General features: G+C 45.4%; 48 protein-coding genes. 34 read left to right on the top strand and 14 right to left on the bottom strand.

What is annotated here, in order from left to right:
- Positions 1-225: 225 nt before the first annotated feature.
- The 6 genes from IE165_RS07110 to IE165_RS07135 form a co-directional block, all read right to left on the bottom strand.
- On the bottom strand, positions 226-1,884 hold the full coding sequence (locus IE165_RS07110) for a PNGase F N-terminal domain-containing protein (protein ID WP_189625906.1): 1,659 nt from the start codon (positions 1,882-1,884) through the stop codon (positions 226-228).
- 104 nt (positions 1,885-1,988) lie between these two features.
- Complete coding sequence (gene fabV, locus IE165_RS07115; RefSeq protein ID WP_189625907.1) at positions 1,989-3,188, bottom strand: enoyl-ACP reductase FabV; 1,200 nt, start codon at positions 3,186-3,188, stop codon at positions 1,989-1,991.
- 72 nt (positions 3,189-3,260) lie between these two features.
- On the bottom strand, positions 3,261-3,689 hold the full coding sequence (locus tag IE165_RS07120) for a hypothetical protein (protein ID WP_189625908.1): 429 nt from the start codon (positions 3,687-3,689) through the stop codon (positions 3,261-3,263).
- A gap of 58 nt (positions 3,690-3,747) precedes the next feature.
- Entirely contained in the window at positions 3,748-4,752 is a 1,005-nt protein-coding gene (asnA, locus tag IE165_RS07125) for an aspartate--ammonia ligase (protein ID WP_189625909.1), read from the bottom strand.
- Positions 4,753-4,928: 176 nt separating this feature from the next.
- Positions 4,929-5,255, bottom strand: a complete 327-nt coding sequence (locus tag IE165_RS07130) for a HesB/IscA family protein (protein WP_189625910.1) — start codon at positions 5,253-5,255, stop codon at positions 4,929-4,931.
- A gap of 93 nt (positions 5,256-5,348) precedes the next feature.
- Positions 5,349-6,521 (bottom strand): cysteine desulfurase family protein, encoded by a 1,173-nt coding sequence (locus IE165_RS07135; RefSeq protein ID WP_189625911.1) that lies wholly within the window; start codon positions 6,519-6,521, stop codon positions 5,349-5,351.
- Between the two features lie 66 nt (positions 6,522-6,587).
- On the opposite strand from IE165_RS07135, the gene IE165_RS07140 reads away from it, so the two are divergent.
- Positions 6,588-7,451 (top strand): mechanosensitive ion channel family protein, encoded by an 864-nt coding sequence (locus tag IE165_RS07140; protein ID WP_189625912.1) that lies wholly within the window; start codon positions 6,588-6,590, stop codon positions 7,449-7,451.
- On the opposite strand, the gene IE165_RS07145 is transcribed toward IE165_RS07140, so the two are convergent.
- Positions 7,436-7,582: a hypothetical protein gene (locus IE165_RS07145; protein ID WP_189625913.1), complete on the bottom strand. Its 147-nt coding sequence runs from the start codon at positions 7,580-7,582 to the stop codon at positions 7,436-7,438. The two genes, IE165_RS07140 and IE165_RS07145, sit on opposite strands and share 16 nt — an antisense overlap.
- 510 nt (positions 7,583-8,092) lie before the next feature.
- Between IE165_RS07145 and IE165_RS07150 the strand changes: the two genes are divergently transcribed.
- Entirely contained in the window at positions 8,093-8,536 is a 444-nt protein-coding gene (locus IE165_RS07150; protein ID WP_189625914.1) for a hypothetical protein, read from the top strand.
- A 271-nt stretch (positions 8,537-8,807) separates the two neighbouring features.
- Positions 8,808-9,680, top strand: coding sequence for a helix-turn-helix domain-containing protein (locus IE165_RS07155; RefSeq protein WP_189625915.1), 873 nt, complete (start codon positions 8,808-8,810; stop codon positions 9,678-9,680).
- 70 nt (positions 9,681-9,750) lie between these two features.
- Here IE165_RS07155 and IE165_RS07160 read toward each other — a convergent pair whose 3' ends face one another.
- A complete protein-coding gene (locus tag IE165_RS07160) occupies positions 9,751-11,196 on the bottom strand; it encodes an alanine/glycine:cation symporter family protein (protein ID WP_189625916.1) in 1,446 nt (481 codons plus the stop codon).
- A gap of 364 nt (positions 11,197-11,560) precedes the next feature.
- On the opposite strand from IE165_RS07160, the gene IE165_RS07165 reads away from it, so the two are divergent.
- The 7 genes from IE165_RS07165 to IE165_RS07195 all read left to right on the top strand — a co-directional run bounded on the left by IE165_RS07165 (position 11,561) and on the right by IE165_RS07195 (position 19,292).
- Positions 11,561-12,424 (top strand): mechanosensitive ion channel family protein, encoded by an 864-nt coding sequence (locus tag IE165_RS07165; protein WP_189625917.1) that lies wholly within the window; start codon positions 11,561-11,563, stop codon positions 12,422-12,424.
- 21 nt (positions 12,425-12,445) lie between these two features.
- Complete coding sequence (locus IE165_RS07170) at positions 12,446-14,461, top strand: BCCT family transporter (RefSeq protein WP_189625918.1); 2,016 nt, start codon at positions 12,446-12,448, stop codon at positions 14,459-14,461.
- A 143-nt stretch (positions 14,462-14,604) separates the two neighbouring features.
- Positions 14,605-15,228: a Crp/Fnr family transcriptional regulator gene (locus IE165_RS07175; protein ID WP_189625919.1), complete on the top strand. Its 624-nt coding sequence runs from the start codon at positions 14,605-14,607 to the stop codon at positions 15,226-15,228.
- A gap of 60 nt (positions 15,229-15,288) precedes the next feature.
- Positions 15,289-16,086: a sulfite exporter TauE/SafE family protein gene (locus IE165_RS07180; protein ID WP_189625920.1), complete on the top strand. Its 798-nt coding sequence runs from the start codon at positions 15,289-15,291 to the stop codon at positions 16,084-16,086.
- 284 nt (positions 16,087-16,370) lie between these two features.
- Positions 16,371-16,769, top strand: a complete 399-nt coding sequence (locus IE165_RS07185; RefSeq protein WP_189625921.1) for an NUDIX hydrolase — start codon at positions 16,371-16,373, stop codon at positions 16,767-16,769.
- A 66-nt stretch (positions 16,770-16,835) separates the two neighbouring features.
- On the top strand, positions 16,836-17,429 hold the full coding sequence (locus IE165_RS07190) for an NAD(P)H-dependent oxidoreductase (RefSeq protein WP_189625922.1): 594 nt from the start codon (positions 16,836-16,838) through the stop codon (positions 17,427-17,429).
- 6 nt (positions 17,430-17,435) lie between these two features.
- Complete coding sequence (locus IE165_RS07195) at positions 17,436-19,292, top strand: monovalent cation:proton antiporter-2 (CPA2) family protein (protein ID WP_189625923.1); 1,857 nt, start codon at positions 17,436-17,438, stop codon at positions 19,290-19,292.
- Between the two features lie 72 nt (positions 19,293-19,364).
- Here the strand turns inward: IE165_RS07195 and IE165_RS07200 are convergent, their stop codons facing one another.
- Entirely contained in the window at positions 19,365-20,894 is a 1,530-nt protein-coding gene (locus IE165_RS07200) for a SulP family inorganic anion transporter (protein WP_189625924.1), read from the bottom strand.
- Positions 20,895-21,361: 467 nt separating this feature from the next.
- On the opposite strand from IE165_RS07200, the gene IE165_RS07205 reads away from it, so the two are divergent.
- The 3 genes from IE165_RS07205 (at position 21,362) to IE165_RS07215 (ending at position 22,899) form a co-directional block, all read left to right on the top strand.
- Entirely contained in the window at positions 21,362-21,757 is a 396-nt protein-coding gene (locus IE165_RS07205; protein ID WP_189625925.1) for a YidH family protein, read from the top strand.
- A gap of 144 nt (positions 21,758-21,901) precedes the next feature.
- Positions 21,902-22,384 (top strand): hypothetical protein, encoded by a 483-nt coding sequence (locus IE165_RS07210; RefSeq protein ID WP_189625926.1) that lies wholly within the window; start codon positions 21,902-21,904, stop codon positions 22,382-22,384.
- Positions 22,385-22,557: 173 nt separating this feature from the next.
- Positions 22,558-22,899 carry a hypothetical protein gene (locus tag IE165_RS07215; protein ID WP_189625927.1) on the top strand — a complete coding sequence of 114 codons (342 nt, stop codon included), beginning with the start codon at positions 22,558-22,560 and terminating at the stop codon, positions 22,897-22,899.
- A gap of 97 nt (positions 22,900-22,996) precedes the next feature.
- On the opposite strand, the gene IE165_RS07220 is transcribed toward IE165_RS07215, so the two are convergent.
- Positions 22,997-23,773 carry a CPBP family glutamic-type intramembrane protease gene (locus IE165_RS07220; RefSeq protein ID WP_189625928.1) on the bottom strand — a complete coding sequence of 259 codons (777 nt, stop codon included), beginning with the start codon at positions 23,771-23,773 and terminating at the stop codon, positions 22,997-22,999.
- Between the two features lie 256 nt (positions 23,774-24,029).
- Between IE165_RS07220 and IE165_RS07225 the strand changes: the two genes are divergently transcribed.
- The 6 genes from IE165_RS07225 (at position 24,030) to IE165_RS07250 (ending at position 31,184) form a co-directional block, all read left to right on the top strand.
- Positions 24,030-24,209, top strand: coding sequence for a hypothetical protein (locus tag IE165_RS07225; protein ID WP_189625929.1), 180 nt, complete (start codon positions 24,030-24,032; stop codon positions 24,207-24,209).
- A 300-nt stretch (positions 24,210-24,509) separates the two neighbouring features.
- A complete protein-coding gene (locus tag IE165_RS07230) occupies positions 24,510-24,695 on the top strand; it encodes a hypothetical protein (protein WP_189625930.1) in 186 nt (61 codons plus the stop codon).
- Positions 24,696-24,918: 223 nt separating this feature from the next.
- The gene (locus IE165_RS07235; protein ID WP_189625931.1) at positions 24,919-25,140 is read left to right on the top strand and encodes a hypothetical protein; all 222 of its coding nucleotides are present in this window, start codon (positions 24,919-24,921) and stop codon (positions 25,138-25,140) included.
- 93 nt (positions 25,141-25,233) lie between these two features.
- Positions 25,234-25,776, top strand: coding sequence for an AAA family ATPase (locus IE165_RS07240; RefSeq protein ID WP_189625932.1), 543 nt, complete (start codon positions 25,234-25,236; stop codon positions 25,774-25,776).
- A 611-nt stretch (positions 25,777-26,387) separates the two neighbouring features.
- Complete coding sequence (locus IE165_RS07245) at positions 26,388-29,579, top strand: SusC/RagA family TonB-linked outer membrane protein (RefSeq protein WP_189625933.1); 3,192 nt, start codon at positions 26,388-26,390, stop codon at positions 29,577-29,579.
- 18 nt (positions 29,580-29,597) lie between these two features.
- On the top strand, positions 29,598-31,184 hold the full coding sequence (locus tag IE165_RS07250; protein ID WP_189625934.1) for a SusD/RagB family nutrient-binding outer membrane lipoprotein: 1,587 nt from the start codon (positions 29,598-29,600) through the stop codon (positions 31,182-31,184).
- A gap of 314 nt (positions 31,185-31,498) precedes the next feature.
- Here the strand turns inward: IE165_RS07250 and IE165_RS07255 are convergent, their stop codons facing one another.
- Together IE165_RS07255 and IE165_RS07260 are read right to left on the bottom strand one after the other, a co-directional pair.
- A complete protein-coding gene (locus IE165_RS07255; protein ID WP_189625935.1) occupies positions 31,499-32,230 on the bottom strand; it encodes a hypothetical protein in 732 nt (243 codons plus the stop codon).
- 116 nt (positions 32,231-32,346) lie between these two features.
- Positions 32,347-33,303 carry a TolB family protein gene (locus IE165_RS07260; RefSeq protein ID WP_189625936.1) on the bottom strand — a complete coding sequence of 319 codons (957 nt, stop codon included), beginning with the start codon at positions 33,301-33,303 and terminating at the stop codon, positions 32,347-32,349.
- 296 nt (positions 33,304-33,599) lie between these two features.
- On the opposite strand from IE165_RS07260, the gene IE165_RS07265 reads away from it, so the two are divergent.
- The 4 genes from IE165_RS07265 (at position 33,600) to IE165_RS07280 (ending at position 40,150) form a co-directional block, all read left to right on the top strand.
- A complete protein-coding gene (locus IE165_RS07265) occupies positions 33,600-34,052 on the top strand; it encodes a carboxymuconolactone decarboxylase family protein (protein ID WP_189625937.1) in 453 nt (150 codons plus the stop codon).
- 144 nt (positions 34,053-34,196) lie between these two features.
- Positions 34,197-35,108 (top strand): oxidoreductase, encoded by a 912-nt coding sequence (locus IE165_RS07270; RefSeq protein ID WP_189625938.1) that lies wholly within the window; start codon positions 34,197-34,199, stop codon positions 35,106-35,108.
- 566 nt (positions 35,109-35,674) lie between these two features.
- Positions 35,675-37,363, top strand: coding sequence for a DUF3863 domain-containing protein (locus IE165_RS07275; protein ID WP_229826424.1), 1,689 nt, complete (start codon positions 35,675-35,677; stop codon positions 37,361-37,363).
- 123 nt (positions 37,364-37,486) lie between these two features.
- A complete protein-coding gene (locus IE165_RS07280) occupies positions 37,487-40,150 on the top strand; it encodes an alpha-L-rhamnosidase (protein WP_189625939.1) in 2,664 nt (887 codons plus the stop codon).
- 295 nt (positions 40,151-40,445) lie between these two features.
- Here IE165_RS07280 and IE165_RS07285 read toward each other — a convergent pair whose 3' ends face one another.
- Positions 40,446-41,351 carry a helix-turn-helix domain-containing protein gene (locus IE165_RS07285; protein ID WP_189625940.1) on the bottom strand — a complete coding sequence of 302 codons (906 nt, stop codon included), beginning with the start codon at positions 41,349-41,351 and terminating at the stop codon, positions 40,446-40,448.
- A gap of 272 nt (positions 41,352-41,623) precedes the next feature.
- Between IE165_RS07285 and IE165_RS07290 the strand changes: the two genes are divergently transcribed.
- The 7 genes from IE165_RS07290 (at position 41,624) to IE165_RS07320 (ending at position 52,455) form a co-directional block, all read left to right on the top strand.
- Positions 41,624-43,078 (top strand): BNR-4 repeat-containing protein, encoded by a 1,455-nt coding sequence (locus IE165_RS07290; protein WP_189625941.1) that lies wholly within the window; start codon positions 41,624-41,626, stop codon positions 43,076-43,078.
- Between the two features lie 39 nt (positions 43,079-43,117).
- Positions 43,118-44,332: a YyaL domain-containing protein gene (locus IE165_RS07295; RefSeq protein WP_189625942.1), complete on the top strand. Its 1,215-nt coding sequence runs from the start codon at positions 43,118-43,120 to the stop codon at positions 44,330-44,332.
- A gap of 187 nt (positions 44,333-44,519) precedes the next feature.
- Entirely contained in the window at positions 44,520-45,878 is a 1,359-nt protein-coding gene (locus IE165_RS07300; RefSeq protein WP_189625943.1) for an alpha-L-fucosidase, read from the top strand.
- A gap of 53 nt (positions 45,879-45,931) precedes the next feature.
- Entirely contained in the window at positions 45,932-49,126 is a 3,195-nt protein-coding gene (locus tag IE165_RS07305; protein WP_189625944.1) for a SusC/RagA family TonB-linked outer membrane protein, read from the top strand.
- A gap of 11 nt (positions 49,127-49,137) precedes the next feature.
- Entirely contained in the window at positions 49,138-50,991 is a 1,854-nt protein-coding gene (locus tag IE165_RS07310) for a RagB/SusD family nutrient uptake outer membrane protein (protein WP_189625945.1), read from the top strand.
- Positions 50,992-51,021: 30 nt separating this feature from the next.
- Positions 51,022-51,432 (top strand): SGBP N-terminal domain-containing protein, encoded by a 411-nt coding sequence (locus IE165_RS07315; RefSeq protein WP_189625946.1) that lies wholly within the window; start codon positions 51,022-51,024, stop codon positions 51,430-51,432.
- A gap of 24 nt (positions 51,433-51,456) precedes the next feature.
- On the top strand, positions 51,457-52,455 hold the full coding sequence (locus IE165_RS07320) for a DUF4466 family protein (protein WP_189625947.1): 999 nt from the start codon (positions 51,457-51,459) through the stop codon (positions 52,453-52,455).
- A 165-nt stretch (positions 52,456-52,620) separates the two neighbouring features.
- Here IE165_RS07320 and IE165_RS07325 read toward each other — a convergent pair whose 3' ends face one another.
- Entirely contained in the window at positions 52,621-53,631 is a 1,011-nt protein-coding gene (locus IE165_RS07325; protein WP_189625948.1) for an erythromycin esterase family protein, read from the bottom strand.
- 178 nt (positions 53,632-53,809) lie between these two features.
- Here IE165_RS07325 and IE165_RS07330 point away from each other — a divergent pair, with 178 nt between their 5' ends.
- The 4 genes from IE165_RS07330 (at position 53,810) to IE165_RS07345 (ending at position 56,655) form a co-directional block, all read left to right on the top strand.
- Positions 53,810-54,097 carry an antibiotic biosynthesis monooxygenase family protein gene (locus IE165_RS07330; RefSeq protein WP_189625949.1) on the top strand — a complete coding sequence of 96 codons (288 nt, stop codon included), beginning with the start codon at positions 53,810-53,812 and terminating at the stop codon, positions 54,095-54,097.
- 232 nt (positions 54,098-54,329) lie between these two features.
- Positions 54,330-54,656, top strand: a complete 327-nt coding sequence (locus tag IE165_RS07335; protein WP_189625950.1) for a DUF6249 domain-containing protein — start codon at positions 54,330-54,332, stop codon at positions 54,654-54,656.
- Positions 54,657-54,667: 11 nt separating this feature from the next.
- On the top strand, positions 54,668-55,210 hold the full coding sequence (locus tag IE165_RS07340; RefSeq protein ID WP_189625951.1) for an RNA polymerase sigma factor: 543 nt from the start codon (positions 54,668-54,670) through the stop codon (positions 55,208-55,210).
- 347 nt (positions 55,211-55,557) lie between these two features.
- The gene (locus tag IE165_RS07345) at positions 55,558-56,655 is read left to right on the top strand and encodes a TlpA disulfide reductase family protein (RefSeq protein WP_189625952.1); all 1,098 of its coding nucleotides are present in this window, start codon (positions 55,558-55,560) and stop codon (positions 56,653-56,655) included.
- The last annotated feature ends 339 nt before the right edge of the window (positions 56,656-56,994 follow it).

The following is a 56,994-nucleotide window of genomic DNA, read 5'->3' on the forward strand; positions in this document are numbered from 1 at the left end:
GCGGGGCCGCCCTGTGCGACAAAGCACCTAAAAGGAGACGAAGGGTTTTGAGCACTTTTGGCCTTCAAAAGTGCTGCCCTGCCGTGGCGAACGGCGGAAATGGGTGGAGGGAAGGATAGTGAAATTAGTGATAAGGTGATATAGTGACGAAGTGACGCTTGGTAGCGGTAATCTTAAGATTTACCGCTACCCTTATCGCACTACGCACTACCCATTACGTAATACCTAATACATCAACGCCCCAGAAACATTCCAAAAACTGAAACTGCTCCCTTCTGGTTCGCCTTGCGGAATTTGCACCCGGATGGTATGCTTACCGGATTTCAAATCTCCTAAATTAATGTAAGTAGGTGTGGTGATGGTCCCGGGGCACCAGTTTGACCGACTGAGATCGGAAGAGGAAAGACCGTTTTGGAAGTTTCCGGACACGGGATTGTAGAGCCTGTAAGATCCGCAGTCAGTACGCCAAGGTGTAAAGCGAAAGGCTAGCGTCCCATCGAGGTAGATGCTATTTTCCTTGGGCACAAACTCATCCCCATTTCCCCAGCCGCCATGTCCCGTGGTGATATAGCGTAGCTGTACATTCTCGGCATCATTGGGTAGCACAAACGATACTTCTAATCCTTTTTCCTCACGGAAGAAACGCGCGTAAGGCTGTCCGCCCATTTCCATGACGTTGGTCGTATTGAAAACAGACATCACGTTCGGGTAATCGGTTTTCGAATTGCCGGGGTGTATGGTCAATTCCACGCTCACGTGGTGACCACCTTTGTCGTAGTTGCCGATATAGGTGCCAATATATACCTCTTTGCCGTCCATCACGCGCAAAAAGTCAGATATATCCTGTCGATAGATAACCGAGTCTTGCCAGGTTTTGCCCTTCAGCGTCAAGCGATCGTTGAAGTGTGAAACACCAAAGGGCGTAAAAAAACGCATCAGTTCATAAATGGGCGAGAAACCTTCGGTGCGCGCCATGCCGGGATAGTTTTCGCCATCACCGTTGCTGTACAGCGGAAGCGTTTGCATACCTTTTTGCATGCCATCCAAAAAGCTTTGCGCTTGATCTTCCGCAATCAGGAATACCGAGCCTGTCCGGTCGTAAGCATCCCCGTTGGATTTTTCGATCAGCTGTACAAAAGCCTGGCTACCTTTGTCGAGCTTGGGGATTTTAACTTTCTTGAGAATGACCGTCCCGCTGGCGAAGCGCAAAATGCTATCTGATTTTGCTTGATCGGAGAAGTTGATCTGCTCGTTTTGAAACACGGGGATCCGTATGAACCTACTTTTCCATACTTCGTCTTGATAGGTGAGGGCATCCACCGTTTTTCCAAATTGGCGGAATGCGACATTGCTGGGGATATGTGGTATTTTTTCCAGCTTGGTCGCGGTAATTTTTGAATTGCCATTGCGCACATATTCCAGCACCAGTCCCAAATTTTGTCCCAGTTCGTTCGGTGCACCCTTCACCTTCAGGTCGTTGGTATACCAAATCTCGATGCTGTTGGAGTTAACGGATGTGGTTGCTTTCTTACAGGTGTAGCCCAAGATCTTCTTGGTCTCGTCGGTCAGGGCCAAGGTATTGCGGTTTAATATGGCGCTGTCTAATGTCGCAAGCTCGTTGTCCGCGGAGAAATTTGTGAGGCGGTAGTAGGCTGAAGGCTGCTTGCGGTCTACAAAGAACGTTTCATAAGGATAGCGCGCGCTGGACTGCGTGGCTTTCTCGGAGGTGATCACCGTTTGCTCGGCATTGGTAAATACCAAGAGCGGATCTTCGTTCGGGGTAACCTTATCGTTATAGCTGCGTTGGTAGGTAATTTTGTAGGCTTGTGCAAAGAGTCCCATTGTTGTCAATAAAAGGGAAAGCGAAAGGAGGAATTTTCTCATACTGATTGTCTGTTATTAACGCTGTAAATACGCTTCTTCCCGCCAAAAATAAAAAAAAGGCAGTAGAAATTTCTACTGCCTCGTCGCTTTATATAAAAAATAAATTATTCGGTTATACTCGGTACGCGCACAACTTCATTCGTTTCAGCCTCGTAATCGACTTCATCCAAATTAAAGCCAAATAGGTTGAAGAAGTCGTTGCGGTATCCGGCAATGTCGGAGATTTCTTCCAAGTTTTCCGTTGTCGCCTGTTCCCACAATGCGGCTACTTCAGCTTGTACATCTTCACGCATTTCCAAATCGTCAACGCGAATTCTGCCTTTTTCGTCCAGTGCAGGGGCTGATCCGCTGTATAGACGTTCTGCGAAAAGACGTTGCATCTGCTCTATCGTTCCTTCATGTATGCCTTTTTCTTTCATTACTTTGTAGAGCAAGGAGATATAAAGGGGAACAACTGGTATAGCCGAACTGGATTGGGTAACCAAAGCCTTGTTCACCGAAACATAACTGATACCGTGTAAGTCTTTCAAGAGCTCATTCAGGAATGGCACAGTACCTTCTAAGTCATCTTTCGCTTTTCCAATGGTTCCGTTGCGGTAGATCGGGTACGTAAGCTCAGGGCCTATGTACGAATAGGCGACCGTTTTTACACCTTCGGCCAGCACATTGGCAGCCTTTAGTTCTTCGATCCAAAATTTCCAATCTTCGCCACCCATGACGGCAACGGTATTATTGATATCGTCTTCGCTTTCTACGGGCTGGATGGAGATATCGGATATGACACCCGAATGAAAATCTACGGTTTTATTGGTGAACGGCTGTCCGATCGGCTTTAACACCGAAGCATGGGCCACACCTGTTTTGGGGTGTGTACGGCGTGGAGAGGCTAGAGAATAGACCACGAGGTCTACCTGTCCGAGGTCTTTCTTGATCAACTCAATGGCCTGTTTCTTCACCTCATCGGAGAATGCGTCGCCATTGATGCTTTTTGCGTACAAGCCCGCTTCCGTAGCTTGCTGTTCAAAAGCGGCGCTGTTGTACCAACCTGCTGTTCCGGGTTTGCCTGGCGCCGCAGGCTTTTCAAAGAACACCCCGATAGTCGCTGCCTGGGAACCGAAGGCAGCTGTAATGCGTGAAGCTAGACCGAAACCCGTCGACGCACCAATTACCAAAACTTTTTTGGGACCATCTTTGATCTCGCCTTTTGACTTTACGTAGTCTATCTGTTGTTTAACATGTTCTGCCGTACCTTCAGGGTGTGACGTCAAGCAGATAAAACCTCTTACACGTGGTTGTATGATCATATTATTTTTCTATCTATTCCAATTGAAGACGCAAATTAACTAAATTTAATAGAATAATCAGAACATCTCCGGTTATTTCAGTTCGATCGTTACGGTGTAGTCGCCGGTATATGGATTTTCCTGCATCAGGCTTTCGCTGATAACCAAGCGGTAGTTGCCGGTCTGCGCCAAGCTATCGTCAAACGTTTTCCCGAAGGGGCCATCCGCTTTGCCATCCGGCATAAAGAGCTGGTTGATCCGTATATTACCTGTACCTTCAACCGTCTGCAGACGGATATGTACCCGGGCAGGATGATCCAAAGCAAATGTCAACGTATCCTTTTGCTGAGCGATTTTGCGGCGCTCAAAAATAATCGGACTGCTATTTTTAACCGCTTCATCCAGGCGTTCCAAGGATGTGCTGTCTTGTTTTGTCGTGATGGTCGTTGCAGACTCGGGATTGTGGCAGGCCCCCGCGAGCAGAAGCATGGCTGCCGAGAGATATAGCGTTATCTGTTTCATAAAAAAACCTTTCGTTGTATAAACGAAAGGCTACCTGTTTTGTTTGCACGAAATAGTTTTAGAGCAGATGAACGGCCTGTGTGGCCAAGAGGCGTCTTTGCTCTTCGTTCCAGATGCTTACCTGTACCTCGCCTATATGAGCTTTCTTTAGCATGAACATGCACACGCGCGACTGCCCAATGCCTCCGCCAATGGATTCCGGCAGCTTGTCGTCCAACAGCATCCGATGGAAGGAGAGCGCCGCGCGGTCGCTGCTATTACGCACCTGCAGCTGGTGCAACAGGGCAGCTTTGTTGACACGGATACCCATCGACGACAACTCAAAAGCTGCGTGCAGGATCGGATTCCATACCACAATATCGCCGTTAAGGCCTTTATAACCGGTCTCGTTATCCGTACTCCAATCGTCGTAATCAGCTGCTCGGCCGTCGTGTGGAAAACCGTTGCTCAGCACGCCCCCGATGCCGTGGATAAACACGGCGCCATAAGCTTTGGCAATGGCATGTTCACGCTCCTTGGGTGTTAAATCGGGGTAGGTAAGAAGCAGTTCTTCCGCAGAAACAAAATGGATTTCCGGCGGTAATACGGCCGCTATTTCGGGGTATTTTTGCGCAACTTCTTGTTCTGTGGCATATAGCGCTTGATAAATCTGTAGCACCGTTTCCTTCAGGTAGGCCAACGTACGGTCAGCGGCATCAATATGCTTTTCCCAATCCCATTGATCGACGTAAATGGAGTGTATAGGCGTGTAATCCTCGTCGGGTCGTAATGCCCGCATATCGGTCAAAATGCCTTCTCCTTTTTCGATTTCCAATTCCTGCAGACGAACGCGTTTCCACTTGGCGAGCGAGTGCACCACCACGGCGCGTTGCTCGTTCAACGATTTAATCGGAAATGCAACAGGCCGCTCAATGCCATTGAGGTCGTCGTTGATACCCGTGCCGTCCAACACCACCAACGGCGATGATACCGGTATTAGGTTTAATGTTTCTTTTAGTTTATGCGAAAAGGTTTCCTTGACAAACGTGATCGCTTGCTCCGTTTTCAATAAATTACGTCCCATAGTGTTATCCTCAACATAAGACAATCAGTTGGTTCGTCTGATTGTTATTTTTGTAAAATTAAGACGTAAATGTAATGAAATTATTAAGTTTATTGGGATTATTGTTGGCTATTTATAGAAAAAGGCCCTGTCTTTTCGAGAGGACCTTTCTTGCGTAAATGTTTTTGGCGTTAACCTTATACCGAAAAACTTTCGCCACAGGCACAAGTACGGCTCGCGTTCGGATTGTGAAATTCAAACCCCTTTCCGCCCAGGCCATCGGAATAATCGAGCTCTGTGCCGGCAAGGTACAAATAGGACTTAATGTCCAAGCATATTTTTACGCCCTTATCTTCGCAAAATTGATCGCCCTTTTTTTCTTCGTTATCGAAATTCAGTTTGTACGAAAGACCCGAACATCCGCCGCTCTCAACGGCCACACGTACGAAGTAATTGCTATCGTATTGCTCGTCCTGCATAATTTGCGCTATGCGTTGCTTTGCCTTATCTGTGATCGTTACCATATCTTCAATTTGTTAAGTTGTATTGCCACCATACAAAATACGTTAATATCAGCTGTAGTTGCAAGCCTATTGGGTTATCCTAGTGTAAAAAAACTAATCGATCAGCCCATCTTTAAATAGTTTCCATACCGGGGATAACGTGCGTATCTGTTCGACGGTGTGCACCAATTCATCGATGGCGCTGCTGATTTCGCTCTGTTCGGTAAACTTGCTCAGGCTAAAGCGCACGCTGCTAAAGGCATCCTCGTCAGACACCTGCATGGCTTTCAGCACGTGCGACGGATCCAAGAGCCCGGAAGCGCAAGCCGAACCGGTGGATAGCGCCACATCGGGTAGGCTTGTCATCAGTTCGGCAGATTTAATATGTCGGAAAGCGATAAAGCTGGTGTTGTCTAGACGCTTGGCTTTCGAGCCGTGCACAAAGGTCTGCGGTATGCGCGCTAAAACTTCCCGTTCCAGCAAGTCGCGGTAGTTTCGGATGTGGGGCTGTTGTTTCGCGATGTCCAATGCTTTACCGCAGCCTACGATATTTGCTACTTGGAGTGTGCCGCCCCGCAGTCCCTGTTCCTGTTTGCCTCCGCTGATCAAGGCTGGAATCTGTATGGGTTTACTCTTCCGGCGAATATACAATATGCCCACACCCTTTGGTCCGTGAAACTTGTGTGCGCTAAATGTCAGGATATCGATGGGCGTCGTTTCCAGGTTGAGGTCTTGCTTGCCCACATATTGGGTGGCGTCGCAGAAATAAAGCACGTCTTTACGTCGGCACAGTGCGGCAATCTCGTCGACGGGATGGATAACGCCCGACTCGTTGTTGGCCGCCATAATCGATACTAGGATGGTGTCGGCTCGTATGCTGTCTTCCAGCAACTGCAAGTCTATCTGCCCGTGCTCATCCACCGGTAGGTAGGTAATCTCTACGCCGCGCTTTTCCAAAATGGCGCAGGTACTCAGCACGGCTTTGTGTTCGGTGCGGCAGGTAATGATATGCTGGCCTTTTCTCCGGTAGGCTTCCGCCACACCCCGCAGCACCATGTTGATGCCTTCTGTGGCGCCGGAGACGAAAAATATTTCGTTTGTTCTGCAGGATAATTTGTTTGCTACCTGTTGGCGCGCAACTTCGATTGCTTGGTTTGCTTCACGCCCCATCCGATGTTGTACACTCGACGCATTGCCGTAAGATTCTTGTAAGTAAGGGAGCATGCTCTCCAGTACCGCTGGATCGATTTTACTGGTGGCGTTGTTATCCAAATATATCCAAGACATACTTTAAAGATAGGCTAAAATTGCTAAAAACTGCCTAGATCTGCCAGATTATTTTATTTTTGTTTTATGGAAAAATTTGAAAGTAGTATCGAGAAATTGGTGGATATGGTCATCCTAAAACTTCCTGCAATTGCCATGGCACTGGTCATCTTGGTGGTTGGTCGGTATTTGATCGGGTTGACACTGCGGCTTATCGAACGTCGTTTTGAAAGGCGCGATGTCGATCGTTCCATCCGAAGTTTCTTGAGCAGTTTGATCAAGTTCTCGTTATACTGCTTACTTTTTCTAACGGTTGCCAACACGATGGGGATACAGACCACCTCTTTCATTGCTGCACTTTCGGCCTTCGGCCTAGCGGTGGGCTTAGCCTTACAGGGAAGTCTATCGAACTTCGCCGGCGGCGTGCTGATCTTGATGTTTCGCCCTTTCGAAGTGGGCGATTATATTTCCAGCAACAACGGATCAGAAGGGACGGTGGATCGTATCGATATCCTGTATACCACCCTTGTCAGTGGCGACGGCATTAAAGTATTCAGTCCGAATGGCACCTTGGCCAACTCGGTGATCAAGAACTTCACGAAGATTGTTTCCAGACGTTTTCAGTTTATCATCGGTATTTCCTACGATGATCATATCAAGGACGCGAAAGATACGATAATGGGAATAATCGAATCGGATTCCCGCATCCTGATCAACCCGAAACCGGAGATTTTTGTCAGCGAACTGGCGGATAGCTCGGTAAACCTGACTATCCGGGGATGGGTAAACAAAGAGCAGTTTTGGGCAACTCATAACGAGTTGCAAGAACGCATCAAACTGGCCTTGGACGAAAGGGGGATTTCCATTCCTTATCCGCAAACGGAAATGCATATCAAATCGGATGGCACGATCCTCACGAGCTTGCCGAAGAAAGATCAATCTAGCGATTGAGTGAGTACATAGTAGCGGTAGGCCAGTATACCCTGTTGCCATTTGCTGAGCGTCGCCGGATCTTTGTCCGAAAGTTTTGGCAATGCGGCTTTGTTGATCTTGTTTAACAATTTAAAAAATGCTTTTTTCATATGCTTCGTGCTTGGGTTCCTAAAAGGATAACAATTGGTAGCGAAGAAGGTTTTTTATCGGGATAGACAAGGTATGGGTATACATGTTAGTGATTTAATTCTGTATGCTGTTAGGCATAGGCATAAAAAACTGACGGGGACCCGATCGCCAATGGTGTTATGCTAATGTGATAATTTTCGATATGTTGCGTTTGTGTTTTTTCTTTGTTTGAATTTTAGTATAAGGTGCTTCAATAAGTTGTATAAATATTTTCCGCCATTGGTTCTTGTATGATCATTTGGTCGACTAATCGATATATTTTTACAAGAACTAATTTCTAGGTGTTACCGCTATTTGCGGTTCTTTTTGGGTAGCAACTTTTGTTGGTAAGAGCGCAAAAGAGCCCCCTGCTTGCGGAGGAATCCTTACCTGCTCTTAACAACAGGTCAGTTTTGTCATATGAAGTTGCTAAGTATTCACATGAAGATGTGAAACATTCATATGAAAATGTAGACCAATCACATGAAGATGTGAACCAATCAAATGAAGATGATAACGAATCACATGAAGATGCAGACCAATCACGTGAAGATGCTGACCAATCACGTGAAGATGTGGACCAATCACATGAAGATGTGAACCAATCACATGAAGATGTGAACCAATCAGGTGGAGATGTGAACCAATCACATGAAGCTATGGACCAATCAAATGAAGATGTTAACGAATCAGGTGGAGATGTGAACCAATCACATGAAGCTATGGACCAATCAAATGAAGATGTTAACGAATCACGTGTGTATGGGGCGCTTTCATTTGCCGAAATATCGTGTTTGGCGGCAATGGGCGAAGCCCAGACTTTCAGCTCCCATCATTACCGGAAATTGAACAGTTTATTCATACAAACGGCCACTTGCCCGAAATGCCAAAGGCTGCAGATGTGGAAGAAAATGGCCTTTCGTTGGGTGAAATGAATAAAATACTGGTACGGAAAATGGAAGAGATGACCTTGTACATGATCCAGCTGAACAAAGACAACGAAGCTATGAAAAAAGAGATCAAGATGCTGAAAGCTAAGCTTTAAAAATAGGAAGGTCAAGCAGGCTTGCCGCGACAACGAGCAGCTGCTGACGGAAGGGATAGGCTAGGTAGCAAAGAAATCTACCTAACAGCAGCCCATAAAATATCCGAATTGTAAAAACGATACGCACGTCAGGTCGTTTTATTGTATAGAGACAAAAGTTTATGAACGGCACGAGCGAACAAAATATGCAGCAGGATAACGGTACGGTTAAGCAGGAGAGTAAAACAAGCACAGTGGCCTGCCGAACAGGTGAGTTTACAGATGTAAATCATTTTATCGCGCAGGCGGCCGAGCTTCTTGGCGATGGACATTATATGCTGCTTTTTGGTAAGCGGAAAGATGTGGATGGTGACAGCCTGTTTTTCCTGAAAAAGAACGATGATCGATTCGAGGAGATTCGACAGCGCGTATCAACGGGCGTCTATTTGATGGTGGATCTTAAGTATTTTAGTGGTTTCAACCTGCGGGCAAAGTTTAAGGATTTAGGATTTATACATTACGCGGTGGCCGAAAGCATGGTATATGGAAAAGAAGACGCAGCTAGCATCGGTACCATTTTCACGCTTATCTCGAACGAGTGTGTACGAGCGGCATCGGACGAAAGCTATCACATTCTCTACACGTATGTCGATCTGCTTCTTTCCCTGACGGGGCGGGCCTATCGCACATTTTTCAACGGTCGGAATACGGCGATCAGCGATATCGATAGGCGATTTACAACGTTATCGAAGCAGTCATTGGAAGACAGGCGCGATCCCGGTTCGGAACTTCCTTCCGTCGATAAGTTTGCGCGTTCGCTGGGTGTCACGAAATATTACCTAAGCGATATATCCAAAGCACTGCACGGGCGTACAGCGCAAGACCGCGTGGAAGAGGAGATCGTCTACCAAGCTAAAAAGATGCTGGGTAACACCGAACTGTCGGTGGCCGAGATTGCGCAGGCCATTGGATTTTCTGAACCGCAAATGCTGAACAGGCTCTTCAAAAAAAGAACCAAGGAAACACCGTTGGAGTACCGTATTTCCCTGATCTAAACGGCAGAAAGACTATTGGCGGAAGCCACGATCTGCTGCAGTTTTTTGCCGTGACTGCGACCAAGCTTCCTTAGGATAGCTCGTTGGGCTTTGCCGAGTTCCACTCTTCCATACCAAAAGAATCCACATCTGAATTAACAAATACAGGGTCGATGGCCTGTTTTCGTTGTTCGTTGTAGTGGCGATATAATCGCAGTACCCGTTGGTGCAGCAGGATGATGGCGACCATATTCAGCCAGGCCATGATGCCCACACCGATGTCACCCAGCTTCCAGGCGAGTTCTGCGGTCGTTACGGAACCGATATATACCGACACGAGTATAGCCAGCCGAAGTATCCAAAGAAAAATCTTGCCCTTCCCATTACGCATCAGGTAGCTGACGTTGGTCTCGGCGATGTAATAGTAGGCCATGATGGTGGTAAACGCAAAGAAAAATAATGCTACCGCTACAAAGATCCCACCTAGATAGGGGAAATGGTGCGACACTGCCAGCTGCGTATACTGCGGGCCGATTTCCACCCCTTTTAAATTTTCAACAAGGTAGCCCCCATCAGCATCCATCACATTGTACTGACCGGTAAATAAGATCATAAAGGCGGTGGCGGTGCAGACAAACAACGTGTCGACGTACACCGAGAAACCCTGTACAAGTCCCTGTTTTATGGGGTGCGACACCTCGGCGGCGGCGGCGGCGTGCGGCGCCGTTCCCTGCCCGGCTTCATTGCTGTAGATGCCCCTTTTTACCCCCCAGGAGATGGCCATGCCGACTATTCCGCCAAAAGCGGCATCGAGGCTCAACCCACTTCGAACGATCAATGATACCACATCGGGTATTGCCCGGTAGTTGATGGCGATGATGACCACCGACATCAGGATATATGCCCCTGCCATAAAAGGAACCACCAGCTCGGCTACTCTGCTGATCCGTTTCACGCCACCAAAAACAATAACGGCCAACAGAACGGCGAGAAAAACACCCACTGCCGGTGCGGGCAGATTAAACGATGCGCTCGCCGCGGTACTGATACTGTTACTTTGCACACCGGGCAGCAAAAAGCCGGTGCTGACAACCGTTACGATAGCAAAAAGCCAAGCAAAAGCTTTCGATCGCAATCCCTTCTCAATGTAGAATGCCGGTCCGCCACGATATTGGCCATCACGAACCTCCTTGTACATTTGGCCGAGTGTGGCTTCTACAATAGCAGAGGAGCTGCCGAGAAAGGCAATGATCCACATCCAAAAGACCGCTCCGGGGCCGCCCATGGCGATCGCCGTGGCGACCCCGGCGATATTGCCTGTCCCAACCCTTCCGGAGATGGCTAGCGCAAAGGCCTGGAAAGATGAAATTCCCTTGTCAGAACTTCCTCCATTAAATAAAAGCCTGCACATTTCCTTTAGCTGCGTAATTTGAGGTAATTTGAAGCGGATAGTAAAGTATATTCCCGTTAAAAGACATAGATAAACCAGTGCGTCACTCCAAATGATATTATAAACGTAATCGATTAGATCAATCATATTCTAGTTTTTAGTTTAAGTGCCGCTAAAATAGGGAAATATATCTTTCATCCCATAAGACCCGCTAAAAACACATGCATTCTTTTTGAAATCAAGTCTTTCTTGTCCTGGGAGCAGATTTTGACCTTGCGAATAGCATTTCGCGGGGTACATTTTGATTACTTCGCCGTGTTTCATAAGTTTGCAGCATAAACTAGGCGCGGGGGTTGGCGGAGTGATGCCGGCAACTTTCCGATCATACCGTTAGCAGCAGCGTGGGAAGGGCTGCGGTCTGCATTTCTTCGTGCTAACTTTAAACAATATTCGTTAAAGTTTGTTGCTTCTTAAAGTGCCGTACATACATTCATCTCTAATTATATTGCGCATGAACGATCTCAATTTACAACATGTTGAAGACCATTGGAACAATTTTATTACAGCGGCCATTGCTTGGGCGCCGCGTGCCATAACGGCGGTCGTATCTGCCATACTGATCTATTTGGTTGGCGCATGGCTGATCCGTGTGGCCAAGCGGATTGTGGATAAGGCCTTTACCCGCCGGCAGATGGAGCCTTCCTTGCATCGCTTTCTGCTGAACTTGGTTTCCTGGGCATTGAATATCTTGCTGTTTATTGTTGTGGTCACCCAACTTGGCGTGCAGACGTCGGCTTTTGTGGCGATGATCGGTGCCGCCGGCCTTGCCATTGGTTTGGCGCTGCAAGGCTCGCTTGCCAATTTTGCAGGAGGTATCCTGATTTTGTTGCTTAAGCCTTTTCGCGTTGGCGACTACATTGCAGCGAGTTCCGGCGTGTCGGGTACGGTGCGGGAGATTGATATATTCAATACCAAGCTTACCACACCGCAAAACCAGCTTGTCGTCGTGCCCAATGGACAGCTTTCCAATTCCAGCATCACCAACTATACCCAGATGGGAACCCGCAGAACATGGTTTGATATCGGTGTTTCCTATTCGGCAGACCTCAAGCAAGCTAAAGAAATCCTTTATGGTGTTATTGCACAAAACCAGTTTGCATTCATCGAGCCCGCTCCGCAGGTGGCCGTGACCGAATTAGGGGATAGTGCAATCAATCTTTCGGTGCGGGTGACGACCTCTAACGACAACTTTTGGACCATGCAGGAAGAGCTGATCATCGAGTGTAAGCTGGCACTGGAGCAGGCCGGTATCGAGATTCCTTTTCCGCAGCGCGATGTCCATATCAAATCGGATGGACAAGCGACATCTATCTAGCCTGTCCCATAAAGTTAAAACATGCTAAAACACCTAAACTTCCAGACCTCATATAAAAAAGGGATCATCATCCCAAGTCTGATTTTTATTCTGACGGTATGCCTCATATCTGCGGCATTTCCGGATCTATCCGGTTTGATCCTCGATCGGGTCAAGCAGTTTATCTTTGTCAACCTCAATTGGGTTTATATATGGACGGTGACGCTCTTTGTGTTCTTTCTGATATACCTGATGTTTGGGAGTTTCGGCAAGATCAAACTGGGGGCCAATGACAGTAAGCCCGAATATTCGTTCTTTTCTTGGATATCGATGTTGTTTGCAGCGGGTATGGGAATAGGACTGATGTATTTTAGTGTGGCAGAGCCGATGCAGCATTATACAACCGATGTGTTTGATGCCGATCACTACGTGAATAGGGCCAAGAATGCGCAGCTGTATACGTTCTTCCATTGGGGAATCCATGCGTGGGCCATATATGGTATGGTGGGCTTGGCACTTTCTTACTTCGCATACCGCTACCGGCTGCCGCTTTCGCTCAGAAGCTGCTTTTATCCGCTATTGAAAAATAAGATCAATGGTCCGCTGGGCAATGCGGTCGATGTATTTGCCCTATGCAGTACGTTTTTCGGCATCACGACCACCTTGGGGTTTGGGGTCGTGCAGATCAATTCTGGACTAAAGTTGTTGGGGATCGTACCGGATACCCATATTGGCTATCAGATCTTGATCGTGGGGCTGTTGGTATCGCTTTCGGTCATATCGGCTATGACGGGGGTGGATAAAGGGGTGAAACTGCTCAGCAATATCAACATCGTAGCCGTACTTGTATTGCTGCTGTTCGTGCTTTTTCTTGGGCCGACGGTTTACCTGATCGGTAGTTTCACCGAAGGGATAGGGAATTACATCAGCAGTTTTTTTAACCTGACTTTTGGCACGCACGTCTATGAGGAGCAAACCCTACCTTGGTTTTACAGTTGGACGATATTGTATTGGGCTTGGTGGATTTCTTGGTCGCCTTATGTGGGTTTGTTTATTGCAAAGATCTCAAAAGGTCGTACCATACGTGAATTTGTCGCGGCGGTACTGATCATACCGACGATTTTCAATTTTATCTGGATGTCGGTTTTTGGTAATAGCGCAATATGGCTGGACTTTACGGTGGCAAAAGGCGCCTTGGGTGCGTTGGTTGGCGATCCGGACGCGCTGATGTTCCGGTTTTTGGAGTACCTCCCTTTATCTACGGTTTCCAGCTATATGGTGATCGCCATCATCATCATCTTTTTTGTAACTTCTGCCGACTCCGGGATATTGGTTATGAACAGCATCGCTAGCCGAAATGCAGCATCCAATCCGAAATGGCAAATGGTTTTTTGGGGAGCACTATTGGCCTCCTTGGCACTTATTCTACTGAACGCCGGCGGACTGCAAGCTTTGCAAACCATGACCTTGATAACGGCTTTGCCGTTTTCGATATTGATGGTACTATTCGGGATCAGCTTGTTAAAGGCGCTTACCATAGACCGGAACTATTACGCGACGGATTTCTCCGTAACGACCGTCCCATGGTCGGGCGACAACTGGCAAAACAGACTGCAGCAAATTGTGTCCTTCAAAAAACGCTCCTCGGTGGAAGAGTTTATCCAGACAACCGTGAAGGACGCATTCTTGGACCTGCAGCGTGAATTTGCGAAAAATGATATTACCGCTTTTATCAATGATTTCGGTGGCCATTCCAAGATGGAAATAGAAATCAAACACGATGTGCTGAACAACTTTAAATATGGGGTCAAATGCCAATTGAAGCTAATTTCGGAATATGTGCTAGAGGAAGAAAATCTTCCGGATGTGGAAGATAAGAAAACGTATTTTCCAAAGTCATATTTTGGTGATTCCCGAAGTGGTTACGATGTACAGTATTTTACCCAAAAAGAGTTGATTAGCGACGTGCTGAAGCATTACGAGCGTTTTTTAGAGATCATTACGGAAGAGAAAAACGAAATGTTTGTGAGCAGCAACCGAAATGACACGCTCGCATAGCCTATGATAGTGGATGGCTGCGACGTGCTTAGGTCGACCCATGCATTTCATCTTCTTCTGGGGCGAGTTGGTGGGTGCAAGTTTTATCTTCCGGGAGGATTGCTGTACCTTTGTTTCGTCTAAAAAACGCAAGCTATTTGCCCATGGAACAATCAGAAGAGCTAAAAGAATTACAGTCGTCTCCGGAGTTGCTACGTAAACTGTATGCACATAGCCTACGGAAGAAATATGAAGCGGGCGACATTATTCTGCATGAAAATGCATCTATCCGGTCCATTCCCATCGTGACGAAGGGAGCGCTAAAAGTTATCCGGTCGGAAGAAGACGGTCGGGAACTTTTGCTGTATTATATCCAGGCGGGGGAGAGCTGCATTATGTCATTTTTGGGCGGTATGCACAACGAGACAAGCAAAGTGAAAGCGGAGGTGGAGGAGGACGCCGAAATCCTTTTCCTTCCAATGGACAAGGTGACGCTATTCATCCGGGAACACCCGCAATGGTTGGACTATATTTTTCGTTTATACCACAAACGTTTTGAAGAGCTCCTAGAGATCATCCATGCTGTTACCTTCCGAAAGGTAGATGAACGGATGTTGACGTTGCTGCACAAAAAGCAGGCATTGACCGGTAGTAATATCTTGCACATGACACACGAGCAGTTGGCAAACGAACTCGGAACGGCGCGCGTCGTGGTATCCCGACTGCTCAAGCAGTTGGAAGAAATGGGTAAGGTAAAACTAGGACGAAATAAAATCACCCTTATGTAACCAATGTAACTGTATAAGTCTGGGGATTGATGCAGATTTGTTGTATTAACGCAGATATGTATGGTTACAGCAGCTTATGTAGCGTCTATTTTGATTGGCGTATCGCTCGGACTTATTGGTGGTGGCGGCAGTATGCTCACCGTGCCGGTGCTTGTCTATTTATTTGGTCTGGATGCCGTATCCGCCACGGCCTATTCGCTCTTTATCGTCGGCACCACCAGCGCCGTAGGTTCAGTTTCTTATTTTAGAAGAAAACTGGTCGATATGAAAACAGCCATGCTGTTTGGTATGCCCGCCGTTGCGGCTGTTTTTCTGACTAGAACATACATTTTGCCTGGTATTCCCCAAGAAATATTTCGCTATCGTAGCTATTTCCTGACCAAGGACACGCTGTTGCTGCTCCTCTTTGCTTTCCTCTTGATCGCGGCGGCGTACAGCATGCTGAAGAAAGAGGCACGGCCGAGTGAAATCACCGTGGCGAGGTCGCATGTCGGTTGGTATCGCCTCCTTCTGCAGGGATTTCTCATCGGCACCATAACCGGTTTGATCGGTGCGGGAGGCGGTTTTCTTCTCATTCCGGCGTTAGTAAGACTTGTTAAATTGCCTATCAAGGTTGCGGTGGGCAGCTCGCTGGTTGTTATTGCTACCAATTCGCTGCTAGGGTTTTTATTTTCTGTACCTCATCTGTTGGTGGACTGGCCCTTTCTGCTGAAAGTTGCTGCGGCCGCTATGGTCGGGATTCCGATCGGAACTTATCTTTCTACACGCTTAAAATCGGATCGGCTGAAGCCGGCTTTCGGATGGATGGTGCTGCTCGTGGGCGTTTATATACTTATCCATGAAATAGTGTGCCACTAGAAAGAAAAGAAAGCAAGAATGTAGTTGTCACGCAGTTGAAGTTTTGCTTTCTTTTCGTATTTTTTCGTTTTATATGTCAAGTAAAATTAACTAAATTTACAGCAGGTTAAGGTTATTAAGAAGCGTCTGTGCGATGTTTACCTCGATATGGGTTGACAGCGGAATTTGGCCACGATGTTCACCTCACCTAAAGTTTTGGTTATGCACTACATGGATCCGCGGATTGTCGAAATAGGTGACATCCAACGAGAAAGAGCGTATCCACTGGATTTGTTTAGTAAAACATGAAAATCATAGATAAACTCGCTTGGATAGAAATAAAGGATAAATCCATTTTGTCTACCAAGAGTTACGGGAAGGATACCTATTATATTCCTGGCGGAAAGCGAGAGGAGGGAGAGACAGATGAAGATGCGCTTATCCGCGAGGTTTACGAAGAGTTGAGTGTCGTGATCGATGCGGCGACCATCCGTTATATCGGTACCTTCGAGGCGCAGGCACACGGTCATGCTGAAGGAGTTTTAGTCAAGATGATCTGCTATGCTGCAGCATACAGCGGCACGCTTCAGGAGGCCGCTGAAATAGCGGAAATGCGTTGGCTTACATACGCCGATCGAGCAACGGTATCGGCAGTGGATCAATTAATTTTTGACCATTTAAAGCAGCAAGGATTGCTGGGTTAAGCTTAAGGGCAATGAAGCTATCGATTCACCCAGCAATGTTCGAATGTCGAGGCAAAAAGATAACAAATGGAAAAAATAACGCGCGTACTGCTGTTGGCCTTTCATCCGAGGCTAGAGGCTAGCCATGTGAACAGGTTCTTGTTAAACACGTTAAGGGAACATCCGCACATCGAGGTCAAGGATATGTATGAACTGTACCCGGATTTCAATATCGATGTCAATAAAGAACAACAAGATTTGCTGCAGGCCGATTTGGTGATCGTGCAACATCCTTTTTTCTGGTATGCCGCGCCGCCTTTGATAAAACAGTGGATCGATCTGGTATTGGAGCATGGTTGGGCTTATGGTACAAACGGTGACAAGTTAAAAGGGAAGCAGATTATGCACCTGGTCAGTAGCGGAGGTGGTTTTGAAGACTACTGCCAGCAAGGCAAGAACCTGTATACCTATACGGAGCTTTTGCGACCGTTTGAGTTGACCTATAAGTTTTGTCAGATGCAGCAATTACCCACCTATGTCGTTCCGCTCGCCAACAAGATTGCACAAATAGATTTGGAACAGCATGCCCAGCAAGTCAAACGTATTCTAGAGCAATGGATTGCTGGCGAGGTGGATGCTAAGCTTCCGGCAGGTGTGACCTATTTAAACGAACTTAACTAACACAGCATGGCTTCAGGACTATTTCAGCACGCGCTTATCTATTTGGGGACAGCGATCGTTTTTGTTCCGATATCGAAAAAACTTGGTATAGGAAGCGTACTCGGTTATCTCATTGGCGGTATTTTGGTTGGTCCATTTGCGCTCGGATTGATCGGCACCGAAGGGCACGATGTGATGCACACCGCAGAATTTGGAGTCGTGATGATGCTTTTTATCATCGGACTGGAATTGAATCCCGCCCAATTTTGGAAAATGCGTGCTAAGATCGTGGGGCTGGGCGGTTTGCAGATGCTGCTTACGGCGGTGCTGCTTTTTATGTTCTTATACCTCGCATTGTCCTTTTCTTTTAAGGCATCGCTTGCCCTCGCGTTATCGTTTGCCATGTCGTCTACCGCCATCGTCTTGCAAACACTGAAAGAAAAGCTGCTCGATAAGACACCTGCAGGTCAACATGCGTTCTCCGTACTACTTTTTCAGGACATCGCCGTCATCCCCATTTTAGCGGTGCTTCCGCTATTGGCTCTTCAAAGTGCCGGTGGCGACACGCCCGCACATCGTTTGCCGCCATTTCTATCTTTCTTGGATCAATATCCTAGTCTATTACTGCTCGCTGCAGTGGGCTTCGTGTTTATATTGAGCAGGTATCTGTTGCCGTTAGTACTCCGTGTTATCGCAAAAGTACAGATGCGGGAATTGTTTACCGCGGCAGCGCTATTTTTTGTCATTGGTATCGCCTGGCTGATGGAGTCCGTGGGCATAAGTGCTGCTCTGGGTGCTTTTATGGCCGGCGTATTGCTCGCCAATAGCGAATTTCGCCATGAGTTGGAAGCGGATATCAATCCGTTTAAAGGTTTGCTTTTGGGCGTTTTCTTTACTGCCGTCGGATCCACCATCAACTTTGCGGTGATCGCAGCAGATCCGGCAAGGGTTTTCAGCATCGTGCTTATCCTGATGACGGTGAAGTGGATCGTATTGTATTTCTTGGGAAGACGGTTCAGGCTCGTTGCCGACCAACAGCTACTCTTTGCATTTCTCTTATGCCAGGTTGGTGAATTTGCTTTTGTGCTGTTGGCCTCTATTGCACAATTAGGTATTGTCCCAAAACAGGAACTGGACTTGTTTATGGCCGTGGTAACCATCAGTATGATGGTTTCGCCTTTATTGCTTTTTGTGTATGAACGGTTTGTAGCCCCCCGCTTCACCAACGATAAAAAGACTCCCGTAGCCTACGACGCGATGGAGGCAGCACACCATGTTATTCTTGTAGGGTTTGGACATTTTGGAAGCACTATTGGTCGTTTCCTGCGAGCCAACAACACCCACGCCACCATTATCGATAGCGATAGCGAACGCGTGAATCTGCTTCGTAAAATGGGTTTTAAAGTTTTCTATGGCGATGGTACGCGCCTTGACTTGCTCGAATCTGCCGGTGCAAGCGACGCGCAAATACTTATTTCTGCCATAGACGATCCACATACGAACATGGAGCTATCGGAGCTGCTTCCGAAGCACTTTCCAAATTTGAAGCTGTTTGTAAGGGCTAAAAACAGATACGATGCCTATGAATTAATGGACAAGGGGATCACCCATGTCCACCGTGAATCATTGATCGATTCGGTTTATATGGGTGTGGATATCCTTTCTGAGCTGGGGCACCGGAAATATACCTTGCACCGAAAGGCTCAAGATTTCATCAAATATGACAACGAAGCCTTGGAAAAGCTCTATCGGCACCGGAAAAGCGACGGATATATTAGCCGTTTACGTGCAGAAACGGAACTGCAAGAGCGTCTTCTGCAAGAAGACAAGCAGTTTTTGGCGAAAGCGGAAGATAGCGCATGGGATTCCAGCCATCGAAATTAGATGTGCTTTTGCGTGGATATTCCCCTGCGATCTCGTCTGATGCTAACGTTTCTTAACGCTTCCTCTTTGCTGTTAATCCTTTGGCATGACCTTGTATGTCGGATCTTCCAGCATATTCACATCGATTATGGTCGCTGCGTTGGATAGCAGCTTTCTGCAATCGGCACTCAAGTAGCGCAGGCTCACCTTTTTGCCGAGGCGGGCATACTTGCCTGTTAGCTTATGGAGTGCATCTATTGCAGACATATCGACAACCCTGCTTTCCCGGAAATCGATTACGATCTCCTGCGGATCGTCATCGACATCGAACTTGTCCATGAACGCGGTGGTGGAGCCAAAGAAGAGGGGGCCGTAGATTTCATAATGCTTAATACCAGAGCCGTCTACGTATTTACGTGCCCGGATACGTTTTGCATTGTCCCATGCGAAAACAAGCGCAGCAATGACCACCCCGACCAGCACAGCGAGTGCTAGATTGTGCAGCAATACGGTGATCAGGGCGACCAACACACCGACAAATATATCGGATTTGGGAAATTTGTTTACGATCCTAAAGCTCACCCATTGAAATGTTTCGATAGCGACGATCATCATCACACCGACCAACGCCGCCATGGGGATTTTTTCAATTATCGAGCTACCAAATAGAATAACGGCAAGGATTGTGATGGCACCGATAAAAGCGGAAAGACGTGTTCGCCCGCCGGCATTCAGATTGACCAGCGATTGGGCTACCATGGCGCAACCGCCCATCCCGCCGAAAAAACCATTGACAATATTTGCCGTCCCTTGCGCCATGGCCTCTCGGTTGGATCTTCCTTTGCTGCCCGTTATCTCATCGACCATGTTCAGTGTAAGGAGCGACTCGATAAGGCCCACGCCCGCCATAATTAGGGAGTAGGGGAAAATAATGCGAAGTGTTTCTATGCTAAACGGAACCGATGGGATATGAAATGTCGGAAAGGCCCCACCCACGGAAGCTATATCTACCACTTTCTTTGTTTCGATGCCGAAAATAGCCACCACGGCGAATACTACCAAGATAGCGATGAGTGATGAGGGTACGGCTTTTGTCAATTTGGGTAAGCCTATAACGATCAGGATGGTGAGCGCCGTAAGCGCGATCATCGTATAGAGTGTGTTGCCGCTCATCCAAAGACCGTCGGCTCCAGGCAATTTAAACTGCTCGATCTGGGACATGAAAATAATGACAGCCAGTCCGTTCAGAAAACCATACATGACCGGTTGAGGAATCAACCGGACGAATTTGCCCCATTTGAACAGGCCCACAGCAAACTGTAGTATGCCGGCGAGAATAACGGCAGCAAATAAATAGGCTACACCCTGGCTTGCCGCTAGGGCAATGAGTGTGATCACGGTGGCACCGGCTCCTCCCGAAACCATACCGGGGCGGCCTCCCAACACAGAGGTGACAAGCCCCATCAAAAAGGCGGCGTACAAACCGGTGAGTGGAGAAAGACCCGCGAGGATAGCGAAAGATAGGGATTCAGGGATCATCGTCATGGCGACGGTTAAACCGGCCAAAACTTCGGTCTTGATAGGGATATGACGTAGGGATAGCGACTTGCGTGCTTTTTCCATAGCAAAAAAGGATTTTTGTAAATTAATAGCCGATCTGTCAGGCGATCGCCAAAGTAGTTGTTGCAAACTGCTGCTGCGGAAAGCAAGCAGTGTAACCGGTTAGTTAACCGGATTGATAGGAACGATATATGCTAGTGTGGTGTAACCATGGAGGTAAGCAAACGTTGATTGTGGACGAAATTATAAAAATTTATCGGTAAGTGCAAGCTTACATCCACCATCCTTTTCTTGATACCTTTTTACTTATGCGGGTTTTTGGGTGGTTTCGGCAAAACGCGCCACCCTCTCGCTGGCCGGCCTTTCGTATGGATCTCGGCCTATCTCTTCACAGACTGGGGACGCTATTTGTTTTAAAAATTGGGCATGAAAAATAGGGCATGCAGCAACTATTTCGCTGCATAGACGTTTAAAAGGTAACAGCTACATCAGCAAGGTAAAGCCTAACATAAAATTTGACGTATTCCAAGATGAATGAAGAACCAAAAATGCCGCGAAGAAATATAAACGATCATTTGGCGAATGAACGGACATTTTTAGCATGGGTACGCACCAGTATTGCGGTTATGGGATTTGGCTTTGTCGTCGTCAAATTCTCTGTTTTTATGCAAAGGATCTCACTGTTGCTCTCCGACCATACGGTGGCCGTTCGGGGAGGGCACTCGACGACGATGGGTATTGTGCTCGTGGCCCTAGGGGCAGCAATAACGGGAGGAGCTTTCGTGAGTTTTCTGCAAACGAACAAACAAATAGAAAACGACTTTTATCGGCCCGCTACGCGTCACGTGTTGGTCTTGTGCATCGCCATCCTGACCATCGGCGCGGCGCTCATTTGGTACCTGATTGATAGTGTGCATGCACATTAAAACCTATAATCGCCTTGGCGATAAAGCTGGATTTTATTTGATTTGCCATCGTCGCTCTCTGCGATCTATTTTTCTGCCAGCGAGATGAACGAATTTTGGTGTTCGGCGTTCTGCAGTAGAGACCATCGCTTAAAATAAAAACCTATGAAAGACAGATTGGAAGATTATAACAAGATCTACGGATTCCGGGAGCATCCAGAACGCTTTGGTTTTGAGGGTAACCCAGAGCGCATCATTGTGCGCAATACAGCGCTCCGAGAGGCAGATGCATCCATTTATGTAGCATATCTTACTGAACACTATCCTGCTAGCGTAGAGCGGGAGATGGAGCAGTTTGAGAAATCCCTCACCCATATTTCGTTAATGCCGTGGCCGGAAGCGAATTCATTTTTTGAGAAGCATGGCATCACGACATTACAGACCGATATACCCTATGTAGAGCACGATGCTGTTTTCGTGCCGAAGACGTTTAGCGAATCTGAAGCCGATGCACTGGTAAAGGCTTCTGAAAAAGAACCCTTTATGCAATATTTAAAAATTGATAAAGTCGCTAACCGGAGCAGCATATGGCTCGACGTAAGCGAGCTTCTTCACACTTATGCGCCGCACATGCATCAAAACAGTTAGTGAACTGCTGCAAGCTTTTAAGGGCTAGTTACTTGCAACTCCTGTGCTGTTGGCTGCAGATTTGGAAAAAATTAACTACATTAGTGTGTGGTAACGTGGTGACCAACTGACTACATCGCAGAGGGAAAATGTTGCGTTTGGTTTGACGGCGCCATCATTAATTTGATTTTGTTATGAAATGCTTCCCCCAATTCGTCTTTGTAACTGTGTGTCTTTTCCTGTCGGCCTGCTCATTGTATGCGCCGGTTTATTTAGGGGAGAAGTATGCACCTACGCAGCGCGTGCAAACATTCTATTCTACCAAAGACATCAAACAATCCTTTCAGGTCATAGGCCATATGAATGCACCTACGTCTCGCACCACATCGGGGCAAGCACGAACCAAAAGATTGGTCGTAGAAAAAGCCAAGCAAATAGGAGCGGATGCGGTGGTTTTTTCGGGATTAGATCGACAGGCTAACGACAAAACTACGGATGATTACTCGATCAAAGTAGAGGTTATCAAATTCAACTAGTATGCCCGGCGAAGGGGGGCGGCTGCTACGAGCGCGCTTAAACACGACCGGTCGGCGCTGTCCTTTGCGTTTTCCCGTCGCCATCCAACCTAAGTTTTTAGAGGTTATTCGCATATAAAATAAATAAAGTGGGGAGCAGGTTATTGCACATGTGTAGCGCGTAGGCCGTGAAAAAGCCGTAACGCAACGATACCCAACTTAATAGCCAGGCGACGATAAAGTGCGGCGCTAGGTACCATGCGATGGTGAGGGGCGAGCTCTGTGTAAAATCAAAATTATAAAAATGCCAAAAGGAAAAGGCGATGGCACTTAGCCAAAGGATGCCGCGCATGTGCCTGTTTCGGACTATCAAAATTTCCTGCAAGAGGCGTGGCGATCGGACTAAGATAAGATAGACGGCTGCTGCCGCAAAAATCGATGTGATCGATGCGGCGGAGATGCTATAAATCTGTATACGAAAAAGTAGGATGAGTATGCAAAGAAAGATTGTTGACAGCCCTGCCGCAGCTAGAGCAGGTTTTTTTTGCAAGATTCCGCGAAAGGCGAGTTCTTCGAGTAGAGGCGCTAGCAGAACAAATTCCAATATAAATGCGAAAGCTCCTGATTCGGATAGCACCATAGTGGATCCATCTGTCCCTTTTGCATCGCTGATGATATGGTGTTGCACGAGAAAGAGCTGTGCAGCGCTCCAAAGCAATTTTAGGGCATAGAAAAAGACGAGCACCTTCAATAGCACAAGCGCCCTACGCTTGAAGTTTTTGGGAACTTCATCGATCTCGTTGGGGTTGCTGCGTAGGAAATTGTAAAATTCCTTTATAATCATGTGTGTATCGGTAGGGTTGATCGTCTTGCTGCCTAAATTTCGTTTAGGCATTTGCAAAATACAAAAAACCTTCTTTTTTATGCATCCTAACATACAGATTGTCTTACCAGTGCCGGATATTTGACTTTTTCAGCATGTGGAGATAATGGGTTAGTATGGGTTTCAGCACACCAGCCATTCGTTTCCAAATGTATATGGTACGCTTGTTTGCGGACAAGGGCCGTAAAAAATTGTTTAGCGTGGCATTATCCTGCAAAATGATTAGATTTGGCCATTAAATAAAAAAAATAATTGCTGTCTTAAGCTGATGAAAAAAAAACTAAACCTGCCCTTGCTTTTGATATTTGTCGTGATCGCCAGTGGCGCGTGGAAGAATTTTAATTTCGAAACATTTGAATTTGAGAAATTTTGGTTGGGCATGCTGTATCTATTTACCATGCTTTTGATTGTGGTACTGATGTTTAAGCCAGAAAAGAAGAAACAATAGGCTTGGTGCCCCAAGACGTGTGTTATGCGGCGTGAGTTAGTTTGTAGCCTATACAGTATGGCTTCACTCTCATCAGGCTTTCATGATTATACGCGAGCATACCCTCAACTTTTTCTGTCAACCTAACGGTGGTCGAACAATCGGCTAGTTGAACACTGCCTTACTTTTCCCCTCGTGTCATGCTGGGGTTCTGGGGCATATTGTTTGTCCCATCCTATTTGTTGTGCCTTTTATGGTTTCTTAAGCTGCATACTGCAGAATAAGGCACAGATATTGTTTTGTGTTTGGAAAGATAAAACGATGAACGTAAAACGCACTTTCGGAACAATTCTCACTATACTAGGTATAGGCGGATTAATATACGCAGGTTATGGATTAATTAATAAAAGTACCGACTATGTGGCGCTGGGCGTGGTAGGTGTTATCGCCTTGATTTTTTTCTTTTCGGGCATTGGGCTGGTAAAGAACACCAAAGATATGGCCTGATGCAGCCTTGAGCCATTCGTGGATTTGGTGCAACGCTGTGCGTGTTACTAAATAATTACAATAGATCGCTTGTCTTTTAAGGAAGAATGTCCGTCTATTGGCTTAAGGAAGCCCGCTCGTCGACACGGATAACACGGTTGCCGATCGGGTCTGTCCGTTGCATACCGATCGTCAAAAACAGACGGTCGCTGAAGCGTAAACGAATTCCAAAATGTATTCTTTTATGGAGTATTTCGACCAGCAATCAGCTTATGAGTTTAAATACATTGGTGAGCGTATGTTGCGGTGTTGGCACATCACCGGAGGCAGCATCGATATAACGGTAAACATTTTGCCTGATAAGTCGCTGCATGTGCAGTCGGCCAACGGCCCCATTTCGAAGGAAAGCAATGAGAAGTTATTTTTGGCAATCGAGCGAGCATACACCTATTGGGGGCTGCTTTGATTATGTAGTTGCTGGTTAATGGGAGAGAGCCGGAGCTTGACTGACAAATGACTTTATAAGAAAGGACGATTTAAATAAATAAGTAAAAGTTGTATGGACAATTTTTATGTAATAACCGGTGGCCCCGGTGTAGGTAAAACTACATTGCTCCATGAACTGGGGAAAAGTGGTTTCCGAACCGTCGCGGAAGACGCGAGGCGAATTATTCAGGATGAAATAAAAAACGATGGTGATGGTGTCCCCTGGAAAAACAAAGCATACTATACCGTGTTGATGTTGCAGGCATCGGTCGAGCAGTACGTTCTATATCGTGACAGTGATGATAGAGAAATTCATTTCTTTGATAGGGGAATTTTAGATGCTTGCTGTTACGCAGAGATGATGCACATCGATATGCCCGATGATGTACAGTATGCAGCCGCTCGGCTACGATATAATCGGAAAGTATTTATTCTACCTCCATGGAAAGAAATCTACAAGCATGATGAAGAAAGAAGACAAGATTGGAGGGAGGCCGTGTATACCTATGAGGCTATCCAATCTACCTATAGGACGCATGGGTATGAACTTATAGAGGTTCCGAAGGAATCCGTTCAACATAGAGTCGATTTTGTTGTCAGTCAAATTCGCGGTTAGTGCTTTTTGTGAGGTATCACGGTAAGTGGCGTCAACCCAATGCAACTTATGCTAGGATGCAGTGCTCGGAAAGCTGGTTTGACACCTACTCTGCAGCTATCTGCGCGAAACAGATCACAGACGCGCCTAACAACCATTATAGCCTATAGTATGAAACACAAGTAAACATATTTCAATATTTCCTGAACAAAAATTATGTTCTTCGAAAGAGGAAATTAGACAATAGATGATCACACAAACCTAACCAGACACTTTTCTATCATAGAGACGGATCTTTATCGCAGTCGGAATAATATGGGCTAGCGTATAGCTAATCCATAGAAGATTGCTGAAATTGTCTATTTTTTTTAATTGTATCATGGCGAACGTTAGTTTTTGGCCACAGATTTATAAATGTTTTTACGTAAAATACTTTTTTTAAAAAAACTGATCCTGCGATGTAGCGCGGTGATTGGTCTATACGTTTTTATACTTGTTTTTGAATTATATCTATCTATAAATTGTTAATAGTTGTTAAAATAACTTTTATTAACCTACATTTGCCACTGATGGAGCTAGATACCCAAGATTTACTCCATATTCTATCTGAAAAAACTAAACAAATAATCAAGATGAAAGAAAAAGTACTAAGTATTTTGTTTGTGATTTCCTGTCTTATAAGCTACTCTTATGCGCAAAGCAGGCAATTGACTGGAAAGGTCACCTCTGCAGCGGATGGTTCTGCTATAAGTGGGGCATCCATTGCCATCGTTGGCACCTCTGCTGCCACGCAAACCGATGAATCTGGAAATTATGCACTGTCGGTATCAGGAACTGAGGTAGAGCTATCCATTTCCTATATCGGTTTTGTTGCGCAGCGTATAAAGGTAGGTAATCGAACAAGCCTTGATGTAGCTTTGGTAAGCGACGACGAGACGCTTGAGGAAGTTGTTGTAACAGCCTTAGGTATTTCCAGAGACAAAAAGTCGCTGGGTTATGCTACGCAAGAGGTAAAAGGTGATGTGCTAACCGCGGCCAGAGGAGGTAACGCGCTACAGTCGTTGTCAGGAAATGTAGCTGGTGCGGTTATATCTGCCCCGTCCTCCAGTCTTGGCGGTTCAACGCGGATTGTGCTACGTGGTATAGGTTCTTTAACAGGTGAAAATCGGCCATTGCTTGTGGTCGATGGTATACCCATGGATAATTCGAACTACAATTCCAATAATGCGCAACGCGGAGCAGGCGGCAGGGACTATGGTGATGCAGGTTTTGATATCAATCCAGACGATATTGAGTCTGTCAATGTACTCAAAGGGGGGCCAGCTTCAGCGCTTTATGGCGCTAGGGCAGCGAATGGTGTCGTACTTATCAAAACGAAATCCGCAAAGCGCGGCCGTGATGAGATTGTATTGAACACAGGTGTCGCTTTCGAAAATTTAGGTATAACCCCGAAGCTGCAAAAGTTGTATGGAGGTGGGTTCGATTCAGAATTTGCTACTGCAACCATAAATGGCCAAGAGTTTCCAGTAGCAGATTACAGTGCTGACGAATCATGGGGACCGCGACTCGATGGGCAACAGGTTCTTCACTGGGATGCTTTTGACCCGAATGATACCGAAAATTATCTAAAAACGCGTCCGTGGTCTTACCCTACGAATGATTACCGAACATTCTTCAACACAGGAGTAAGCTATACAAACGCCCTTTCACTCGCTAAATCTTACGAGAATACAGCCGCACGTCTATCGTTGTCCAATGTTTCCCAAAGTGGTATTGTTCCGAATACGGAGCTAAAAAGAAGTACCGTTGCGCTAAGTTTGGATAACAAGTTTTCCGACAAGTTAACTGCTCGCGGGACAATCAATTATGTCAGGACAAATGGGTTCAACCGCCCCGAACAAGGTTACGGCGACAATTCCATCGGACAGAAGATGTTCCAGTGGGGGCAAACGCAACTGGACTACAGCAGGCTCAAAAATTACAAAACGGCCTCTGGCGAGCAGAAATCTTGGAATAGGTCTTCTTGGGACGATGCCACTCCAAAATATTCGGACAATTATTATTGGATCGTAAACGAGAATACAGCGACAGATCAGCGTGATCGCTTCTACGGAAATGTTGAGCTACGGTATGATATCATGCCGGGACTATACGCAACAGGTAATATATACGGGGATAATTACACCTTGAAAATAAATTCGCAGGTCGCTGTAGGTTCGCAGGCGGTATCTTCTTTTACAGAAAGCTTGCGTGAGTTTACCGAAATGAATTATGAGGGACGTATCCATTTTGATAAAAAATGGAATGTGTTTTCGCTGAATGCATTTGCAGGTACGAATCGAAGAAATACGACCCGTTATTCCTCAAATGCTGCTACGGCTGGCGGATTGATCGTTCCAAACCTTTATACAATCAACAATAGTGCGGAAGCGGCGACCATCAACACGGATCTATCAAGAAAGCGTGTGAACTCGGTTTTTGGTAATTTCTCTGCAGGTTACAAAGATTTGCTATTCGTTGACTTTGGCTGGCGAAACGATTGGTCTTCGACCTTGCCAAAAGACAATAATTCTTACTTTTATCCATCCGTTACAGGATCGTTTGTTTTCTCACAACTTTACAAACCGTCTTGGCTGAATTTTGGTAAATTACGCGCCGGTTGGTCTCAAGTTGGTAATGACACGGATCCATATCGCCTATTGGATGTGTATCTAAATAACGTGTACAATAACACCAGTTACCTTGATAACCCATATTTCCTGCTTGGCTTGTCGAAACTTAACGCAAATCTAAGGCCGGAAACCAAGAAATCATACGAGTTTGGTTTAGAAGCTCAATTTTTGGATAATAGATTGGGTATTGATTTCACTTACTACAATGAGGAAACGACCGATTTAATTATGAGCGTTTCTACAGGCGCCGAAACCGGATACAGTTCGAAGGTAATGAATGCTGGAAGGGCGGTAAATAAGGGCGTTGAAGCTATGCTTACTGTAGTTCCTGTTAGATCGGGCGCTTTTGAATGGTCATCGAACATTAACTTTTCTCGAAACCGTAATAAAGTAGTTGAACTATTTGGCGACTTGCAAACACTGACGATTGCCACGGCTCCTTTCAAGGCTTCTCTTATTGCTAGCGTAGATCAGCCATTCGGTCAAATTTATGGTTCGGATTTTATTTATGACGATGATGGAAATAAAGTTGTAGGCGCGAACGGATTATACTTAGCCTCTGATGTCCAAAATCTAGGATCGATATTGCCCGACTTTAACGCAGGTTGGCGCAATACGTTCAATTATAAAAACCTGTCACTTTCCGCACTGATCGACATGCAAAAAGGTGGAAAATTCTTCTCGACATCCAACATGTTTGGTAGCTACACAGGTGTCTTAGAAGAAACGGCCGCCAATGGTGTTCGCGAATCTGGAATGGTAAGCGAAGGCGTTACGGGTACTGTGACGCGAAATGCAGACGGCACATACACCGTGACTAATACGGCTCCAAATGAAGAAAATGTATCAGCACAGCAATACTACGGTCACTACTACGGTGGGCCAACAGCGCAAAACGTATTTAATGCCGATTATATAAAGCTTCGGGAGATCACACTTGGCTATACCTTATCAAGCGAATTTGTTAACAAACTACGCCTGAAGAGCGCGACAATTTCTGGATTTGCTAGAAATATCGCTACCTGGGGGTTGGATAATAGGAATTTTGATCCGGAAATGGCAACAACTGGTAGCGGAAATATTCAAGGGTTTGAGGGTGGAAATCTGCCTGCATCCCGCACATTCGGCGTGAACTTAAGATTGCAATTTTAATACTAACTGGACTTTACAATGAAAAATATAAAAACTATACTATTTTCTTGCCTTATTGGAATAGGTACAACGGCCAATGTTTCATGTACAAAAGATTTGGAGGAAATTAATGTGAACCCCAATGCGCCCGAGATTGTTCCAACCTATACGGTATTTAATGGTGCGAACCGTTATTTGTTTGATAACACCCGAGATGGCTGGTGGATGACAAGAATGTCCATGCCATGGATGCAGTATGTCGCCCAAAACAACTATGTTGAAGAAGATAAATACCAGTATCGAGATGCACAAACCACCAATGGGTGGATATACCTCTATCGTGTAGCAAATAACTTCAAGGACATCATTGAGAAATGCGAGGATCCCGAGTTGAGCAGCCAAATGTCAGGCTATGGTGATCTTGATAATCAAATTGCAGTTTCTAGAATAATGCTTGCATATGTTTTTGACAACTTGGTAAGCCATTTTGGCCCCGTACCCTACTGGTCTTACGGCCAGCAAGACAACGAAAATTTTCAGGCTTTAGATATCGATAACTTTGTTACGCCTGTCTATGCTTCCGAAGAAGAAATATACGCCGATCTCTTAAAGGAACTAAAGGAGGCTGCTAATCAATTAAACGAAGATCAACCCGTTTTCAATCAAGGCGATAACATCTATGGTGGCGATGCTACAAAATGGAAACGTTTTGCCAACTCGATGCGTTTACGGATTGCCAACCGCATCAAGGCAGTCTATTCGGGTGCAAATGCTGAAATTCAAGATGCTATTGCTTCCGGCGTATTTACTTCGAATGAAGATAATGCAGTTCATGCATTTGGATCTACCAACATTGAAGCAAATCCATTTTGGAAGTTATTTTACGTAGACAACAGAACCGATTTTTGGGTAAACAGGTCCTTCATCAATCTTTTAAAGGGTGTTACGGGTAATTTTGGATTGGATCCTCGGTTGTATAAAGTAGCGGCTCCGAAAGGGCTGACGTTCGCGGCATACAATAGTGGATATACGGATTCGGAGAACCTGGAAGATTACACCGGTATGCCATATGGATTGCCTCGCGTGGAGACCTATTATCAGCAATCTGCTAACATCAACTTCTTTTCCAAGGATTTTATAAAAGTTGATAGGGGTGAGGTACTGATGGAATATTCTGAAGTAGCCTTCTTGTTGAGTGAGATTAATTCTTGGTCGCAGGAGCAGTACGAAAATGGTGTACGCGCAAATATGGAGCGTCTGGGTGTCGCGGAAACGCAAATTGCGGACTATATTACTAATCTACCTGTCGCAAGCGAGCGAAGCGTTCTGACACAAAAATATATCACCTTGCTCTATAACCCTGACGAGTCTTGGAATGAGTATAGGCGCACAGGATATCCAGACACCGAAGTTTTATTGATGCCTGGAGAGTCTACGACTAGACCGCATGACGGCTCAGCATATACCTTTACGCCAATGCAGTCTGGGAATGTTGTCGCTACGGATATTCCGGCAAGGATAAGATATCCGGTCACGCAACAAACCTTGAATAGAAACAATTGGTCTGCTGCTGCCGCTGAATTTGGAGGCGATGAGATCGATAAGAAGCTTTACTTTGCTAAGTAGCAGCATGGATATTAAATTTTTATAAAAATGATGTGCTGGTGCAATTAAAATAACCTGCCGCATTTTGTTATCAAGCGACAACATTTGCTGTAGACCGTTAAATATGAAAGGTTTTCTAAAGATGTTGTTTTAGAGAATTTGAAAGCTGACTCTTGAAAAGAGCTCAGCTTTCATTTTAAAAGTACATGTTGCAAAACTACCTTCTTCCGCTGCCTTGAGGAAGTGTCATTCAATTGCTTCGGCAACTTGGCGCCCTTAGCGTATTAAGCCTTTAATTGGTAAAAACAAACTTCAGTCTCAACAGCCTTCAGGCATTAATGCCTGTGGGCATCGGTCTCTGCCATTAACTCCCGGTAGGCCTCGCTGAACAGCATAGCTAGTTTTGGGTTTTGTTCCGTTAGCAAGGGGATCAAATTCTGTTGCAGCGCATCGTTATACTCGTTGTCGGGGTGCGGGCCGTCCATTATAAAGCGAAAAACACTTCGCACCTCTTGTTCGGACCGTTTGGATAGGGATTCGCAAGCGGCTTTCGTATCATGCTGCAGCCTGTCGGCAAATCCGAAACACTCCGTAATATGATCAGCTTCCCACACACCGTCTATACAGATGTCTATAAATTTTTTGTAGTACAGCGCATTCGGTATCGTCTTCAGCGAAGCAAAATATTTGATCACATTTTTCCCTTCCGGATAGGAGTACAGTGGTGCTGCGCCTGTTTTAGGATCATAGCCAAATAGATCTTGCATCTCCTGAAATGTTTGCGGAAAAGCGCAGAAGAACTTTACATCGGCATGCTCCAGCGTCTTATCCATATACTTTATCAAGGTGTCCGCCCGCTGTTTTGCGTTGTCGAATGTCCATGTCGAGCAGTTAGCTATAGCGTCTACCGCATATCGAGGATCGTTTGACACGTGGTTTTTAAGGGCACTTGTATCGTGGCCATTATTTGTTGTAGACTGCCGCACGTCGTTGCAGGAAATCAGGAAAAATATCCAGATCGTATATGCTAGCACATTTTTCATTTGCGTTGGTTTAACTGTTCTCATGTTGCCTTCTCTTGATCATATCCTATATCGAATGCTTAATATACGCAAGTCAACCGGCCTATACTAAAAAATAATAAGAATATGTGGCCGCTAAGCCCTATCTATGTTCGCGAAGTTTATCGCCACAACATGTAATTGTCACCGGTCTCCAAAGCCGCGTCATCTAGCGCTTTCACAGCAATGACTTTCGGAGATGGATTTTTACCCACCGTATGCATTTCACCATCCAGTGGAATAATTTGAAGGCTCCAGGTGCCCGGTCTAAATGTTGCCGGCTGATAATCGGATGCGATAAGCAAGAATTTTCCGTCAGGCGAAAATACACCCGCACGTTCTTGTGTCGGACTATCCGTAACCTGCATTAATGCTGCTCCATCGCTATTCATAACGTAAATATGCTTGTCGATCCGCATTGAGATTTTTGACCCATCTTGATTGCAATTTATATTGCCCCAATCTGGATAATTCATTTCTTTTATGGCGACAATTTCATCATACGGCGGACTTGTCTTTAATATATGCTGGCCGTCAAACGTAAACACAATACTATTGTCTGCGAGCATACACGCTTCATCGCCTAACGTTAAATTCTTTCCGTTTACAGTTCGAAGATGCGTGACGATATTGCCGTCGCTATCAAGTACAACAATTCCATGGTTAAGATCTGGCTGAATTAAGATATGCGCTTTATCTGCGCTCAGCTTGCCTGCCGTTAAACGATCCTCCCCGGCAAGTCGTGGATAGATGGTCTCTTTGGAAGGCTCGCCACTTGTTGTATTGACAAAGCTAAATTTTATGTTTTGGAAATCGCCCGCAATGGACGACGTTTCTAGCCGTGTAAGCCCGTCCCAACTCACATCCCACCCGTTCAAAGCATAATTGTTTTGCTCAAAATAGATACTTTTTTCACCACTCCGTAAATCTAAGGAATAGATTTTCTCTCCTCGGTCATATAGAATATGGCCAGTTAGGTTTTGGCTACCTGCACCATCCTCTTCGCGATTAGCTTTGCTGCAGCCAACTGCCAATAGCATCAAGGATATGAAAATGTTTGTGAATCCTACGTTTTTCATAATAAATAGCATTTATAGCACGAATATGTGCAATAAAAATGCCCAATCTTATCCACGAAAACCAGTATTTCTTATTCTGGTAGGTCTTGTCGTGAAGAATACGTTCAGCGAGATTATGCGAAGTACGAACAGATTGTTCAATGCACTATGAGGGATAATTTAAAGTTGAGGATACGGATGTTTGCTATCAGAGAGGAATGCAGAAATCCTACGAGGCGTCTTTCTTAAACAAGTTTAACTTTTTTCAATTTTATATGCTCTTCCTTTGTGTAAAACAATTTAAAAAAAATAGAACTATGCAAAAAAGATTTAACATGAAGGAAGTTGCTCCTCAGGCGCTAAAAGCGATGATCGCGTTAGAAACGTATCTTTCTAGGGCTTCCATAGCACACACAACGAAAGAACTTATCAAAATACGAGCATCGCAAATTAACGGCTGTGCCTACTGTATCAATATTCACACGGCAGATGCCATCAAAAATGGCGAAACAACGCAACGTATTTTTCTTTTGAATGCTTGGAAAGAAACCGAAGGCATTTATACCGCAGAAGAGAAATTGGTGTTGTCAATCACAGAAGAAATAACGCTAATCCATCACAACGGATTATCGGACGAGACCTATGCAAACGCTTTGCAGTTTTTTAGCGAAGCTCAAATTGCAGATATTATTACGGCCGTGATTACCATCAACCTTTGGAATAGGGTGGTGCTAAGCACCCATCTACAAATTGGGCAAAGCCTTGCATAGCATTCCTGCACGGCTGAATCGGTTTTAGCCGTTCCAATGTAAAAAAAAGAGCATGGCCGGTAGTGCTATATATCGCAAGTATCCGACGGCGGCTTGGTTTTGATCATTTTCAAAGAAGAACGAAGAGTATTTAATAACATAACGATGTGGACAAAAGAAAATATACCGGACCTGACCGGTAAGACAGCGCTGGTAACCGGGGGCAATACCGGTATCGGATACGAAACGGTACTGGCGCTTTACGAAAAAGGAGCAAATGTTACGCTCGCGGCAAGGGATGAGAAGAAAGCGGCTGCGGCGGTCGAGAACATTAGATCGGCAACCAAAGGAAAAGGAAATATAGAAATTGGTATCCTTAATCTATCAAACTTGGCCCATATAAAATCTTTTGCGGATGCTTTTAACGGCAAGCATGCGCAGCTTGATATATTGATCAACAACGCGGGGGTGATGATACCTCCGGCATCCAAAACGGACGACGGCTTCGAATTGCAGTTTGGTGTCAATTTCCTAGGACATTTTGCACTGACCGGACATTTGTTTCCCCTACTAAAAAAATCTACAACTGCGAGAATTGTTACGCTATCCAGTGGAGCCGCTACGTTAACGGATGGGATTGATTTTGAAAACCTGAAGTTGGAAAAGCCCTATAACGAATGGGCTTCGTATGCAGTCAGTAAACTGGCTGATATCCTATTTACATACGAACTGGACAGAAAACTGAAAGCGGCAGAACTGCATCTACTTGCTGTAGCAGCGCACCCCGGCGTGACGCGAACCGATTTACAACGCCACATCCCCAAGGAACATCTCCAAGGCATGTTCGCCGAATATGACGAAGTGATGCAGCCATGGCAAGGAGCCCTACCATCTCTATTTGCAGCAACAGACCCATCGGTGAAAGGAGGAGAGTTTTTCGGACCGGATGGGGAGAAAGAATTTTCAGGGTATCCAGCCTTGTCGAAACACAATACAACCGCGATGCGTGACGAACCATTGGCTAAAAAATTATGGCGGTATGCAGGAGGTATAACACGCGTTGCTTTTCATATGTAAAAGACCACATCGTATGCGGAGGAAGCAAGCTACTGGTGGCTATATTTGAAGCTGAACGAAATCGTTGCTCGGTCTGCAGCTTTGTTGCTATTTTTTTGATGGCATTAGCGCTTTTTATTGCACGCAGACATAGTAGATCTAAATGCAGGATAGGGCAGGACAGTCCTCTTAAGCATAGTATATATCTTTGCTACGAACACAAGCGATAAAAACAGATCCAAGTTTTTGATCTAAGCTAGTTAGCTGACAATTTGCATTTATAAACTTTCTTGTGCTATCGAGACGAAATACGATGATTTCTTTTAGACCGGTACATATATTACTGAACTATTTTTTATTTAAGGTTTAAAGTAACTGTTTGCAAACCAGTAATTTCATAAAATATGTCAATTTTGCTAAAACGATTTATTGCCTAAAGCTGCTCAGTGTATGTGAGCTAGTTTTGCAGATGTACGGAGCAGCGGTAGGGAATGTCTTATCGATGTAAAACACGGCAAGTAGGGTAGTTGCAAAACCGTTGTGTAGTAAAGGATTGTACTCATGAACAAGATAAAGAATACCGAGACATGATAAAAAAAACCATGAATGCGCTGAAATTTTCCCTCCTTTTTGTGGGAGTGGGTGTTTTTTTCTTACTGATGCCCCGTTACACGATTGCGCAGATGCAGCAAACATCACCGCGGATCATCAACATTGTCAATTTCATCAGGCAGACCGATTATCGCGTTCAACATGCAGATAGCCTATTGTTCGATGCGACAGAGAAGCAAGTGGCGCTGATGAAGCACTATAAGTTTCCTGGAACCTTTTTGCTGCAGTACGATGCCCTAATCAACCCCAAGTACCAGCAACTTTTAAAAGAGAAACTGGGGTCGGATTCCGAGATCGGGGCATGGTGGGAAATTACCCAGCCCCATGTAGAGGCTGCCGGTATTGCCTGGCGAGGGCGGCACCGCTGGGTGTCAACGGCCAATATTGCTTTCACGACAGGATATACGCCGCAGGAACGTGAAAAGCTGGTGGATGTCTACATGGTGAAGTTCAAGGAAATATTCGGCACTTATCCCAAATCTGTCGCCTCATGGTTCATTGACGCACATTCGCTGGCGTACATGCACGAGAAATATGGAATCGTTGCTTCTGCAAACTGCAAGGATCAGGTAGGAACGGACGGGTACACCCTATGGGGCGGATATTGGAACCAGACGTATTATCCCAGCAGGAAAAACGCGTACATGCCCGCTCAGAACAAAGAAAGCCAAATTCCGGTTCCCATCTTTAGGATGCTGGGCAGCGACCCTATCTATCAATACGATAAGGGGGTAGGTACCACCGGACAGGGCGTGATCTCGCTGGAGCCTGTTTACCGGGATGGCTGGATGGACAGGCGCTGGACGACGTTTTTCCTCGATGCCATCGTCAACCGGCCCAGCCTGGCCTTCAATTATGCGCAGGCGGGCCAGGAAAATTCGTTCACCTGGAAGGAGATGCGGGCCGGACTGGAAATGCAGTTCCCGTTATTGGATTCCTTGCGGAGGGCCAAGAGGATCAGGATCGAAACATTGGCGCAGTCTGGAACCTGGTTCAAGAGCCAGTTTGCAACTACTCCTGCAACAGCCGTAACGGCTGTGGAAGATTACCGAGACCAGGGAAACAAGAGTGTTTGGTACAACAGCCGTTACTACCGCGCAAATCTGTTTTGGGAGAGCGATGCTTTCCGCTTCAGGGATATCCATCTATTTGACGAAGACCTAGCATCCGATTACCTGGCACAGCCGGGTACGGGCGGACAGTTCTTTTATTATACTATACCGGTGGTGGACGGATTTTTCTGGAGCACAAAAGAGGAAAGAGCCGGATTACGCATCGTGCAAACCAACCAAAGGGGTGAGCGGCTGGAACTCAATTTGGCGAACCCCGAAATCATTGAAAAGTCAAGGGACGTACTGGAGGTCTGCGGAACGGACCATCAGGACAATGTTTTTGTGATCACGCTCAAAGAAGGATCGATTGACGTGGTGCGCAAGTCGGGTAAAACGAACCTGAAATGGAGCTTGGCATTATATGTTCCGGCAGCGCGACAATCGGAATTGCCGTTCGATTCAAGTACGGCTAAGCAGATCAGGGGTAGGTTTAAAGGCCACGCCTTCCAGCTGAAGCTGCAGCGCGGCACCCTGCGGCAAGATAAAGTAGGGGGTGTCGTTTTCAATATTGAACCATCCAGGGATAAAATTACGTTGATCACAAAAAAATAACGAAGCAGCGCTTAGGTAGCCATATAGCGCAGCATGACGCATAGATTCGTTTTTATAAAAAATGGTATCTTAGGTGGGTGGGCTGCTGATCCCATGAAATTTCTGAAATTTAACGATATATATATGATAGACATACTGCAGGCGAAGCAAGTACTCGTGCTGTTAGCCTTTACTCTTTTTGGCCATTCGCTGTCTGCTAATGCTTCGAAGAATGCCGCAAGACCCGTAGATCTGAAGGTCGAGCACCTGACAAGCCCCTTGGCCGTCGACCTATCGGATCCACGGTTGATGTGGCGGATGGACGATGACCGTAACGGAGCGAGGCAGCGCGCCTATAGGATCGTAGTTGGAGAAGACTCTACCGAGGTTTCAACAGGCCATGGAAGCGAATGGGACACGGACAAGGTCCGGGCCGACGATCAATTGGTCACCTACCGCGGAAACGCGTTAAAGCCATTGCGGAGATATTTTTGGAAAGTATGGGTCTGGGACAAAGATGGTGTGCCAAGTTCGTCTGCGGTATCGGTTTTCGAAACCGGCATGATGGGAATCGGCAGCTGGCAGGGTACTTGGATCAGCGATCACCATGATATCGACTACAAAAAGGCGCCCTACTTTAGGAAGGAGTTTGAGGCCGGAAAAAAGGTTAAATACGCGCGGGCCTATATTGCCGTGGCGGGTCTCTATGAACTCTCACTCAATGGAAAGCGAGTTGGAAACCACCGTTTGGACCCTATGTACACCCGTTTTGATCGACGTACGCTGTACGTTGCACATGATGTGACCAATCTTATCCAACAGGGGGCCAACGCGTTGGGCGTAGTTTTGGGGAATGGTTGGTATAATCACCAATCGCTCGCGGTTTGGGATTTCCATAACGCACCATGGCGCGCACGGCCGACATTCTGCATGGATCTCCGGATTGTATACGAAGATGGAACAACCGAAACCATCGTTTCTGGAAGCGATTGGAAAACCTCTACCGGACCGATTACGTTCAACAGTATCTATACGGCCGAACATTACGATGCACGGTTGGAGCAAGTGGGCTGGGATCAGCCAGGCTTCAACGCAGCCTCGTGGGAAGGCGTCCGCTACCGTAGCGTGCCCTCCCAACAGGTTGTCTCCCAACTGATGCAGCCCATCCGGCTAGTACGCTCGTATGTTCCAAAATCAATGAAAAAGTTCGATGACCAGACCTATGTGTTTGACATGGGACAGAATATGGCTGGGGTGACCAAAATCAAGGTAAAAGGAAAGGAAGGCACCGTGCTGAAGATCAAACATGGGGAACGCCTTTTCCAAAACGGACGTTTAGACCTGTCGAACATTGACGTATATTTCCGGGGCGACAAGGATTCTGACCCGTTTCAGACCGATCTGTTGATACTGAGCGGTAGGAAGGAGGATGAATTCATGGCCAAATTCAACTACAAGGGGTTCCGATATGTGGAAATTACCAGCAGCGAACCGATTGAACTGCATGAGGAAAACCTGACGGCCTATTTTATGCATAGCGATGTACAGCCGGTCGGTCAAGTGGAGACATCCTCGGCATTGGTGAATTCGTTGTGGGAGATTACCAATAATGCCTACCTGTCGAATCTCATGGGCTATCCAACAGACTGTCCGCAGCGTGAAAAAAATGGCTGGACGGGCGATGGACACCTCGCGATAGAAACGGCGCTGTATAACTTTGACGGCATTACCGTCTACGAAAAGTGGCTCGCCGACCATCGGGATGAGCAGCAGCCGAATGGGGTTTTGCCCGACATTGTCCCGACCGGTGGATGGGGGTATGGAACAGCCAATGGGTTGGATTGGACAAGCACCATAGCCATTATCCCGTGGGAGGTGTACAGATATTATGGAGACGCACGACTTTTGCGCGATTGCTATGAAAACATAAAACGCTATGTGGACTATGTAGTACGCATCAGTCCCAATGGGCTGACCACATTTGGACGAGGGGATTGGGTGCCTGTAAAATCGACCTCTAATCTGGAACTCACATCTTCTACTTATTTCTATACCGATGCGGTGATTCTCGCACGGGCGGCCAAATTATTTGGGAAAAGAGCAGATTACGAAAAATATACCGCATTAGGGCAAAAAATTAAGGATGCGATCAACGAAAAGTATCTGAACCGTGAAACAGGAATATATGCGGACGGTAGCCAAACGGAGTTGAGCGTTCCCCTGCATTGGGGTATTGTGCCTGAGGAGATGAAGGCAAAGGTCGCAGCCAACCTCAACGAGAAAGTGATAGCGTCTAATTATCACCTCGATGTCGGCGTTTTGGGGGCGAAGGCGCTGTTGAATGCATTGAACGATAACGGTTATGCAGAATCTGCATACAAAGTCGCCGTGCAGGATCGCTATCCCTCTTGGGGCTGGTGGGCCGTGAATGGCGCCACGACATTACTGGAAAACTGGGATCTAGATGCCAAGAGAGATATCTCGGATAACCATATGATGTTTGGCGAGATCGGAGGCTGGTTCTTCAAATCGATTGGCGGTATCTTACCCGATTCGGATCGCCCGGGCTTCAAGCACATCATTTTGCGCCCTATATTTCCGCAAACCTTGGACCATTCGATGGTCTCGCACACCGCTATGTACGGGACGATTGTTTCCAAATGGCAGAAAAAAGGAAAGGTTATCTCCTACGAAGTATGTGTGCCTGCAAACTCCACGGCAACCCTTTATATGCCAAGCAATGTGGAAGATAGAAAAGAAGTGAAGTTGGAAGCAGGGATGCATCAATTCGCGTTAAGATTAAAATAGTTTTGGTGGTTAGCTTTGTTGTAAAGGCTAACCACCAAATAACTGCCGACTAAAAAACGGAAGAAATTGAGTAATTGTACAGTAGCATATCGACACGCAAAACCCGACGAATCGCTGTGCGACCTTATCGAAAGTTTTTGGATGTTACATAACTTTGGATAGGATTTGGATAACTGGACAGGACTTGGATAATACGACGCCAAAAACAGTGAAGCCTGAACCGGACAGACAATTGTATTGGAAACGCGAGATAAACGCTGAAGGCATTTTATTATATCCGCTGCCTTTGGTGCTACTACACAAGTGTTAGGTTTTTTTTGTAATATGATGGATTTACTTGCATACTTTTCTTGAAGCACTTGGAAAAGTGAAAGCGATCAGCAAACCCACATTCGTGGGCTATTTCATCAATATTTTTGTCGCTGTGATGTATTAAATCAAGTGCCTTTTCAATTTTCTTTTTTGCCAAGTACTGTTGAATAGTTACTCCTGTACAATTTTTAAAAAGGCGAGCAAAAGAATTGGGAGCCATGTTGACCATGTTTGCAAACTCTTGATTCGATAAGGATCGGTTTTTGTTTTGTTCGATAAATTTCATGACCAAGGATATCCTTTGGTCTATCGGGTAGGCCTGAGGAAGGATGCTTTCTATTTGAAGCAGGCAGGAGCTGATAAATGCATTGATCTTAAGACAGTGGAAGAAACTGAAGTGATTTTCCCGGATGCAAGTTTGTATAATCTGTTCCAACAGGATTTCTTGTTCTGCATTTTTTTTTAATGCATAGATTCCAGGTTTCGCATAATCCATAGGAAACCCCAACGTGAAGTGTATGAACAAGTGATCCACTTTGCCGCAAGAACCTATCGACTGTATATCATCATTTAGCATAAATTTTCGTCCAGCAATATTTTCAAAGGTCCCCGGTTTTTCTGCATCGTGTAAGAAGCCCGTAAATGCTGTGTTTGGTGGAATAATCACCAGCGTATTTTCATTAAGCAAGATGAGCTGATTCTGAAAAATTATTTTAGCACCTTCGATGTAATTGTAATAGATACGCCAAAATGGAACCGATAGATCGAAGCAATCCCATTCGTCCAATATCCAATATCGGCAACATAATAATTTAATATTAATTTCCTTAAATTTCTGCTTGGTATCCGATGGATCTATTTTTATTTTCTCTGGAACTCTCCTAATCATAGCGTGTTTATTTGGTACATATAATGGTTGAATTGGTATATCGATACTTCAAATTTTATTTAGGTACTTTATATCGACAATTTAAACGCTATATACAATTATAAGTTAGGAAAAAAAAGTAATAACATTTTAGTAAACAAAATGTGACATAAAGTCTCCCCTTGCTTTGGAGTTTTTATGTTGGTTGTTTATGACTAACGTGTAATGGGAGACCTTTCGGTTTTCTGTAGCTTATTACCATTTTTATAAAGCCGCTAACGAATTTAAACACTATGAAATTACCTCTTACATTAACCCATTTTACCTCGTTTTTGCTAATTTTTTTTAGCTATTGCGTGGTCGCACAGCAATCAAAACCTGTTGCCAAGACTATTTTAAATACGAAAGCTAACGGATTTAAAGGTATCTGGTATATGATCCAGCCAACGGGAAATGAATACGCATTTAAGTACAGTGGTGGTCTAGGAACTTATCCTGCTAATCACAGGCCGTTTGCGATATACGTTAAAGAGGCTAACAAGACATTCTTCTGTTATGGAGGTACGGACGAGAACAATAGTACGCTGCTGCACAGCGTGTCCTATTATGACCATCGTACAAAGAAAGTCGCCAATCCGACTATCGTGCTTGACAAGAAGACCGTTGATGCACATGACAATCCAGTAATATCCATCGATGCGGAGGGATACGTATGGATATTTTCTACCTCGCATGGTGTGGAGAGGCCCTCTTACATCTCCCGCTCGAAAAGACCATATGACATCGAGGAGTTCGAGCTGGTCGAGGCGACGGAACTGGTCGGAGGCGTTAAAAAGCCATTTACCAATTTCTCCTATTTTCAGGTGTATCATGATAAAAATAAGGGCTTCCTAGCGCTTTTTTCTAGGTACGATGCCAAACACCGCCGCGTAATCGGTTACAATACCAGTAAAGATGGCAAAAATTGGGATGAGTGGAAGGTATTGGCAAATATTGAAGGCGGGCACTACCAAGTGAGCGCGTTGGCAGGCAATAAGATTGGTGTCGCTTTTGATTTTCATCCTAATGGTAAGGGGCTCGACTACCGAACTAATCTCTATTATTTGGAGAGCTCGGACTGGGGACAGTCTTGGCACACCGTAGACCAACAATTGCTGGACGGCCCGTTGACCGAGCGCGAGAATATTGCGCTCGTGCAGGATTTTACGACCGATAAGCTCAACAACTACCTGTTGGACATCAATTTCGATGAAAAGGGCAATCCGTTGATTCTCTCGGTTACCAGCAAAGGTCCGCAGCCTGGTCCGCAGAACGGAACACGGGACTGGCACCTGTTTCATTTGGAACAGAAATCTCGTAAGTGGATTAATACTGTAGTTACCTCTTCGGACAGCAATTACGATATGGGCTCCATCTATAACGAAGGCAACGGTAAGTTGCGCATCATTGGACCAACAGAAACCGGTCCGCAGGCGTTCAACCCCGGAGGAGAGATTGCCGCCTGGGTTAGCAAGGATGCTGGTAGCCGTTGGACCCGTGAAAAGCTATTGACAAGGAAAAGTGCGCGTAACCACAGCTACGTTCGACGGCCAAACAATGCCAGCGGAGACTTCTACGGCCTATGGGCAGATGGGGATGGTCGGAAGGAGTCGAAATCCTACATCTATTTTACCAACAGGAAGGGCGAAGTTTTCAGGCTTCCAAGTAGCGGGACTACAGAATTCCTAACCCCCGAAAAGTTGAGGTAGCTGGCGTTAACATTTAGGCAATACCAAAATAAATAAACCATGAAAAAATTACATCTTTTAATACTCTTTTTTATAGCGATGATCTTGCCTACTGAGCTGGTTCATGCGCAGGAAAAATTCAGCATAGAGAGGGCGGACGCCTGTTTACAGCTGGCCGTAGAACAGATTAAAGTGCTCGCGGATCGCTCAGCTGATGGAATGCTGCCCAAAACTTTTGATAAGGGCAAGAATTTCGATTCGGAATCGGGCTGGTGGACATCGGGCTTCTATCCCGGAACCCTTCTCTATTTATACGAATATTCCGGAGAGCAGTCATTGCTTCGCATGGCCAAGCAAAAACTGCTGCTGCTCGAAAAGGAGAAGTATAATACGACCACACACGATCTGGGCTTTATGCTATACTGCAGCTTTGGCAATGCAATGCGGATCACGGGCGATACGGCGGCGTATAGGGAGATCCTTCTGAAGGGCGCGGAATCTTTGGCCACGCGTTATAGTCCTATCACCAAGGCTATACGCTCTTGGGACTTCGATAACTTCCCGGTGATCATTGACAATATGATGAACCTTGAATTTCTGAACAGTGCTTCCCGGTTAAGCGGTGATAAGCGCTTTGCCGACATTTCCGTTATGCACGCCAATACCACCATGCGGAACCACTACCGGAGAGATTATAGCTGTTACCATGTGGTAGATTATGATCCCAAAACAGGAAATGTAATAAAGAAAAAAACAAATCAAGGGGCCTTTGATGAGTCGGCATGGGCACGCGGGCAGGCATGGGGTCTGTATGGATATACGATGATGTATAGAGATACGGGCGATAGGAAGTATCTGGCATTCGCCAAAAAGATCGCTAGCTATATGCTTAAGCATCCCAATATGCCAAAAGACTTGATCACTTATTGGGATTACGATGCGCCGGATCTTCCTGCTGATAGTAAATATGGGAAATATGCTGATTACCGAGATGCCTCAACAGCTTCATTGACCGCCTCGGCGCTACTCGAACTGTCGACAATGGTGAAAGGCAAGCTCTCTCGGTACTACAGGGAAACGGCCGAGCAAATTCTGTATAACTTGTCTACCGACCGCTACACAGCAAAGCATGGCACCAACGGAGGTTTTCTGCTAAAACATAGTGTCGGTTCTATACCGCATAATAGTGAAGTGGACGTTCCGCTGACCTACGCAGATTATTACTATGTCGAGGCTTTGATGCGTTATAAAGACTACTACCATGCATTAAAATGAGACTGTTATGCAAGTCAAATACCAGTCTGCTTTGGGGTTGGCATCCGCCCGTGCGGCTGTCGGACTTGCCCGATAATTTACCTGTGGATAGATTGCTTCGCGCGTCCTTCGCGTGCTAAGCTCATGAGGGTAATTTAAATCGAGAACACGATCTGATGAACCGTAAGGAGAATGAACAAAAAAAATTATGAAAAAATACCTAACGAAAACATTGCTTTTGTGCAGCCTTGGGCTGGGTATCAAAGCGCAGGACTTGCCTGTTCCTAATAAAATACAGCTGGAGTGGCAAAAATTGGAAACTACGGCTTTTATACATTTTACTGTAAACACGTATACCGGAAAAGAGTGGGGAGACGGGACTGAAGACCCTGCTATCTTCAATCCTGTGGGTTTTGATGCCGATAAAATGATCAGGGTCTTGAAAGAGACAGGTTTCAAGATGGCAATTATTACGGCAAAACATCACGATGGTTTTTGTCTTTGGCCAACGGCTTATACTGATCATTCGGTGAAAAAAAGCCCATGGAAGAGCGGTCAAGGCGATGTCGTAAGGGAGATCGAGCAGGCCTGCCGCACTTATGGTTTACAATTTGGATTTTACCTATCTCCATGGGACCAAAACCATCCTACATATGGTACCCCTGCGTACAATTCCTTTTACAAAAACCAGCTCAGGGAGCTTTTGACCAACTATGGTGAAATTGCCGAGGTATGGTTCGACGGCGCCAAAGATAAGAAGGCGGTAGATATGGAATACGATTTCGTGGACTATTGGGCGCTGGTACGCGAACTGCAGCCCAACGCTGTCATGTTTTCAGACGTGGGCCCAGACGTCAGATGGGTAGGCAACGAAAAAGGGATAGCTGGGGAGACGATGTGGTCAACAATAAATATCAAACCGGAGAATGCGCCGGGAAAGATGTCGCCCGCATACCTGAATGTCGGAGATCCCAGTGGCGGACTATGGATCCCCACTGAAACGGATGTTTCAATTCGTCCAGGGTGGTTCTACCATAGCGAAGAGGATGAGCTGGTGCGCTCCCCACAAAATTTGGTAGACCTTTACTACAGTTCGGTAGGCCGTAACAGCTTGTTGTTGCTCAACATACCGCCAAACAAAAGGGGCACCTTTTCCGAAAAGGATGTGGCCAATCTATATGCTTATCGCGCCATACTGGATGAAACCTTCAAAACCGATCTCGCCAGCGGGAAAGTCGACCGCGCACTGAGCGATAGGCATCTGAATAGCTATGTCGTGCTGAGCGAGGGCATTGCTTTTGAAATGGATTTGAAACAGGACGTTTCTTTTGATCGGATCCTTTTGCAAGAGAATATAGCCCAAGGACAGCGCAGTGTGGACGGGCATATCGAATATTGGGACGGTAGCACTTGGCGACAGCTGACGAAATTCACCACGATAGGATACAAGCGTTTATTAAAAGTGCCGCTCACCAATACCCGTAAGATTAGATTAACGATCAATAAAGCGCTGCAACCCGTTCAGCTTGCTGAAATGGGACTGTTTAAAGCTTCTCCAAGGGAGTAGCATCCCTAGTGGGAACAAACTAATAATCCAACATAAACCAATTCAATAAACATATGATGTATACAACAACGAAGCTTTGGCTCGGTAAGCTGGGGGCTGGTTCGTGGCTTATCTTCCACAGTATCGGTCTGATCGCTCATGAAAGCAATGCTCTAGCACCGGGCATCGAGAGCAATGTGCGCGGAAAGACCCACGACATTTTGAATACAGCGTGCGTTCATCTGTACGATCAACAGACCATACGTATCCGAGGACGTGTCACGGATGATGCGGGCAATGCACTGTCCGGTGTAGGCATACGCCTTCGAGGGGGCAATGTAACGGCGGTAAGTGATGTCGATGGAAATTTTGTCATCGAGGTGCCCAACAAAATAGGAACGCTAGATTTTACTTCGATCGGCTTTTTAGATTTAGCTCAGCCTTTTGGCGAAGGACAGACAGTGCTAAACGTTACCCTGTATCCCGATGTCTCGGCCATTGATGAGGTCGTCGTGGTCGGCTATGGCACACAAAAGAAGGTCAATCTGACTGGTGCCGTCGCAAGTGTGACTTTCGATGAGAAGGTCAACAGCCGGGCGATATCCAACGTCTCTACCGCCTTGAACGGACTGCTCCCCGGACTGGCCGTCAACCAATCTAGTGGCATGGCGGGAAACAACAATTCGCGCTTGCTTGTTCGTGGCTTGGGTACAGTGAACGGCGATAGCGGTCCATTGATTGTGGTAGACGGCATGCCCGACGTGAATATCAACAGGTTGAATATGCAGGACATCGAAAGCGTCTCGGTGCTCAAGGACGCGGCCTCTTCATCGGTCTACGGATCGCGTGCCTCGAATGGTGTTATCCTGATCACGACGAAATCTGGTGCCGGAAAAAAGCCTACGCTAACTTTCAATATGAGCTTGGCCACGCAAAAGCCGACGAACGCTATTGGATTTATGGCCGATTATCCTCGCTCGCTAATGGTGTTTCGCAACGCGGAGTCCATGCGCAATTCTTACAACAATGCCAGGTATCGTTATGGTACTATCGAGGAGTGGATGGCCCTAGGCATGATCGACCCGCTCAATTATCCCAACACAGACTGGTTCGACCTTGTCATTAGGGATGGCGTGCAGCAGAATTACAATATTTCCGCCAATGGGGGCAACGATGTCTCGAACTTCTATATTTCTGCAGGCGTGCTGGATGAACGTGGTCTACAGGTAGGCAATGATTTCAAACGATACAATGCGCGTGTAAACTATGACTACAAGATCCGTAAAAATATCAACCTGGGAGCGAAGATCAATGGAGACTGGTCCGACTACAAATTTCCGATCGATGCTGGTTTCACCGGAGGGAGTAGGGGCACTGGCGGATATGACCTACGCTTTGCCGTAGCGGGTATCACACCATACGACCCAGTAACCGGATATTATGGAGGAGCCATGGCATATGGTGAAGATATTCAGGTTTTCAATCCGCTTTCCGTTTATAACAATGAGATTTCAAAGAGAAACCAAAAGCAATTCAATGGCGTTTTCTTCGTGAACTGGGAGCCTGTCGAGGGCTTAAAGGGAAGTATCGATTACTCCCTGAATTATGGAGATCAATTTACCGTGAAAGCAGATATCCCCAATCAGGCCTATAATTTTCAGCAAAATAGGATGACCGGGCGTTACTATGTACTCGATAATGCTGGGGTAGAGAATACAACCTCCAGCAATTACAAGACCATGGCCAGTGCAAGGATAAGCTACAATAAGGAGATTACGCCCGACCATGAGATGACCATTCTTGGTGTCTACAGTGAGGAGTTTTGGCACACGCGCAATCAGTTTGGCTCTCGCCTCGACCGTTTGCACCCTTCCTTGGAGGAGTTGAACGCGGCGCTGCCAACCACACAAGTTGCTACGGGCAGCTCATCAAAAGAAGGCCTTCGTTCGTATATAGGACGCCTAAACTACAGTGCTTTTCAGAAATATCTATTAGAGGCAAATTTTAGGTATGATGGCTCTTCGAAGTTTTATCCGGGGCATCAGTGGGGCTTTTTTCCTTCGGCATCTGTTGGCTGGCGTTTTACTGAAGAGAGTTTCCTTCAGGCGCTCAAAAATATCGGCATCGAGAGCGGAAAGCTTCGTGGAAGTTATGGAAGCTTGGGGAACAACAATATTGTCACCAATCTGTACGAACAACGCGAAGTCCTGACGCAGTACAACTACCTATTGAATACCACGGGGTCGGCAACGATATACAGGGGGTTCGGAAACGACCGTCTAATAAATCGCGCTTTTAGCTGGGAGAAAACCAACGTATTCAACATCGGCTTGGACTTCGTGGTACTCAACAATCGGCTGTCTGCAGAGTTCGACTATTATGACCGAGTGACAAAGGGCATGGCCGAGAATTTCGACATTTCCATGCATATTTCTGGTATGTATAGGGCGCCCCGCCATAATATCGGACAGATGCGGAACAAGGGGATCGAAGGAAATCTGACTTGGACAGAAAAGAAGGGGGATTTTTCTTATAGGTTGAACCTAAATGCCTCCTACAACCGAAATAGGCTAGAGAATTGGGGACAACAGCTTTTACGTGGCCAAACCTTCATCGATATGCCATATGGCTTCCTCTACAGTTATGAAGATATCGGAATCGCTAAAGATTGGCAGGATGTATATAACGCCACTCCGCAAGATATTGCCCCGGGCGACCTCATCCGCTTGGATCTGAATGGTGACGGTCGTATCGATGGAAATGATCAAAAAGCTTATCCTAATGTCCAGCGCAGTATGCCCCATACCAATTTTGCGTTGAACGCGAGCTTCAGCTACAAGGGCTTTGATCTGAATTTTCAGTTACAGGGAGCAGCCGGCAGGAAGGATTTTTGGCTGACGCAGTATAATGTGCTGGACATCGGTCCGCGTTATGCTGCTTCTTGGGATCATTGGGAAAAGCCTTGGAGCGTAGAGAATAGGGATGGTGAGTGGCCGCGACTCAACGGAGCGGGATCGAATGTGAGCACCACGAGCTTTTGGCTGGACAATCTAAGCTACTTGCGGGTTCGGAATGTGCAGGTAGGATACAACGTTTCGCCCGCTCTGCTGAGTCGTGCGAAGTTGAACAGCTTCAGAATATTCCTCTCTGCGGAGAATCTACACACATTTACCTCGTACCGTGGATTGGACCCAGAGTCCACAGGTAGCATGAACGATGTGTACCCCTTGGTCAAAGCATTTTCACTTGGCTTAAATATTAACCTTTAAAAACGATAGATATGAAAACTATATATAGTGTGGTTGTTCGGTTATTTATTGCTGTACCCGTGTTCTTCGGCTCCTGTAGGAAGGACCTACTAGACCAGCAGGCAACTACAGAGCTGGACGCAAAGGTGTTTTGGCAGAACGAAGCCGACGCTACTAGCGGTTTGATGGGCATGTATGCCAATATAAAACCGCTATTTAACAAGGATTATTTTTATGATGGGATGGGAGAGTATGTGCGTACGAGGTCGGTAAGCAGTCTTTCCTCTGGAACATTTACGGCCGGACTGGCCTATTACACTGGAAATGCTAATGGCCACTATAATCCGCATGGATATGGCTCTGCATTTGATAACATGTACCGGTTTCTTTTCGGTGGAGTAAATAGGGCCAATTACGTTATTGATAATGTTACCAAGATGCTACCTCGTTATCCCGCATCGGTGGAAAACCTGGAGATTATCATTGCGGAAGCAAAGATGATGAAAGCACTGGTTTACTTCAGGCTTATCAGTATGTGGGGTGATGTTCCCTACCTTGATGAAACGATAACCGATAATGCGCAGGTCGCTGAGATTGCTAGAACGCCGATTGAAGAAATCAAGAACCGTATCTTGGCTGATCTAGACTATGCCATCGAGAAGCTTCCCATCACCCCATTGCAGCCCGACCGCATGAGCCGTCCTGCAGCCTTGGCGCTACGTGGAAAGGTCAATTTATTTTGGGGCAGCTGGAATAAACATGGTTGGCCCGAATTAGATACTTTCGAGCCCAGCAGCTCCAAAGCAGAGGCGGCATTCCGCGCGGCAGCAGTAGATTTCAAGCGGGTTATTACGGAGTTCGGACTCACCTTGTTCCGTAACGGAGAGCCGGGGGAAACAGATGCTTTGGGCAAAGCGGATAAGCTTCCAAATTATTATTACTTGTTCCTACCAACCGCCAACAATGCCAATGAGAACCTGATCGGCTTTACACATGGTGGAATCGGCTCGGGGCTGAGCGAAAAGATGATGCGCGATTTTGGTAACAGAGACACCGAGAACGCTGAAGTAAACATATCTCCATCTTACTGGATTGCCGATCGTTATCAGTCAACGATCACCGGAGACTTTCTTCCAGAGATGGTACGGCTCAATCCGAATAACGTGCCTGACGCACGCACAAGAACAAATTCGGCGCTAAACCCACAGAGCTACGCCAATCGTGATTATCGCATGAAGGCCACCATTGTTTGGGAGTACGAAGTGATGCAGGGAATGACGGCATTGCAGTCCACCCGTTTTTTTCCAATGGTGTATCAAAATCAGGGAGGGGTGGTAAATATTGGCGGTCAGCAATTTACGACCATCCGTTACAACTCGGGCACAAATTCAGGTTTGCTGTTCCGGAAATTTGTGCGCAACTACCCGGGACAGGGGCGTGAAGAAGGGAACTATACTTGGCCGGTCATCAGGCTTGCCGATGTTTACCTGATGTATGCCGAAGCATCCAATGAGGCTTATGGGCCACAGCCCGACGCTGTGGATCTTGTAAATAAGATTCGCGCAAGGGGAAACCTGCCCGGACTCAAACCGGAAAAATATGCCGATAGAACAACGTTTTTTGATGCCATCGAGCAGGAGCGGATCATTGAGCTTGTTGGTGAAGGGCACCGTTTTTTTGATATCCGCCGGTGGCGCAAGATCGAGGCGTTCTGGGGAGAGCCTTATGGTCCTGGACGTACGACGACCAACAGCTGGGGAAACAGCGTGACCACCTATTTCCAAAATGCTAGCGAGCGCGTCTATCAGCAGTGCTATATTCTGCGCATACCGGAGTCCGAGCGTGACCGTAATCCCAATCTGACACAAAATTGGCCATTTTTATAGCATAATATGATCACCTTAATATTGACAATCATGAGAAAATATCAATACACCTTCTTGCTAATTTTGACATCGATCTTCCTTACGAAATGTAGTGAAGAATACCCGATAGATGAAGATGGCTTATTAATCACAACCCGCACCAGCGCTTATGTTGGCAGCTTCGAGATCCTTGGCTCAGATTTCCAGACCGTCAGGACAAAAGTTGCCGTGGTGGATACCGTGGCACAGACTATAGACGTAGAAGTACATTTCGGCACCGATCTAAGCCGACTTTACCCGCAGTTTTCGCTGGTGACCGATGCCAAATTAGAGCCGAAGATTACCGGATTCGTCGACTTTTCCAATCTCGCCTCGCCGCTGCAGTGGACCGTCATTTCGGGAAATCGGAAGATTCGCAAGACCTACACGGTAAACCTTACCGTACAGCAACCGACACCTTAATATCTAATTTAAAGATTACTAATTATGATGAAAATATTATCTTATAGAACTGCAGTAATAGCACTAGTGGTGTTATACATAACGGGATGTAAGCAGGAAGAGTATCAGGTACCGGTACCGGAAAGTGGGTTGCAGAACGACTGTATAAAGAAGTCAAACGGCCCAAATATGCCGGGTGTGGATATGGAGTTTATGTATGCCATTGCCATTCAGAAAAGTGAAGGGAAGCTTGTTTCTGCCCAAGTGGAGGCATCTATTGCCGGGGCTTCGGAAACCTATATAGACCGTCACTCGTACCATACGGACGATAACGGGCAGGACGTCGGAGTCATCGTCACGGAACCATCCACGAACGAAGGGCTGACGACTAAGGTTAATTTCAGTTTAGATACCAATGCAGCTACGCTGAGATTCTTTTACAGACCTTCCTTAGCGTCTGTGGATCAAGAGGTGTCTTTTGTCTTTTCGGCAACCAGCAGCAACGGACAAACCGTATCCTATAACATGGGGCCCTACAAAATACGCCGCATGGAAAGGGCCTTGAACATCAGTGTTGCCGATGGTCAGCAAAGTTTTATTTCTATTGAAGATATGAAAGCGTACAATGCTACGGACGCGAGTTCCCGTTCCGAGGCGATAGATCTGGTTTATCTCCACAGGACCATTCCCGGCATTACCTTTGGTCATGCTTTGATCGCTCCGGCTGCCGACGCAATCTACCGTCCAGGGCTCATCTTACCTGCTGGTGTTCGACGTGATGCCAAGATTCTTAAGGCTTGGAACATTCGCGATATCCAGCTGGAGCCCAACGTGACGGGCAACAATACGTTTGTTTATCTGGATGATGAAGATTTTAAAAGTATCGATCTTCAAGCTGCACCGAATTACGCGATAAACATGAAAGCGCAATCTGGCGTTTGGATAGAGACTACAGATCGTAAGTACAGAGCTTTTGTTTACCTAAATTCAGTGAATGATGCCGGGAAAAGTGCGGTGCTAAGTATCAAACGCTATAGGATGTAGCCCTTTCTTGCGATGAACAGAATGAGTTCGCTATCGCCGCTGTAATTAGTTGTTATACCTGCTGCTCCTTGCGGAGCAGCAGGTATTGACGACCGCTTCCAAGCAACAGAAGAACCTCCTATTGGCGCATGGAGATAAAAACTTAGCAAGGCTCTTGTAAAAATGCTAATTTATTATTTTGCACTGTTCACCTTTTGGTACATTGAGGATCATCTCATATTTATCAGCCAGTTGATCGACCGGCGGGTTAATCAACTTGTTCCCGTATGTGTTAGTTTGATCCGAAACACCGATAACGCCATACTTTTTCCGGTATTTCTCTTGCAAAAATACTCCCAATTTCTTTGGCCCCTTAAAAAAGGGATCTTTTTCAAGATGAAAATTAGCTGCCCAAATCAAGACTTTCGATTTTTCATCAATATGGGTAATCAAATTTTCATACATCATAGAATCCCTAGGAAACATCGGATTATCCCATAACGTGGTAAACTGTTCAAGTTCACGGAACAAGATGAGATTTGCATCGTTTTCCATTTCTTTCTTTAAATCTTTTACATTTCTTTGGGCATGTTGTAAACGCTTTAGCCATGTTTGAGAGGTTATAATCATCACATTACTATCGATGATAGCACGCATTGAACTATCCAGTAACGCTTTAGTTTGGTTGATCCTATCGGCTTGATGCTCTGAAGCATGCGTCTTTAATTTCTCAAGTGGTAAGGAATAATTTTGAAAATCCATACCCACCAACTGTATTGTTTTGCTATGACTATGGTTGTAATCGCTAAGCCATTCAATAAATTCTACAATTTCTGAACAATTAAAAAGACCTGCTCCTTGTAAGCTATATGGCTCGTTAAGCGCAGCCAATGTTCGTGCTAAATTAATTGTACGGTTTCCATTGATATAATCATTTAAAAGAGCAGTTGCGTTCATAGATGCTTCAAGAACAATAACATCTATTGCTTTATTACGAATCAAATGTTTAATCACTTCAACTTTTGCTTGGTAATATCCTTTGTAAAAATGTTCAGCTTCGCCCAATCCAATTATGGCGTGACGTTCTGTTTTATCTAGTATCTTATCATAATCCTCTTTAGAAAATGTCTGAGCAATACAGATTCCAAATTGAAGAAGCAGGATGAATGTTGATAAAGCTGTTGTAAAAAATTTCATTGGTATATTTAAATAGTTTGATTATATGATAGAAAAAGGTTTATTTTTCCATAAAATTTTTGGACAAAGCTCCCAGATCGGTTATGTGGAAAGATACCATCAATCTATAAAAGCTAGTGATGCCGGAAAAGTGTTCAAAAAAATATAATTAGATATCCAATACTTTAAATGCAATATAATGGTCTTAGAAGTCGCAGTACTAAATGTTAAAAGCGGTAAATCGGAAGAATTTGAACTTGATTTTGAAAAGGCAGTCGCTTACATATCTGCTATCGATGGTTATCTGAACCATTCGCTTAAAAAATGTTTAGAAATTGAAAATCAATACATTCTATTGGTTGAGTGGGTTTCGATAGAAGCACACGAAATTGGATTTCGTAGGTCGCCACAATACCAAGCGTGGAAATCTTTGCTCCACCATTATTATGACCCATTTCCTCAAGTTCTACACTACGAAAGTGTTTAAAATGTAACTTTCATAAGGTTTAAAAGATGAACATACATGGGCGGAAATGGAACTAGATCGTCGACATCGCGTAACTAGTTTTGAAAATTATTAACGTGCTTCATAAATCATACGGTATTACTACCTGCTTGTTTCCGGCCTATTTCAAGGGGGTAGGGAAGACTTCCTATCTATTTTTTTTATTTTTTGTAACCTTTTGCCACATTGATGAATCATATCGACAAAAAATGATATGGAAAAACTCATGATGTTCATTGCGCTGGTATTTATTCTTTTGTTGTTTGGCTTTCTAACCTGGTATTTCGCACATAAAGCGAGACATAAGGAAAAGATCCTCTTAATTGAAAAAGGTCTTTATACAGAAAAAGATAAAGCGAAGCGGAGCATGCCTTGGTTAAAAATTGGGATAGTCGTATTCGGCTTAGGTTGTGGTTTACTTTTTATTGGGCTTTTAGCAAAGAATGGCCTGCTCAAAGGTCCAGGTTCTATTCCGATCGGAATTTTGAGCATTAGCGGCGCTCTATCATTAATTGTTGCTCATTATGTCCAAAGAAAGTAATCCATAGCGTGGTGGAGGAAATCTATATAAAAAAAATTTGTGAAGGAAACGCTGATGCCTTTAAATATATAATTACAACTTATAAAGATATGGCATTTTCCATAGCGAGTTCAATTCTCAAAGATCAATTTTCGGCGGAGGAAGTTGTGCAGTGTGCCTTTATAAAAGCGTATAAAAATATTAAAACTTTCAAGCATAATTCGAAATTCAGCACGTGGTTTTACCGTATTGTAGTGAATGAGGCGTTCATGTATCTTAAGAAAAAGAAGAAGTACATCAATATAACTTACGAAGAATTGGATACGGAGGTACTGGACGAAGACCAGTTTAACGCTATTAAGCAAGAAGAGCAAAATCTTCTGATTCAGGAGGGATTGAATCGGCTAAATGCAAATGAAAGTTTAGCACTGCGCTTATTCTATTTAGATGAACAGCATATTAAAGAGATAGTAGTGATCACGGGATGGTCTGAATCTAATGTGAAAACCCTTCTGCATAGGGGGCGCAAGAATATGCTGGCTATTCTCGGGCATTTAATGAAAACTAACTTTTAGAAACTATGGACAAAGAACGTACAGGTGATATCTTTTTTTCCCGTATCATGGCCAAGGGGAAATTGACTATTCCTAATGATCATTTTGAAAACGAACTATTAAATAGGATTAAACATGAGAATTGGAAAAACAAATGTTTTGCTAAACATCGTATTCTCAGCATCCTATGTTTCGTTGCTTGTATTTCCATAGGCAGTTGGAAGTTCGACTTGCTCATGGAATCCTTACAATACACATTCAACATCCCATTTTCCAGTATTGTATTAACAGCGCAAATATTTTTTGTTGTATTTATTTTATTTCAGATAAATAGCATTTTGACATTAATTTTTAAACACTAAAGCTTTATGAAAAATCTAATCATCTTAACCATGATACTTCACTGTATTATGGGTGGGAAGATCTTTGCCCAAATGTTAACGGTTGAAGGTAAGATCGATTCCTCCGACTCTTTAATGATTCTTTTTGGAGATGGGATCATGATCGACACCCTAATGTGTACCAATGGGGAATTTCAATTTAAGAGAGACATGCAGCACCCGGAACTTTTAACGATTGTCGCAATCAAAATTAAATCAAATGAATATGCCAAAAGGGATTTTTTTACTGGTGCAGGGAAGGTGCGCCTGGACTCCAAATTCCATGAAGTAAACGGCACAAACATGGAGATGACAGATACAAGGGCTCAGATCCTATATGACGAATTCAGGAATCGTTTTAACCCTCTCGTTAAAGCGGCCAGAAGTATCATTGATTCAAGCTATGTGGAAGGACGAACGGAAGAAGAACGAAAAATTTACAACAATCTGTATAGTAGGGTTTTAGATATCGAAAAAGAAGTTGCTAAAGAATTTGTCTATGCGAATACGGATAACATAGTCGGAGCATTTATATTGGCAAATTACTTACGAGACATAGATACTGAAGAAATAGCGGATATCATGCAGCTTTTTAATGATGATTTATTGAACACCAAATACCTGACCAAGGTTTCTCAGCGCCTAAAAATGAAAGGATATTTAAAAGAAGGTCAGCTTGCACCTGATTTTAATTTAAAAGATCTTACGGGGCAGTCAATCCACCTTAAAGATCTGTTAAGTAAATATGTGGTCCTGGATTTTTGGGGCTCATGGTGTGCCCCCTGCATTGCCGGAATGCCAAAAATGAAACGATACGTTCGTAAATATGGCAGCCATATCAATTTTATTGGAATTGCATGTAATGATACAGAAGCAAACTGGAGATCCGCAATACGAGAAAATAAGCTAAACTGGCCGCAATATCTAAACAATGCGCAAGAACGTGATCTAATGCATAAATTTCAGATAACTGCCTTTCCTACAAAAATTGTTATTGCTCCAGACGGAAACATATTGAAAATATGTACAGGTGAAACGGATGACTTCTATAACTATCTTGACCAACTACTTTCAAATATTGAATAATTAAGGCATCCATCATATGAAGCTATGTTGATACTATGGATCATCCTTGTGGAATTGTGAGCTTGGATGGGATTGATGGTGGCCACAAAAAACCGGTAAATTCAAGAGGCCGCGATCTGAAATCAATTTGGTGGGAATTTCCAAGGTTTTATACAAATCATCTGCAATTTTCTATTTCTGCGTATATTAGAGGGTTTTAATGGAATACTCGTTATTAGATCGGTAGCGTGTGCTTCTAAATGCTAGCATGATTTGTTGGTAACATGCAAAAGAGGCCGTCTCATAAGGATAGCCTCTTTTTTTATTTGGTTGAATTTTCGTACTTTAAAGTCATGGGAA

The sequence above is a fragment of the Sphingobacterium griseoflavum genome, from assembly GCF_014653155.1.
GTDB lineage: Bacteria > Bacteroidota > Bacteroidia > Sphingobacteriales > Sphingobacteriaceae > Sphingobacterium > Sphingobacterium griseoflavum.

Bases quoted from the DNA above. Each gene is read 5' to 3' on its own strand.
- IE165_RS07110 (WP_189625906.1), bottom strand. From the start codon at position 1,884: ATGAGAAAATTCCTCCTTTCGCTTTCCCTTTTATTGACAACAATGGGA.
- fabV (WP_189625907.1), bottom strand. From the start codon at position 3,188: ATGATCATACAACCACGTGTAAGAGGTTTTATCTGCTTGACGTCACAC.
- IE165_RS07120 (WP_189625908.1), bottom strand. From the start codon at position 3,689: ATGAAACAGATAACGCTATATCTCTCGGCAGCCATGCTTCTGCTCGCG.
- asnA (WP_189625909.1), bottom strand. From the start codon at position 4,752: ATGGGACGTAATTTATTGAAAACGGAGCAAGCGATCACGTTTGTCAAG.
- IE165_RS07130 (WP_189625910.1), bottom strand. From the start codon at position 5,255: ATGGTAACGATCACAGATAAGGCAAAGCAACGCATAGCGCAAATTATG.
- IE165_RS07135 (WP_189625911.1), bottom strand. From the start codon at position 6,521: ATGTCTTGGATATATTTGGATAACAACGCCACCAGTAAAATCGATCCA.
- IE165_RS07140 (WP_189625912.1), top strand. From the start codon at position 6,588: ATGGAAAAATTTGAAAGTAGTATCGAGAAATTGGTGGATATGGTCATC.
- IE165_RS07145 (WP_189625913.1), bottom strand. From the start codon at position 7,582: ATGAAAAAAGCATTTTTTAAATTGTTAAACAAGATCAACAAAGCCGCA.
- IE165_RS07155 (WP_189625915.1), top strand. From the start codon at position 8,808: ATGAACGGCACGAGCGAACAAAATATGCAGCAGGATAACGGTACGGTT.
- IE165_RS07160 (WP_189625916.1), bottom strand. From the start codon at position 11,196: ATGATTGATCTAATCGATTACGTTTATAATATCATTTGGAGTGACGCA.
- IE165_RS07165 (WP_189625917.1), top strand. From the start codon at position 11,561: ATGAACGATCTCAATTTACAACATGTTGAAGACCATTGGAACAATTTT.
- IE165_RS07170 (WP_189625918.1), top strand. From the start codon at position 12,446: ATGCTAAAACACCTAAACTTCCAGACCTCATATAAAAAAGGGATCATC.
- IE165_RS07175 (WP_189625919.1), top strand. From the start codon at position 14,605: ATGGAACAATCAGAAGAGCTAAAAGAATTACAGTCGTCTCCGGAGTTG.
- IE165_RS07180 (WP_189625920.1), top strand. From the start codon at position 15,289: ATGGTTACAGCAGCTTATGTAGCGTCTATTTTGATTGGCGTATCGCTC.
- IE165_RS07185 (WP_189625921.1), top strand. From the start codon at position 16,371: ATGAAAATCATAGATAAACTCGCTTGGATAGAAATAAAGGATAAATCC.
- IE165_RS07190 (WP_189625922.1), top strand. From the start codon at position 16,836: ATGGAAAAAATAACGCGCGTACTGCTGTTGGCCTTTCATCCGAGGCTA.
- IE165_RS07195 (WP_189625923.1), top strand. From the start codon at position 17,436: ATGGCTTCAGGACTATTTCAGCACGCGCTTATCTATTTGGGGACAGCG.
- IE165_RS07200 (WP_189625924.1), bottom strand. From the start codon at position 20,894: ATGGAAAAAGCACGCAAGTCGCTATCCCTACGTCATATCCCTATCAAG.
- IE165_RS07205 (WP_189625925.1), top strand. From the start codon at position 21,362: ATGAATGAAGAACCAAAAATGCCGCGAAGAAATATAAACGATCATTTG.
- IE165_RS07210 (WP_189625926.1), top strand. From the start codon at position 21,902: ATGAAAGACAGATTGGAAGATTATAACAAGATCTACGGATTCCGGGAG.
- IE165_RS07215 (WP_189625927.1), top strand. From the start codon at position 22,558: ATGAAATGCTTCCCCCAATTCGTCTTTGTAACTGTGTGTCTTTTCCTG.
- IE165_RS07220 (WP_189625928.1), bottom strand. From the start codon at position 23,773: ATGCCTAAACGAAATTTAGGCAGCAAGACGATCAACCCTACCGATACA.
- IE165_RS07225 (WP_189625929.1), top strand. From the start codon at position 24,030: ATGAAAAAAAAACTAAACCTGCCCTTGCTTTTGATATTTGTCGTGATC.
- IE165_RS07230 (WP_189625930.1), top strand. From the start codon at position 24,510: ATGAACGTAAAACGCACTTTCGGAACAATTCTCACTATACTAGGTATA.
- IE165_RS07235 (WP_189625931.1), top strand. From the start codon at position 24,919: ATGGAGTATTTCGACCAGCAATCAGCTTATGAGTTTAAATACATTGGT.
- IE165_RS07240 (WP_189625932.1), top strand. From the start codon at position 25,234: ATGGACAATTTTTATGTAATAACCGGTGGCCCCGGTGTAGGTAAAACT.
- IE165_RS07245 (WP_189625933.1), top strand. From the start codon at position 26,388: ATGAAAGAAAAAGTACTAAGTATTTTGTTTGTGATTTCCTGTCTTATA.
- IE165_RS07250 (WP_189625934.1), top strand. From the start codon at position 29,598: ATGAAAAATATAAAAACTATACTATTTTCTTGCCTTATTGGAATAGGT.
- IE165_RS07255 (WP_189625935.1), bottom strand. From the start codon at position 32,230: ATGAGAACAGTTAAACCAACGCAAATGAAAAATGTGCTAGCATATACG.
- IE165_RS07260 (WP_189625936.1), bottom strand. From the start codon at position 33,303: ATGAAAAACGTAGGATTCACAAACATTTTCATATCCTTGATGCTATTG.
- IE165_RS07265 (WP_189625937.1), top strand. From the start codon at position 33,600: ATGCAAAAAAGATTTAACATGAAGGAAGTTGCTCCTCAGGCGCTAAAA.
- IE165_RS07270 (WP_189625938.1), top strand. From the start codon at position 34,197: ATGTGGACAAAAGAAAATATACCGGACCTGACCGGTAAGACAGCGCTG.
- IE165_RS07275 (WP_229826424.1), top strand. From the start codon at position 35,675: ATGATAAAAAAAACCATGAATGCGCTGAAATTTTCCCTCCTTTTTGTG.
- IE165_RS07280 (WP_189625939.1), top strand. From the start codon at position 37,487: ATGATAGACATACTGCAGGCGAAGCAAGTACTCGTGCTGTTAGCCTTT.
- IE165_RS07285 (WP_189625940.1), bottom strand. From the start codon at position 41,351: ATGATTAGGAGAGTTCCAGAGAAAATAAAAATAGATCCATCGGATACC.
- IE165_RS07290 (WP_189625941.1), top strand. From the start codon at position 41,624: ATGAAATTACCTCTTACATTAACCCATTTTACCTCGTTTTTGCTAATT.
- IE165_RS07295 (WP_189625942.1), top strand. From the start codon at position 43,118: ATGAAAAAATTACATCTTTTAATACTCTTTTTTATAGCGATGATCTTG.
- IE165_RS07300 (WP_189625943.1), top strand. From the start codon at position 44,520: ATGAAAAAATACCTAACGAAAACATTGCTTTTGTGCAGCCTTGGGCTG.
- IE165_RS07305 (WP_189625944.1), top strand. From the start codon at position 45,932: ATGATGTATACAACAACGAAGCTTTGGCTCGGTAAGCTGGGGGCTGGT.
- IE165_RS07310 (WP_189625945.1), top strand. From the start codon at position 49,138: ATGAAAACTATATATAGTGTGGTTGTTCGGTTATTTATTGCTGTACCC.
- IE165_RS07315 (WP_189625946.1), top strand. From the start codon at position 51,022: ATGAGAAAATATCAATACACCTTCTTGCTAATTTTGACATCGATCTTC.
- IE165_RS07320 (WP_189625947.1), top strand. From the start codon at position 51,457: ATGATGAAAATATTATCTTATAGAACTGCAGTAATAGCACTAGTGGTG.
- IE165_RS07325 (WP_189625948.1), bottom strand. From the start codon at position 53,631: ATGAAATTTTTTACAACAGCTTTATCAACATTCATCCTGCTTCTTCAA.
- IE165_RS07330 (WP_189625949.1), top strand. From the start codon at position 53,810: ATGGTCTTAGAAGTCGCAGTACTAAATGTTAAAAGCGGTAAATCGGAA.
- IE165_RS07335 (WP_189625950.1), top strand. From the start codon at position 54,330: ATGGAAAAACTCATGATGTTCATTGCGCTGGTATTTATTCTTTTGTTG.
- IE165_RS07345 (WP_189625952.1), top strand. From the start codon at position 55,558: ATGAAAAATCTAATCATCTTAACCATGATACTTCACTGTATTATGGGT.